Annotated in this window: 55 protein-coding genes (2 of these 55 running past the window's edge); 26 read left to right on the plus strand and 29 right to left on the minus strand. The window is 40.3% G+C overall.

What is annotated here, in order from left to right:
* Window positions 1–400, plus strand: partial view of a tetratricopeptide repeat protein gene (locus tag C7Y70_RS01850; RefSeq protein ID WP_167850781.1) — the 3' portion only. Its footprint begins 389 nt before the window's first position; only the last 400 of its 789 coding nucleotides appear in the window; its start codon lies beyond the left edge, outside the window; its stop codon occupies window positions 398–400.
* Window positions 401–541: 141 nt separating this feature from the next.
* Here C7Y70_RS01850 and C7Y70_RS01855 read toward each other — a convergent pair whose 3' ends face one another.
* Genes C7Y70_RS01855 through C7Y70_RS01865 form a run of 3 tightly spaced genes read right to left on the minus strand, consistent with a single transcriptional unit; the run spans window position 542 to window position 2,353 of the window.
* Window positions 542–1,153 carry a hypothetical protein gene (locus tag C7Y70_RS01855; protein WP_135473170.1) on the minus strand — a complete coding sequence of 204 codons (612 nt, stop codon included), beginning with the start codon at window positions 1,151–1,153 and terminating at the stop codon, window positions 542–544.
* The gene (locus tag C7Y70_RS01860; protein ID WP_135473171.1) at window positions 1,140–1,691 is read right to left on the minus strand and encodes an RNA polymerase sigma factor; all 552 of its coding nucleotides are present in this window, start codon (window positions 1,689–1,691) and stop codon (window positions 1,140–1,142) included. Before C7Y70_RS01860 ends, C7Y70_RS01855 begins: the two co-directional genes overlap by 14 nt.
* A 23-nt stretch (window positions 1,692–1,714) precedes the next feature.
* Window positions 1,715–2,353 carry an energy transducer TonB gene (locus tag C7Y70_RS01865; protein WP_099296542.1) on the minus strand — a complete coding sequence of 213 codons (639 nt, stop codon included), beginning with the start codon at window positions 2,351–2,353 and terminating at the stop codon, window positions 1,715–1,717.
* Window positions 2,354–2,763: 410 nt separating this feature from the next.
* Between C7Y70_RS01865 and C7Y70_RS01870 the strand changes: the two genes are divergently transcribed.
* The gene (locus tag C7Y70_RS01870; RefSeq protein ID WP_135473172.1) at window positions 2,764–3,270 is read left to right on the plus strand and encodes a DUF3087 domain-containing protein; all 507 of its coding nucleotides are present in this window, start codon (window positions 2,764–2,766) and stop codon (window positions 3,268–3,270) included.
* A 75-nt stretch (window positions 3,271–3,345) separates the two neighbouring features.
* Here C7Y70_RS01870 and dps read toward each other — a convergent pair whose 3' ends face one another.
* The 3 genes from dps to C7Y70_RS01885 all read right to left on the minus strand — a co-directional run bounded on the left by dps (window position 3,346) and on the right by C7Y70_RS01885 (window position 5,921).
* Entirely contained in the window at window positions 3,346–3,861 is a 516-nt protein-coding gene (dps, locus tag C7Y70_RS01875; RefSeq protein WP_099296544.1) for a DNA starvation/stationary phase protection protein Dps, read from the minus strand.
* A gap of 298 nt (window positions 3,862–4,159) precedes the next feature.
* On the minus strand, window positions 4,160–5,341 hold the full coding sequence (locus tag C7Y70_RS01880; RefSeq protein ID WP_245321322.1) for a diguanylate cyclase: 1,182 nt from the start codon (window positions 5,339–5,341) through the stop codon (window positions 4,160–4,162).
* A gap of 160 nt (window positions 5,342–5,501) precedes the next feature.
* Complete coding sequence (locus C7Y70_RS01885) at window positions 5,502–5,921, minus strand: CBS domain-containing protein (protein ID WP_135473173.1); 420 nt, start codon at window positions 5,919–5,921, stop codon at window positions 5,502–5,504.
* Between the two features lie 211 nt (window positions 5,922–6,132).
* Here C7Y70_RS01885 and C7Y70_RS01890 point away from each other — a divergent pair, with 211 nt between their 5' ends.
* Both C7Y70_RS01890 and C7Y70_RS01895 read left to right on the plus strand, forming a co-directional pair.
* Window positions 6,133–7,218, plus strand: coding sequence for a catalase family peroxidase (locus C7Y70_RS01890; RefSeq protein WP_245321324.1), 1,086 nt, complete (start codon window positions 6,133–6,135; stop codon window positions 7,216–7,218).
* Entirely contained in the window at window positions 7,205–7,738 is a 534-nt protein-coding gene (locus tag C7Y70_RS01895) for a cytochrome b (protein WP_135473174.1), read from the plus strand. The genes C7Y70_RS01890 and C7Y70_RS01895 overlap by 14 nt, the downstream gene beginning before the upstream one ends.
* 154 nt (window positions 7,739–7,892) lie before the next feature.
* Here the strand turns inward: C7Y70_RS01895 and C7Y70_RS01900 are convergent, their stop codons facing one another.
* Window positions 7,893–8,465, minus strand: coding sequence for a PepSY-associated TM helix domain-containing protein (locus C7Y70_RS01900; protein WP_099296547.1), 573 nt, complete (start codon window positions 8,463–8,465; stop codon window positions 7,893–7,895).
* Window positions 8,458–8,919, minus strand: coding sequence for a DUF4920 domain-containing protein (locus C7Y70_RS01905; RefSeq protein WP_135473175.1), 462 nt, complete (start codon window positions 8,917–8,919; stop codon window positions 8,458–8,460). Before C7Y70_RS01905 ends, C7Y70_RS01900 begins: the two co-directional genes overlap by 8 nt.
* Window positions 8,920–9,087: 168 nt before the next feature.
* On the opposite strand from C7Y70_RS01905, the gene C7Y70_RS01910 reads away from it, so the two are divergent.
* Entirely contained in the window at window positions 9,088–10,062 is a 975-nt protein-coding gene (locus C7Y70_RS01910) for a hypothetical protein (RefSeq protein ID WP_135473176.1), read from the plus strand.
* Between the two features lie 4 nt (window positions 10,063–10,066).
* Here C7Y70_RS01910 and C7Y70_RS01915 read toward each other — a convergent pair whose 3' ends face one another.
* The gene (locus C7Y70_RS01915; protein WP_135473177.1) at window positions 10,067–10,846 is read right to left on the minus strand and encodes a DUF2189 domain-containing protein; all 780 of its coding nucleotides are present in this window, start codon (window positions 10,844–10,846) and stop codon (window positions 10,067–10,069) included.
* A 214-nt stretch (window positions 10,847–11,060) separates the two neighbouring features.
* Here C7Y70_RS01915 and C7Y70_RS01920 point away from each other — a divergent pair, with 214 nt between their 5' ends.
* From C7Y70_RS01920 to C7Y70_RS01935, 4 genes are all read left to right on the plus strand, one after another.
* Complete coding sequence (locus tag C7Y70_RS01920; protein WP_099296551.1) at window positions 11,061–11,441, plus strand: BlaI/MecI/CopY family transcriptional regulator; 381 nt, start codon at window positions 11,061–11,063, stop codon at window positions 11,439–11,441.
* A gap of 26 nt (window positions 11,442–11,467) precedes the next feature.
* Window positions 11,468–13,012, plus strand: a complete 1,545-nt coding sequence (locus tag C7Y70_RS01925) for a M56 family metallopeptidase (RefSeq protein WP_135473178.1) — start codon at window positions 11,468–11,470, stop codon at window positions 13,010–13,012.
* A 214-nt stretch (window positions 13,013–13,226) separates the two neighbouring features.
* A complete protein-coding gene (locus C7Y70_RS01930; protein ID WP_135473179.1) occupies window positions 13,227–14,639 on the plus strand; it encodes an MBOAT family O-acyltransferase in 1,413 nt (470 codons plus the stop codon).
* Entirely contained in the window at window positions 14,614–15,834 is a 1,221-nt protein-coding gene (locus C7Y70_RS01935; RefSeq protein ID WP_135473180.1) for a hypothetical protein, read from the plus strand. Before C7Y70_RS01930 ends, C7Y70_RS01935 begins: the two co-directional genes overlap by 26 nt.
* A 53-nt stretch (window positions 15,835–15,887) precedes the next feature.
* On the opposite strand, the gene C7Y70_RS01940 is transcribed toward C7Y70_RS01935, so the two are convergent.
* On the minus strand, window positions 15,888–18,059 hold the full coding sequence (locus C7Y70_RS01940) for an exonuclease domain-containing protein (protein ID WP_135473181.1): 2,172 nt from the start codon (window positions 18,057–18,059) through the stop codon (window positions 15,888–15,890).
* Between the two features lie 82 nt (window positions 18,060–18,141).
* Window positions 18,142–19,170, minus strand: coding sequence for a substrate-binding domain-containing protein (locus C7Y70_RS01945; RefSeq protein ID WP_135473182.1), 1,029 nt, complete (start codon window positions 19,168–19,170; stop codon window positions 18,142–18,144).
* Between the two features lie 202 nt (window positions 19,171–19,372).
* Between C7Y70_RS01945 and C7Y70_RS01950 the strand changes: the two genes are divergently transcribed.
* The 6 genes from C7Y70_RS01950 (at window position 19,373) to C7Y70_RS01975 (ending at window position 26,222) form a co-directional block, all read left to right on the plus strand.
* Complete coding sequence (locus tag C7Y70_RS01950; RefSeq protein ID WP_135473183.1) at window positions 19,373–19,903, plus strand: hypothetical protein; 531 nt, start codon at window positions 19,373–19,375, stop codon at window positions 19,901–19,903.
* A 487-nt stretch (window positions 19,904–20,390) separates the two neighbouring features.
* Window positions 20,391–20,981, plus strand: a complete 591-nt coding sequence (gene betI / locus C7Y70_RS01955) for a transcriptional regulator BetI (protein ID WP_099296558.1) — start codon at window positions 20,391–20,393, stop codon at window positions 20,979–20,981.
* A gap of 1 nt (window position 20,982) precedes the next feature.
* On the plus strand, window positions 20,983–22,446 hold the full coding sequence (gene betB, locus C7Y70_RS01960; RefSeq protein ID WP_135473184.1) for a betaine-aldehyde dehydrogenase: 1,464 nt from the start codon (window positions 20,983–20,985) through the stop codon (window positions 22,444–22,446).
* A complete protein-coding gene (gene betA / locus C7Y70_RS01965; protein ID WP_135473185.1) occupies window positions 22,446–24,116 on the plus strand; it encodes a choline dehydrogenase in 1,671 nt (556 codons plus the stop codon). Before betB ends, betA begins: the two co-directional genes overlap by 1 nt.
* A 171-nt stretch (window positions 24,117–24,287) precedes the next feature.
* Window positions 24,288–25,505: a BCCT family transporter gene (locus C7Y70_RS01970; protein ID WP_135473186.1), complete on the plus strand. Its 1,218-nt coding sequence runs from the start codon at window positions 24,288–24,290 to the stop codon at window positions 25,503–25,505.
* Window positions 25,506–25,514: 9 nt separating this feature from the next.
* Window positions 25,515–26,222 (plus strand): TorF family putative porin, encoded by a 708-nt coding sequence (locus tag C7Y70_RS01975; RefSeq protein ID WP_099296561.1) that lies wholly within the window; start codon window positions 25,515–25,517, stop codon window positions 26,220–26,222.
* Between the two features lie 348 nt (window positions 26,223–26,570).
* On the opposite strand, the gene C7Y70_RS01980 is transcribed toward C7Y70_RS01975, so the two are convergent.
* From C7Y70_RS01980 to C7Y70_RS01990, 3 genes are read right to left on the minus strand one after another with little or no spacing between them, the layout of a single operon-like run.
* Window positions 26,571–27,818, minus strand: a complete 1,248-nt coding sequence (locus tag C7Y70_RS01980) for a hypothetical protein (RefSeq protein WP_135473187.1) — start codon at window positions 27,816–27,818, stop codon at window positions 26,571–26,573.
* On the minus strand, window positions 27,815–28,651 hold the full coding sequence (locus C7Y70_RS01985; RefSeq protein WP_135473188.1) for an ABC transporter ATP-binding protein: 837 nt from the start codon (window positions 28,649–28,651) through the stop codon (window positions 27,815–27,817). Before C7Y70_RS01985 ends, C7Y70_RS01980 begins: the two co-directional genes overlap by 4 nt.
* Entirely contained in the window at window positions 28,648–29,028 is a 381-nt protein-coding gene (locus C7Y70_RS01990) for a GntR family transcriptional regulator (protein WP_135473189.1), read from the minus strand. Before C7Y70_RS01990 ends, C7Y70_RS01985 begins: the two co-directional genes overlap by 4 nt.
* Window positions 29,029–29,122: 94 nt before the next feature.
* Here C7Y70_RS01990 and C7Y70_RS01995 point away from each other — a divergent pair, with 94 nt between their 5' ends.
* The 3 genes from C7Y70_RS01995 to C7Y70_RS02005 are packed head-to-tail and all read left to right on the plus strand — an operon-like array spanning window position 29,123 to window position 32,517.
* A complete protein-coding gene (locus tag C7Y70_RS01995) occupies window positions 29,123–30,637 on the plus strand; it encodes an alpha/beta fold hydrolase (RefSeq protein WP_135473190.1) in 1,515 nt (504 codons plus the stop codon).
* A gap of 3 nt (window positions 30,638–30,640) precedes the next feature.
* Window positions 30,641–31,375 carry an ATP-binding cassette domain-containing protein gene (locus tag C7Y70_RS02000; RefSeq protein ID WP_135473191.1) on the plus strand — a complete coding sequence of 245 codons (735 nt, stop codon included), beginning with the start codon at window positions 30,641–30,643 and terminating at the stop codon, window positions 31,373–31,375.
* Entirely contained in the window at window positions 31,372–32,517 is a 1,146-nt protein-coding gene (locus C7Y70_RS02005) for an ABC transporter permease (RefSeq protein ID WP_135473192.1), read from the plus strand. Before C7Y70_RS02000 ends, C7Y70_RS02005 begins: the two co-directional genes overlap by 4 nt.
* Window positions 32,518–32,594: 77 nt before the next feature.
* On the opposite strand, the gene C7Y70_RS02010 is transcribed toward C7Y70_RS02005, so the two are convergent.
* The gene (locus C7Y70_RS02010) at window positions 32,595–34,967 is read right to left on the minus strand and encodes a TonB-dependent receptor (RefSeq protein WP_099296568.1); all 2,373 of its coding nucleotides are present in this window, start codon (window positions 34,965–34,967) and stop codon (window positions 32,595–32,597) included.
* Window positions 34,968–35,184: 217 nt separating this feature from the next.
* Here C7Y70_RS02010 and C7Y70_RS02015 point away from each other — a divergent pair, with 217 nt between their 5' ends.
* Both C7Y70_RS02015 and C7Y70_RS02020 read left to right on the plus strand, forming a co-directional pair.
* Complete coding sequence (locus tag C7Y70_RS02015; RefSeq protein WP_135473193.1) at window positions 35,185–35,712, plus strand: GAF domain-containing protein; 528 nt, start codon at window positions 35,185–35,187, stop codon at window positions 35,710–35,712.
* A gap of 142 nt (window positions 35,713–35,854) precedes the next feature.
* Entirely contained in the window at window positions 35,855–36,328 is a 474-nt protein-coding gene (locus C7Y70_RS02020) for a VOC family protein (RefSeq protein ID WP_135473194.1), read from the plus strand.
* Window positions 36,329–36,495: 167 nt separating this feature from the next.
* Here the strand turns inward: C7Y70_RS02020 and gbpA are convergent, their stop codons facing one another.
* The 6 genes from gbpA to C7Y70_RS02050 form a co-directional block, all read right to left on the minus strand.
* The gene (gene gbpA, locus C7Y70_RS02025) at window positions 36,496–37,956 is read right to left on the minus strand and encodes an N-acetylglucosamine-binding protein GbpA (protein WP_135473195.1); all 1,461 of its coding nucleotides are present in this window, start codon (window positions 37,954–37,956) and stop codon (window positions 36,496–36,498) included.
* A 165-nt stretch (window positions 37,957–38,121) separates the two neighbouring features.
* Window positions 38,122–38,505 carry a hypothetical protein gene (locus C7Y70_RS02030; RefSeq protein ID WP_135473196.1) on the minus strand — a complete coding sequence of 128 codons (384 nt, stop codon included), beginning with the start codon at window positions 38,503–38,505 and terminating at the stop codon, window positions 38,122–38,124.
* Window positions 38,502–38,870: a hypothetical protein gene (locus C7Y70_RS02035; protein WP_210114650.1), complete on the minus strand. Its 369-nt coding sequence runs from the start codon at window positions 38,868–38,870 to the stop codon at window positions 38,502–38,504. The genes C7Y70_RS02030 and C7Y70_RS02035 overlap by 4 nt, the downstream gene beginning before the upstream one ends.
* Window positions 38,871–38,902: 32 nt before the next feature.
* Window positions 38,903–39,664, minus strand: coding sequence for a transporter substrate-binding domain-containing protein (locus C7Y70_RS02040; RefSeq protein ID WP_135473197.1), 762 nt, complete (start codon window positions 39,662–39,664; stop codon window positions 38,903–38,905).
* A 15-nt stretch (window positions 39,665–39,679) separates the two neighbouring features.
* A complete protein-coding gene (locus C7Y70_RS02045; protein ID WP_135473198.1) occupies window positions 39,680–40,570 on the minus strand; it encodes a dienelactone hydrolase family protein in 891 nt (296 codons plus the stop codon).
* A 93-nt stretch (window positions 40,571–40,663) separates the two neighbouring features.
* Window positions 40,664–40,882, minus strand: a complete 219-nt coding sequence (locus tag C7Y70_RS02050; RefSeq protein WP_135473199.1) for a hypothetical protein — start codon at window positions 40,880–40,882, stop codon at window positions 40,664–40,666.
* A gap of 122 nt (window positions 40,883–41,004) precedes the next feature.
* Between C7Y70_RS02050 and C7Y70_RS02055 the strand changes: the two genes are divergently transcribed.
* A complete protein-coding gene (locus C7Y70_RS02055; RefSeq protein ID WP_135473200.1) occupies window positions 41,005–41,868 on the plus strand; it encodes a PA4780 family RIO1-like protein kinase in 864 nt (287 codons plus the stop codon).
* A gap of 71 nt (window positions 41,869–41,939) precedes the next feature.
* Here C7Y70_RS02055 and C7Y70_RS02060 read toward each other — a convergent pair whose 3' ends face one another.
* Window positions 41,940–44,132 (minus strand): fasciclin domain-containing protein, encoded by a 2,193-nt coding sequence (locus tag C7Y70_RS02060; RefSeq protein ID WP_135473201.1) that lies wholly within the window; start codon window positions 44,130–44,132, stop codon window positions 41,940–41,942.
* A 430-nt stretch (window positions 44,133–44,562) separates the two neighbouring features.
* Between C7Y70_RS02060 and C7Y70_RS02065 the strand changes: the two genes are divergently transcribed.
* Genes C7Y70_RS02065 through C7Y70_RS02075 form a run of 3 tightly spaced genes read left to right on the plus strand, consistent with a single transcriptional unit; the run spans window position 44,563 to window position 47,556 of the window.
* Window positions 44,563–45,927 (plus strand): L,D-transpeptidase family protein, encoded by a 1,365-nt coding sequence (locus C7Y70_RS02065; protein ID WP_135473202.1) that lies wholly within the window; start codon window positions 44,563–44,565, stop codon window positions 45,925–45,927.
* 17 nt (window positions 45,928–45,944) lie between these two features.
* Complete coding sequence (locus C7Y70_RS02070) at window positions 45,945–46,940, plus strand: D-Ala-D-Ala carboxypeptidase family metallohydrolase (RefSeq protein WP_135473203.1); 996 nt, start codon at window positions 45,945–45,947, stop codon at window positions 46,938–46,940.
* A 34-nt stretch (window positions 46,941–46,974) separates the two neighbouring features.
* A complete protein-coding gene (locus C7Y70_RS02075; RefSeq protein ID WP_135473204.1) occupies window positions 46,975–47,556 on the plus strand; it encodes a VTT domain-containing protein in 582 nt (193 codons plus the stop codon).
* A 2-nt stretch (window positions 47,557–47,558) separates the two neighbouring features.
* Here the strand turns inward: C7Y70_RS02075 and C7Y70_RS02080 are convergent, their stop codons facing one another.
* The 7 genes from C7Y70_RS02080 to C7Y70_RS02110 form a co-directional block, all read right to left on the minus strand.
* Complete coding sequence (locus tag C7Y70_RS02080) at window positions 47,559–48,716, minus strand: hypothetical protein (RefSeq protein ID WP_135473205.1); 1,158 nt, start codon at window positions 48,714–48,716, stop codon at window positions 47,559–47,561.
* 61 nt (window positions 48,717–48,777) lie between these two features.
* Window positions 48,778–49,251: a hypothetical protein gene (locus C7Y70_RS02085; RefSeq protein WP_099296582.1), complete on the minus strand. Its 474-nt coding sequence runs from the start codon at window positions 49,249–49,251 to the stop codon at window positions 48,778–48,780.
* The gene (locus C7Y70_RS02090) at window positions 49,251–50,393 is read right to left on the minus strand and encodes a PepSY-associated TM helix domain-containing protein (protein WP_135473206.1); all 1,143 of its coding nucleotides are present in this window, start codon (window positions 50,391–50,393) and stop codon (window positions 49,251–49,253) included. The genes C7Y70_RS02085 and C7Y70_RS02090 overlap by 1 nt, the downstream gene beginning before the upstream one ends.
* A gap of 734 nt (window positions 50,394–51,127) precedes the next feature.
* Window positions 51,128–51,952 (minus strand): mechanosensitive ion channel family protein, encoded by an 825-nt coding sequence (locus C7Y70_RS02095; RefSeq protein WP_135473207.1) that lies wholly within the window; start codon window positions 51,950–51,952, stop codon window positions 51,128–51,130.
* Between the two features lie 45 nt (window positions 51,953–51,997).
* Window positions 51,998–52,705, minus strand: coding sequence for an LrgB family protein (locus tag C7Y70_RS02100; RefSeq protein WP_135473208.1), 708 nt, complete (start codon window positions 52,703–52,705; stop codon window positions 51,998–52,000).
* Window positions 52,698–53,084 carry a CidA/LrgA family protein gene (locus tag C7Y70_RS02105; RefSeq protein WP_135473209.1) on the minus strand — a complete coding sequence of 129 codons (387 nt, stop codon included), beginning with the start codon at window positions 53,082–53,084 and terminating at the stop codon, window positions 52,698–52,700. Before C7Y70_RS02105 ends, C7Y70_RS02100 begins: the two co-directional genes overlap by 8 nt.
* A gap of 100 nt (window positions 53,085–53,184) precedes the next feature.
* Window positions 53,185–53,976, minus strand: coding sequence for a crotonase/enoyl-CoA hydratase family protein (locus C7Y70_RS02110; RefSeq protein WP_135473210.1), 792 nt, complete (start codon window positions 53,974–53,976; stop codon window positions 53,185–53,187).
* A gap of 262 nt (window positions 53,977–54,238) precedes the next feature.
* Here C7Y70_RS02110 and C7Y70_RS02115 point away from each other — a divergent pair, with 262 nt between their 5' ends.
* Together C7Y70_RS02115 and C7Y70_RS02120 are read left to right on the plus strand one after the other, a co-directional pair.
* Window positions 54,239–55,444 (plus strand): efflux RND transporter periplasmic adaptor subunit, encoded by a 1,206-nt coding sequence (locus C7Y70_RS02115; RefSeq protein WP_245321326.1) that lies wholly within the window; start codon window positions 54,239–54,241, stop codon window positions 55,442–55,444.
* Window positions 55,445–55,455: 11 nt separating this feature from the next.
* Window positions 55,456–57,671: the 5' portion of a multidrug efflux RND transporter permease subunit gene (locus C7Y70_RS02120; protein WP_099296588.1), read on the plus strand. 895 nt of this gene lie beyond the right edge of the window; the window shows 2,216 of its 3,111 coding nt (coding positions 1–2,216); the start codon lies at window positions 55,456–55,458; the stop codon falls past the right edge of the window.

Consider the following 57,671-nt stretch of genomic DNA (forward strand, 5'->3'; position numbering starts at 1 on the left):
AAATGGCCATCTTGGTGCAATGTATAATCTGTATGCAGTTTATGAAAATGGAGGGAAAGTAACAAGAGAGCAAGCAATGCATTGGCTTGCAATAGCAGCTGAGGCTGGTGCTGAAAACTCTTCTTTAATTTATGCTCAGATGTTATTCACTGATGCTAAAGATCAAGGAAATTCTGAATTGTCATTAAAGGCTTTGGAAGTATTAAAGAAAACAAACTTTAATGAGTTTAAGGGTGAAGCGTTTTTTTTAATGGCTCAAATTTATGGAGATGATAATTTAGAAAGTGTATTTGATTTAGCTAAAAGCTATTATTACATCGAAAAATCTGCAAATGAAGGTTTCCCACGAGCGATATTTTTGTTCGAAAATACAGAAAATTTATCAAACATGAAAAAATAAAATATGGCTAGCATTGGCACAGAAGTCATAATTTGCCAAGCTAAATATGAGCGACTGAATGTCGCAAAACTAATTTGTACATTCAAATGATCATATCTATAACTAATTTGTTTTATATAATTTCCAAACACATTAAATCTGTTAACCCCTACAAACTTTAATCCCATCTCCCGCATGTTTGAGTGCGATAATTTGGCCTTGGCTGTTGTGGGCCATGGCGAGCATGTCGCCCATGGTGATGCCGCTTTCAATGGCGTGTTTGGTGTTTAGGTCATTCAATAACGAGTCTTTTATTTGAATGAGTACTTCGTTGTGGCAGCTGGCGATGTACCAGTCGTCATCTACGCTAACTAATTTACCGTATTCAATGTAGCGCTGCTGGTGCAAGCGTAGGTCGGCGGCGAGTTTATCGTCGAGCTGTTGTTTTTGTGTTGTTATTTCACTTAAATAGCTGCCTGCACTGTCGACTTGGTGAACTTCTATAAAATGATAGTTACTTTGCTGCACGGCATAGGTGTTAAGTGCCGTTTGCTTTTCATTGGTGTTAAACATGGTAAAGCCGAGCACGACCAGCGCGCAGGCAAGGCCGGTCATTTGTAGGGGGAGTAAAAAGCGGGTGGGCTTTTTGTTTGCTGCGCTTTGTGAGAGTTGCGTTAATGCGTCGCGTTGCTCTGCACTGAGCGTATGGCGTTTTTTACGCTCGCTAAAATGCTTATCAAGTTGCTCTTCAAATTGCTCGTTATGCTTGGTCATTGTTAGCTCCTAATATGATTTTTAAGTTTTGTTTTGCATAACGTAGCCGTGTTTTTACGGTTTCATGATTGCTTTGGGTGATATGCTGTATGTCGTCAAGTGAAAAGCCTTCTTGTTGTAGGCTGAGCGCTTCGCGTTGGACAAAGCTTAATTGCATTAACGCCTCATTAAACTTGTCGTAATCAAAAGGTTGCTCTGTGCTTTTTGCTGCAATTACGGTGCTGTCTTCAAGCTCTACAAAGCGCTGTTGTTTGCGGTATTCGTCAATTAACGCATTGCGAGCCAAACGAAATAGCCAGGCTTTTGGGTTTGCTTGAGGTTGATAGTGATGGCGTTTTTCCATCACTTTTAACCATGTTTGCTGGCTTATATCAAAGGCGAGTTGCTCGTTACTTTGCGTTACTAAATAATGATATAAGTCGTTACCGAACAGGGTGACGAGCTTGGTTAAGTGGCGTGTGTCGCCACTTTTTGCGTAGTCAGCTAAGTGATCGTCACTTGGCTGACTAATAAACCATGATTTTAAACTTGTAAGCATAGGCACCATCAATTTGTATTGCGCTACTGGGTTTGGTCTAATCTAAAATCAAGCTGCACGCTTTGGCCTGTTTGCACCTGTGCTACGCCATCAATCACTTTAGGGCGATACTTCCACCGTTTGATTGCTTTTAATGCTTCTCGGTTGAAAATACGTTTTGGCTCTGCATCAATCACTTTCGCATCAATCACTTCCCCTGTTGGAGATACATTAAAGCTTAATTGTACCCAACCTTCAATGCCATCACGTGCTGCGGTTGTGGGGTATTTAGGGTTTATACGCACAATGGGCGTGGCATCGCCCGTCGGCCGCGTTAGGTTTGTGTTGAAATCATTGCCTATTTTATCAATGCTAATGTCAGGCGTAATTGCGGTAGTAACGACGTTCGTATCTGTGCTTGGCGGTGTACGCGGGGGCACTTTGGGTGGCGTTTGCATTTTTGGTGGCGGCGGCAATGTTTGCTTTTGTTGCACTTTAGTGTCTTCGGGTACTTTGAATATCTCAACAACCACAGTGTCGCCGTTAAAGTTGGTTGCACGTTGCTCACCGGTTATTAAGTACTGCATAAAGGCAAAGGCGGCAAAGGTCATGGCTGCACCGCCCACAATCGCGGTGGTTGTTTTTAATGTGCTATTAGTTTGGGGAAAGTCTACTGTTTGCATAAGCAAATCCTCGGTCATTAATGATGTATTTATCACTAAAACGTGCGGTAAATTAAAAAGGGGTGAAATAGTTTTAAAAAGTTTCGTTTTTGTTTGCGGGCTTTGGTTACAATGGCATCTATACCCAAGCCACCTCAAGGTGCAGAATTCAGCGTTTCACAGGGGCTTAATATCAAGGCGTTACTTTGCAACAATGGCAATCCCTTTTAATAAGTAACAACGATGAGAGTAAGTTCCTGTGAAGCGCCCCATGGGTTGGTTTAAAAGCGATTTATACTGCGTTATTGATTTTAACAATAGAACCACTATTATTTGCAATCAATGCCTTGCCTAAATCGCTTTTAATTCCAACTGAAACTCGCACCTTGAGGTGGTTTGGGTATAGTATTTTTTAAATTTATTGGGCAGTTATGAAACTAATTCAAATTGATAAAGCGCGTTATCGTAAGCATTTAAACCGCGTAATTATTGGCTGCGGCTTGGGGTTAGCTGCGGGCAGTTTAGCTATTTCACAAACCTTAATTTTATTGTTTCCGGATGAAAGCGGCAGCCATTTTCATTGGAACTTATTGGGTGTGGTGGTAACCAGTTTAGCCATTGCGTATGCGTTAAATAAATACCGTAAGCATGACTTCATGACAGAAGTTGTTTATGTATGGGAGCTTAAACAAGCGCTTAATAAAATAACTCGTAAAATGCCAAAGCTTAAAGCCGCAGGTCGTGAAGGTAATGCGGATGCGCTGCTTGCCATTCATTATAGTTATGCGGGGTCACGTTTGTTGTGGCAGCTCGATGACAACACCATCACCATGGATGAATTAGCTATTAAGCAAGCTGAACTCGATAGCGTTGCTGAAAAATTTAACTTAACGCTAAATGCCGATGATTATGATGATGCGATTTTGAAAGCATTTTAATAATGTGATTAGGTAAACCATAAGCAATAAAAAGCTCGGCAATTGCCGAGCTCTTTTATATTTACCCTTAGGTAATTAACTTTGTAGTTCACCGGTTGATGATTCGATGTGGGCTCTTACAAACCATTGGAATTGCTCAAGCTCAGCAAGCTGTGCGATGATCATATCCTCTGATACAGGGTCTAATTCAGCTAGTTTATCAACTGCTTTACGGTGATCAGCGTTAACCCCGTTATATACTTTATCTAGTGCGACTAGGTGATCTTTCACCAGCCCTTTACCAATTGAATAATCTTCCCAAGAGCGACGGTCAACGATTGATTTAGGAGTACCTACAGGTACGCCACCTAATGTTGCGATTCGTTCAGCAATGGTGTCGGTCATTTCGCGAATAGTTTCAACTTGTGGGTCCAGCATTTCGTGAACACCAATAAAGTTGGGGCCAACCACATTCCAATGAATGTGCTTTAAAGTAAGTTGTAAATCAATTAGCGCTACCATGCGATTGTCGAGTTGAGATATTGCTTGCTCTGCAGATTCGCTCGTCATACCTGGTGCTGTAAATTCTGCTACTTTTGAAGTGTTACTCATCACTACTCCTCGTTTTAGATAATTATCAAACCTGATTTACGGCTTGTATTTTGTGTTGTATGAATAGGAGCAAGCACTATGCCTAGTTGTTACATAACTTTAAGTTGCTGTTATTTAGTTGTTTTTATTTTATTTTTAGAGAGGAAATAAAATCGTCACCAACATCATATGAAAATTATGCACGAGGAGTGTAAATTATTCAGTGTTTAAAATAGGGACTTGGATCTTTATATGAATTGTTTTAGATGTTGGTGAGGTCATGTATTGCCACTGAATACAGAACTCTAAAAAGCATTAACTATACTTCTACTTTGTTTCGCCCGCTCTCTTTGGCAACATACAAGCGGTCGTCAGCTTTTTGGATTAATAGCTCTAGGGAGTCATCGCTAAGTGAACTTGCAGACACACCAAAGCTGGCACTGATCGTGATGTGTTTATTTTTGACTGATAGCGGGGTTTCATTAATTTTTATGCGAATTTTTTCAGCTAAAGTCACAGCGCCATTAGCATTTGTTTCAGGCAGCAAAATTACAAACTCCTCACCGCCAAACCTTGCTAACACATCCGAACTTCTAATATTTTCTTTTGTGATACGCGCAACATGCTGAATGGCAACATCGCCCGCAGCATGACCATAGTTATCGTTAACAACTTTAAACTTATCAATATCAATCATGATGATACTGGATGGTTTTTTATTGCGTTTACTACTATGCAGTAGTTTTTCACCAATCATAAAAAAGGCACGTCTATTATAAATACCCGAAAGGTAATCATGGGTTGCTTCCCACTGCAATCTGCGTGCAAATGAGCTGATTTTTGAAACCATGGGCCTAAACACAAAAACGGCTTCAATTAAAATAGTAAAAATGGTGATTATAAGCACGACTTGTTGAGCTGAACGCAGGTTATCTACTTCATCTAGGCTTTCTTTTTCGTAAAGGCTAACTACATCATTAAGTGCAGTTAATAATGGCTCTTTTGCCATTTGTTTGAATTCTAAATTTTCAGAACTAAAAACCTCTATATTGCGAGGTGGCGACGCAAGAGTGTCTGATATTAGGCTTACAAAGTGTGCTAGTTGTTTATCTACATTGTTATCTTTGTTGAAGTAGAGGTTGAGCATGTCGTTTGAAAGCCCCGAAGGCTGATTATTTGATAATGCTTTATAGTGCTCAGATAGTAACGCTTGATGATTTGAGATCATTTGGTCTATGGCTTGCTGCGCTGTGCGTTTAGCATCACTGGAGCCTGTTTCTAAATAGTCGAGTGTGAACAAGGTTGCACGCTGGGTTAGCATACGCTGTTGACCACTGATATTAATAATTTTGCCAGTTTGTAGTTGTTGCTCAATTACTGAGTTTAATAACATGTGGGCAGCAATAGCGAGTAGAGCAATAATAGACAAAGAGATAACGTAAATTCTAGTCATCATTCTTCGAGGGTTATGAATAGTGTCGCTCGTTTGTTCGTCGTTCAATGTGGCTATGCCTTAAAACGTACTAAGTAAAATAAGCATGATATTTGTGCTCAGCTATGATGTTGTTTTTCCTATCACTTTAAATATAGCGCGAGTATTTTAATTTGCACATTAAAGTAATCAGTTAGCCGCTAAGGCAGCCCCAGCTTACACTAAACAATTATGATAATAGCGCGGCAGCTAAACGCACAAAGTCTGACGATGTCAAAATACCGATTAAATCGTTATCTTCATCTACCACCGGCATACAGCCGTGTCGGTTTTCGACGAAGAAGTTAGCAACCTCGTGTAAAGGTTGTTTAGGTTCAATGCTAGTAAAGTCTGTTGCCATGATATCGTGAATTTTGATTTGTTTTTCTTTTCGTTCAAGGGCTGTAGAGCTGTAGTTCGCCATGATCCCCATGACCTGAGCAATTAAAATCTTTTGCGTTAACATGCCCACTAAACCACCGCTTTCATTAATGACAGGAATGTGGCGGATGTTTTTTTCTTTCATTAAGTTGTGTGCATCATGCAAGGTATTATCTGCGTTAATGGCAAAGGGAGCTGGAGTCATTAAATCAGCTACATGGTGAATCATAGTTCAATCCTTCTTAAATGAGTTTGTAATAAGTGTAGCTTTAATATGGCTGATTACACCGTAGTGAGATCAATGTTTAGTTAAAAAAACAGGTGATTCTATGGCTGTACTAAAACGACGATTACCAGAATAAACATTTATATTGAAATGGATTTTATAAAATGGCGGTCTGTAGGGGAGGGTTAAATCGTAAATAAAAGGCTATTTAGAGATGACAAAAACAACACGCAGTAACAAGCCTACTATTGGTGTTTTTCGTGTATGTGCGTTGGCAGTATCAATGGGGGTATTTGCAACAGCTACATTATATTTTGCCGGGGCTTTTAACGACGATCAAGTAACAGCACAAGCGTTTGTTGACTTGCAGCAAGGTAGTAAGGTGCATGCCGGATTTAGGCGGGCACATGCTAAAGGAATATGTGTTTCGGGTAACTTTGAATCTACCGGGTTGTTGTCAGCGTATTCAACCGCCAATGTATTTAAACTTGGCAATACACCCTTTATCGGGCGTTTTTCTATCGCAGGTAATAACCCAACGGCACCTGATTTAAAGGCACCTGTGCGTAGTTTGGCGTTTGTGGTAAATACTGCCACTGATGATGAATGGCGAGTTGCGATGAATACACCGCCGGTTATGGCTGTGGCCACGCCCGATGCTTTTTACAAACAGCTACAAGCGCTTGCACCTAATCCTGAGACTGGGAAGCGAGATGCAAAAAAAATTAGCGCATTCTTTAAAGCTCATCCAGAGAGTAAGGCATTTAACGAATGGAAAGCCAGCTATACGCCAGCCAATAGTTTTGCTACGGAGCAATATAACAGCATAAATGCATTTTATTTGCACGATGCACAAGGGAAAAGGCAAGCCGTGCGTTGGCAGGCTGTGCCCAGTATGAGTGACCAAGAGGTCGCTGGACTTGATCAGCAATCACCCGATGCCTTACAACAGCAACTTATCTCACAATTAGAAAAGCAACCAGTTAGGTTTGATTTAATGTTTACGTTGGCTGATAGCAATGACGATGAAAATAATCCAACCATTCCATGGCCTTCATCGCGCCAAGTCATTAATGCGGGGTCTTTAGTTATTGCAGATTGGCGTTTTCAAAATGAAGGGGCATGTGGGGCACAAAACTTTGATCCACTCGTTTTACCTAAAGGGATGAGTGCAACTGCAGATCCTATTTTACGTGCTAGAGGTGCAGCGTATGCGCAATCATTTCGTCGCAGAGCAACAGAGACATTACTCAATCAGCATATAACAGATAAAGAAGGAGCGGGTGATGCACGCAACTAAACACTACTCAGCAACAAGCAGGCTATTACACTGGGCAATGGCACTCCTGTTGATTTCAATGCTTTTTCTGGGCTTATCCATGGTACAAAGTTTAGCTGTGTGGCAAGTTGAAGCGGTCGCTTTGCATAAATCGTTTGGTATTGTTGCGCTGATATTGGTGATTATCAGGCTTATCAATACCTGGCGCAGTGTGTCGCCTTCTCTTCCTAATGAACTTAGCCAGCTGCAGCGTATCGCGGCTTCTGCAACGCATACCGGGCTTTATATTTCGATGTTGTTAATGCCGTTATCGGGTTGGCTAATGCAAAATGCGGATGGTCGGGTTGTGAATGTATTTGGGTTGTTTAGTTTGCCAAATTTGATTGCAGTTGATATTCGTTATTTTGCGTTTTTTCGTGAAGTACATGCGTTGGCTGCGTGGGTATTTTTACTGTTGATATTTATGCATATAAGCGCTGCGCTTTATCATGGGTTAATAAAAAGCGACGGTGTTTTTTCATCAATGTTTAAAGGTAAGTAACACGTGACACTAATAGTAGATATATCCAAAAGGTGAACCCCCTTTACTTATCTTTTATTAAGGTCTGTTGACCTTTACGGATTAAAATTTGTTCAAGCTAGGGACGGTTTAAGCGCTAATAGTGAAATAAAGTGAAGGTGCTCATCTTCACTTTTTACATCAATATATACAAAGCGGGTAAGGCGATACCGCTGAGTATCCACAGTGATCTTATACCCCAAGGGCTGTGTTTCCCTTTAATCATGAACAGACCACTTAGCGCTAAAAAAATGAGTAACGCAGCAAAGGCATCTGAAAATATAACCCAAGATGCTTTTGTCTCGTTCAGATGTAAGCGGTTAAATGCTTGAAATACATGGCGAGGAGTTATTTTTTCATACACTATTTGCTGATCTTTAAGGTTTAATAGTAGGTTATTGCCATTTTTAAAAAACAGTTTAAATTGAGTTGGTGATGCCCAATATGAGGCCTTAACTTTTTCATTAACTTCACTTATTGCAAGTAATTGATTAATGAGTTTAGTGTCGTTATCAAGTGACCACTTTTGGGCTGAGACAGATATTACAGCTTGTTCAACACGATAATTAGGATTCCAGTCATCTTTGTGATTAACCGCAATCCCCGATACTGCAAAAATGATCACTAAACCCATACAAAAGTAACCGATATCACGATGTAAACTACGGTTTAATTTATACCAGTTAATTCTTCTTTTTGTTTTACTCAATAATCTCTACACCTGTAGGCACAAGTTGATAAATTGCCATTGGCTCTGTCACTGTGTTTTCGTCAAATTCATTCCCTGCTTGTTGTGCTCGGTGTGCTAACAAAGCTTTAGTTCGGGTCAAGTTGAGTTGGATTTTATTTAGCTTTCCTGTTGCCATTGCTTTGCTGCCTTTGGCAGTCATAGGAAATACCATATCGCCGTCATTAACCTTGATTTTCAAGTTTTGAAAACGCTTATCAGAGGCAATCGTCATCCAGCACCCTCGTTTAGCGCATACACCTACAACAGTCCCTTCAATGGTTATTTGTTGATCTAAAAAGCTATCCGGTGCGGCCATTATTGTCGAAATTTTTAATAAGCTTGCATTATCAACGGGTTTGCCAAATTGTTCTGCGTTGGCAGTGGAAAGCCCAATTGTGACAATAATTAAAACTAAGAGTTTGCAAAAATTCATCCTAGATCCTTTATGTTCAGTGAAATTTAGTCAAACCATTTTAAAGTTACGGACTAATAATCTTTTTTAATATAATCATAAGTAATTAGTTATTGCAATTTCAGAGGGTAAGCCCTAAAGTTTACTTGTACCCAAATAGGGTTTGCTTGAGGTTTGTAAAGGAAAATTATGCGCCACTATCCACTCTATAAAATCGACGAAGTGCGTTTACGCCGCCTAGGAGTGGGGGTGATTAATACTTATAACCTAACTCATATAACCAATCTAGATACTGAAAAAGCTATCAACAAAGAGTGCCTTGATTTACTTGCATTAAATGACGATTGCACGCGTGATGATTTTATTGAATTACGCCAGCGTAGAAATATCAGTGATGATGTACCTGACGACGACTTATTTGCTCAAGTAATTGAAGATAATAATGGTAACTTATTCGTAGCCAGTGTTTGCCGTAATGATGATGACGAAACTATGTTTGAAATCTTTAGCGAACATTCATTAACAGAAGCGGTTTTAAAAGAAGTTGTGGCCTATATTAGTGAGGTTTTTTGTTGGTGCACACCTGTGCACATTTGTGTTTGGCCTGCGCCAGAATCACCACAAGTACAGCACTTACAGTCATTACTTGGTGCTCGTGCTGTTGACTCCTTATTAGGTAGCCAAACGCCATTGCTTGATGTGAGTGACGCTTTAAAAACGGATATCTCTTTACAGCCCTTTGAGCTTGAGAAAGATTGGCCTTGGTATGAGCAGGAATACAACCAGTTTCTAACAGAAAACCCAGCAATGGCAAACATAGTGCCAATCAGCGATAAAGAAGAGCTGATAGAATCCATTGAAGCTGGCTTATGTAGCATGGCATTCTATCAAAACCAGCCCCTAGGAATGGTTATGGGGGAGGTAAGTGAAGAGTTAGGCTTTGATGGTTTATTGGTGAGTGATATTTTTATTACTAAACAATTTAGAGGCCAAGGTTTAGCCTCGCCGATGCAGCGTTTATATTATCAACAGTATATAAAGGATTTTGAATTTTTTTTTGGATATATTGATGCAAGCAATAGGCCTTCATATCAGAATGCACTCAAACAAGGGCGTAAATTATTGCGCCAAGAACTTTACCTCCCAGCGCAATTATTTCTATAAGCCGTTATTCATACCCACGTGATTTTTTGGTTTTAATAATGGCAATGTAGCCATGCCAGCTGGCATAACTAAGCAGTGGCATTATCACAATAAATCCGGTGCCGCCAGTTACAAAGCCCACAGCAACCAACACAAATATACAAACCGACCATACAATCATTGCTGAGAAATTACTTTTAACTGCATTCATTGAAGACATAACGGCGGTCATAATATCAACACGTCGTTCCATCATAATTTGCGGTGTAAACGCTGAAATGGCAAATACAGTAACCAACAGGATGCCACCTATAATACTACCCAGTGTTAAAAATGCAGACAGTTCTTCAAATGTTGGGTTGGCATGACTTGGGTATAATGCATGTACCAAAGCGGCTAGGCGCATCCAAATAATCATTATAACCATTAAAAGTATGGCAAATCCCCATTCACCAACCGGGTTTCTAAACATCGATTTTAACGAATGCATTAACGTTGGTTTATGCCCTTTTTCAAGCTCCCAGGCCACATCATATAAACCCACAGCAAATGCAGGGCCAATTAAGGCAAATGCAACAGTTGCAGGTAAAATAACAAGATGGGTCCCTGTGTACAGGGCGCTGTAAATAATTGCTAAAGGAATAATTGTAAAAATTAATCCATATATAAGGCTAAGCAAGGGCGCGCGGGTCATATCTTTTACTGCTAGCGCAAGCCAATGAAAAGCAGCAAAAGTATCGACTTTGTTGCATTCTAAGCAACGTGCAAACTCGGTGTTTTTATCGATTGTGTTCGTTGACGGCATAAATGAGTCTCCTATTGGGGCTACTCTTTAGGTTTAGAACACTCGGGTATTATTTACAAATTTTTAAGGATTTTTTTGTTACCAACTTGTTTGTTGGTTGATGGTTTAGGTGCGCACAAAAATTAAAAACTAATTAATTAGTTGATAGAGTGAAAATTGCGCGCTATAGTATTTAAAACTAATTAATTAGTAGAAAGTTTAAAGGGAGAACACAATGGCTAGAAATAAATCGACTCAGTTAACTGACGGTGAGCAGAGCATTATGGAAGTGCTTTGGAAGAAAGGAGATGCGTCTGTTCGTGACATAACGGATGAGTTATCAAAACAAAAACAAACAGCGTACACCACGGTACAAACACTGTGTAAGATTTTGGCGGAGAAAGGTTACGCTGATTTTAAAAAGGAGGGTAAAGCCTTTATTTACACCGCTAAAATCACCCAAAAAGAAGCACGACAAAGTGCGCTTACTTCAATGTTAAACAAGTTCTTTGGTGGCTCTCCTAAGGTGTTAGCACAGCATTTAATGCAAGAGACTGATATAGACCTTGATGATTTAGAAGCACTGCAACGTAAAGTTGATGAAAGTAAAGATTAATCAATCCAGATAAGGATGTGAAGACAATGATGATTGAATATACCTTATTAACAACCTTGGCATTTCACCATCTAGTAATTGGCTTTATTTTATTGATAGGGCTGTCGGTATTTAACCGATGCGTAGCAGGGAGTGCAGAATTAAAAAGTTGGCTTTGGATGACGGCGTTTGTTGCTGCAACGGTGATTCCTTTTAGTTTGATCACCCAAGGTAACGAAAATACGCGAGTGAATGTGAATACTCCGGCGCCAACTATTGTATCTAATCAGGCGTCTAATATGCCACACTCCAGTAAAAGCGATACCGTCAATACATCAGATGATAGCTGGCACTTACCCAGCGAAATTGTATTCAACTTCTCGTTTTTGCTTAGTTTAGGAGTGTTTATATGGTTTGCTGGTAGTGTATGGCGAACTTTCACGGTGCTTTCATCATACATTCAAACGCGATTTTTATTACGCTCTACCATTATGCAAGCACCCCACCTTTCAACGCATATCGATACCCAGGTCTATACCTCAGATAAAGTATCTTCTCCTTTAGTTATTGGCTTTAAAGAGCCAAAAATTATTATTCCTCAAAGCCTGACCGAACAACTTAAAGATGAGCAATTACGCGCAATCGTCTTACATGAACATGCGCACATTAAGCGTAAAGACAATTGGTTTGGTTTATTTCAAGAAGTTATCGCCATTTTATTTTGGTGGAGTCCGGTGATTCGTTTACTCAACAAACGTATTCATGTTGAGCGCGAGATAGCCTGTGATTTACGTGCGGTGAATGAACTACAAAGCACTCAGTTATATGCACAATCGTTAATAGATTGCGCTAAGTTAATGATCACACAACAACGCAGTGTGCTGGCTATGGGATTATTTAGTAAGAAAAAAGAGTTGAATTATCGCGTTGGTGCCGTGCTAAATAATAAGCAATTTAAAAAGCCACGGTTCGCTACTATTGTCTTAATTTGTGCGGCTGTAACAGCCACAACAATTCAAGCTACACAAGTGTTTTCACCTAAAATTAGTATTAAGCACACGGTGAAAGATGCGCGACATTATTCATTATTACCTCAGGCTGAAAGTAATCTATTAATAGAAGCTGTCTCTCGAAATGATATTGAAGCGGTAAAAGCACTTCAAAACGAAGGGGTTGATATAAACATTCCGCTAATTGGCGATGGCACTGCACTGATGATTGCCGTAAAGCAAAATAATAGAGTAATGGCGCAAGAGTTAATCGACCTAGGAGCCGATGTAAATCAATCATCCAGCGGCGATGGCAACCCTCTAATAGTTGCCGCAATGAGTAACAACCTAGACTTGGCGAGATTACTACTAAATAACGGCGCTGATGTAAACGCGGTTGTACCAAGGGATGAAACGGCGCTTATCAACGCAAGTTATTTTGGCTTTTATGCCATGACAGAGTTGCTTATTCAACGAGGTGCCGATGTTAACTTGGCTGTCACAACAGGTGCATCAGATGGCTATCAACGACGCTCACCTTTGAATCGTGCGCGCACTGAGCGTATTAAATCACTTCTTATTGCTAATGGGGCGCGCCAATAAAATGCGGTAGTGGTTTTGGGCCCCATAATTTTATGCTAACGCTGATTACATTTCGTTAATCAGCGCCAACAAACACATTTAACTAATTAATGATTGAATGATTTTGAACCTACTTTTTAGTGGGCTGGCCAAACTCGTTCTAAAAAAAGGAAATCAGCATGTTTACACTGTTTCATAACGCTGCTACCAGGCTTGCTATAAAAAAGGTGGCCATATGATATTTAATACCCCCATATTCTTTTGGTTTTTTGCCATCTTTATTTTGTTTTATGGATTTGTGTTTTTAAAACAAAAACCCAAAGTTTATTTAATTCTAGTAGGTAGTTTGGTGTTCTATGGCGCATGGAACTACAGCTTTATTCCTTTGCTGGTAGGCAGTGGGTTGGCGGATTACTTTATTGCCCAAGCGATTTATAAAGCGCCAACGCAGCAACGCAAGAAGCAGTGGGTCACACTTTCAATTGTTTTAAATTTAGGTCTTTTGGCGGTATTTAAATACGCTGATTTTGCACTGAACTCGGTGTCAGAACTACTGACTACGCTGGGCTATCATGCCTCATTAGACACACTGGGTTGGGTGCTTCCCGTTGGTATCTCTTTTTATACCTTTCAGAGTTTAAGTTACACCATTGATGTCTATCGCGGTGATATGAAACCACGTAAAGGGCTGGTGGAGTTTGTGGCAGCGTTATCTTTTTTCCCTCAGTTAGTTGCTGGGCCTATCTTAAGGGCAAGCCATATATTACCGCAAATGCATGCAATCGCTTTACCTAAATTCACAGCTATTAAGCATGGTTTTTTATTAATAACGGTTGGCCTAATTAAGAAAACAGGCGCAGATATCTTAGCTATTCCAGCGCAGCATGCTTTTGAAGCCAAAGGCCCTGTTAGTACTTTAGAGCTTTGGACGGGGGTGCTGGCATTTGCTGGGCAAATATACGGCGATTTTTCTGGTTATACCGATATGGCAATAGGGATTGCATTGATTTTAGGGTTTAGCATTCCGCTCAATTTTAGGGTGCCTTATTTTGCACTTTCTCCGGTAGATTTTTGGCGTCGCTGGCATATTTCACTCTCTACTTGGTTACGTGATTATTTGTATATATCACTGGGGGGAAATAGGCATGGTAACCGTACACGTAATGTGTTTTTAACCATGTTATTAGGTGGTTTATGGCACGGTGCTGCATGGACCTTTGTTGTATGGGGAGCATTCCATGGTGCCATTATTACTGCTACGCATTATCTTGCAGGGCTTAGAATATTCGCCCGATTTAATCAATCTACAACATGGCTTGTTAACTTTATTAAATGGGCGATCACTTTTTACTTAGTTTTGATTGGTTGGGTATTCTTTGCTGCAAACGACCTTACATCAGCCATTGATATTATTACGAATTTACATGTGCTTAATTCAACTATTGCATCAGGTAATAATGCCATGACTATTTTCACTTTGACCTGTGGGTGGGTGTTATTAGTGCACATTATGGATTTTTATGTAATTAAAGGGGCTGACAAGTTGGAAAATAAACCGTGGTTATTCTGGTTGTTAATGATGTTGGGTCAGGGAGTATGTCTATTTATCGGGGAGCCAAGTAATGAGTTTATCTATTTCCAATTCTAATCAGCAAGGTAAGTCACCAATGACATCACAAAAATTATATGGCAAAACAATCTTTGCAATAGGCTTATGTATTGCGTTAGCACTGCTTAGTATATATTTAATTTTGCAAGGAATGGGCGCTAACTCACAAGGGGCGTTAGGCCGAGTTACAGAGTCTCGTGCCGCGCTACCAAAAATAGTGAAAGAGCCAAACGAAGTAGTTATGTTTTTTGGCTCTTCAATGACACGTGCTGGTTTCTCACCCCGCAAATTTGATGCTGATCTAGCCGAGCAGGGTAAGCAGGTTAAGTCGTTTAATTTTGGTTTCGGTGGACTTAACCCGTATTTTCAGAATTTTTTATCACGTCGTATTGCAGATGAGTTTGTTAAAGAAGATCGCAAAATTAAGCTCGCAATGATTGAATTTAACCCTTTTCAAACAACTCAAACACGTTGGAATAATGCATCCCCCGTACTCGATTCGTTTTTAACCTTGCTAGCCAATGATGAAGAGTTAATGGAAATAGCTAAAACGGATTTAACCCGTGGCATCAGGCTTTTTAACATTAAGTATTTACGCGGTAGTATTTCGGCTGAAATGATCACCAGCTTTTTTGCTCGGGAGTTATTTCCACCGCAAGCCCATCAAACGTTTAAAGACGATGATGAAATTATTGCTGAGCGTGGTCGTTTAGGGCGTTTATTGGGGGAAAAATTTGATGAAGAATACCCAAATTATAAAGGCGAAGCATGGAGCTACACATGGCAAGGTGGAGGCACAATACCACAAGAGCGGTCAGAGGAAACACTAGCCATTTTTGATGACTACTATCGTGTAACGCAGACTGACAACATGATGAAAAACGACCGCCTTAGCCGTATTCGTAGTGCTGATATAGAGGAATTAAATTTTGAGCCTCTGCTGGTTGAGCACTTCATCAATATAATAAAAAACTTTCAACGTGTTTCCGAAAACGTTGAAGTGATGATGCTACCAAAAAATAGCAAATGGATAAAAACCACCCCCGCGGCAGAAAAGCGTTTAGCGGCAGTGGTGAAGCAAATTGAAGAAGCGACAGGGATTAAAATGAAAGATCATCAAAACTTACCACAAATTACGTCGGCTATGTACCGTGACACGACGCACTTATCTCGTTATAGAGGTGACATTGCGTACACTAATTACTTAATACAGCAGTACCAAAATATACTGTGAGGATAAGCCCTCGCCAACGTAAATTAAAACGTTGGCGGGTTTTAACAATGAATTTAGCGCGAATGTGTGGCTTCATTTTGCTGCTCTTTTATTAGTAAAAGTAACTCTGCGGTTGCGGTGGCGTCAGCAAGTGCGCGGTGATGATTAGTGAGCGCTAACTCAAAGTGCTTAGATAAGTTACCTAAAGAATACGATTTAAGACCGGCAAATGCTTTACGTGACTCTACAACCGTACACAGCTTTGGCATTTTAAAGTAGTGACCTGCCATTTCGCACTCTTTGCGGATAAAGCCATAATCAAAATTGACATTATGAGCAACAAAAATGCTCCCTTTTAACTTATGTAGCAGGGTGTCAGCTATTTCACTAAAGCGTGGTGCAGTGGCAACCATGGTATCTGTGATACCGGTCAGCGACACAATAAATTTTGGAATCCGCATTTGTGGATTTATCAGTGAGGACCAAGTTTCGATAACCCTGCCATGCTGTATTTTAACCATGCCGATTTCAGTGATTCGATTACCACCTTTTAAGCTGCCAGTCGTTTCAATATCGACCACGCTGTAAATGCGATTAGGATCATTAACCCAATTAACGGCTGCAATGTGTACATCGAACCCAGAGTTTTTAAGGTTGTCGATGGTGGTCAGCTGATTACGCCTAAGTTTATCACCAGGCGCTTTTACCTCTTCGAAATAGACGGTGCCGTCTTTTAAAATCATTAAGTCTGGGTAGCCGTCTTTAAGTTCTAAAAAACGTAGGCTCATATTTTTTAAGTGGCTTTTTAACGCTGTGATAGGGCTATGTAAAATCAATACTTCTAGTGGCTTTAACAGCTCACTATGCCAACGAAATAAGCCATTTGGTTGATCAAAATAGCGCGCTGCGTTTTTGCATACATGCTTTAGTAAATCTTCAGGTGTTTGCCACTGTTCAAATAAAGCATCAATCTGTTGCTGTTGTGTATGATAAAAAGTGTTAGTGCGTAATACGTGTGGGAACAAATCAAATTCATTACACGGTGGGTGAGGCGTTTCTACGTATAGCTCGTGCCAAAATACCAGGCCAAATAGGCTTTGCCAGAGCGTGTTCTCGGTGTTAAATGCTCGCAGACCTTGGTTTTCATAATATTGTGCCACTCCTTGCTCTACATCACCGCGATAAATCTCATCTATTTCGATTACACACTGTGTATCCGCAAGCATGGCACTTAAGCGAGAACGGGTTTGCTTATTAAACTTACGCATTAAAAAATCATCAGCAAAATACAGCAAATCATCCGTCTGTGGATCTTCAATAATGCTTTCAAGCTCGGCTTTAACCCAGTCTTTATTGCCTTGGCGATATTGCTCGCGTATTTGTATTTCAATCGCTTCAGGGCTGTTTTCGCAGGCATTTAAAATACTAAAGCTCAGCGCTGGATCTACTTTTTTGAGCTGCTGATAAAGCCTCAGTAAAAGCTTATTTTTAAGGCTTATTGCCAGTGTGCCTTGTGCGTGTTGCGCCATAACTTCGTGAGCTAAACCTTGGTATTGCTCGTCAGCTGTAATATTTTTAAATGCCAAGCGAAAGCGGTTTAACGCATAGTTCGACTTTGCCTCATCTAAAGTATCAAAGCGTGCCAAGCTCTGAGTATGGCTTTGGCGCGTAGCTCTAACACCTAGATCGCGCAGCACAAAACTGTTTTGATGATTTATATCGCCTTCGCTTAGACGGCCAATATATAAAAACTCAAAATATTCATACACATCACTGCGATTATTTATAATAAATTGACTGTAGATAGGTGCTAAATATTCGCGATTTTCTCTAAATATATTTACGGCTTGAATAACAAGCGCTGCCTTCGAGGTGCTTTTTTTTATCACTAATTCAGGATCAAAAGACGCTAATAGTTCAATTAACGCAGGTTTGGTCAAGTGATGTAAAAGAGCGTCGTAGTCGTTATCTGTTGGGTGTGCAATTAGCCCCGTTTGGATTAATTGTTTAATTGCGAGCGGTGCGTTATCTATTTCGGCGTAGTTAAGGGTACTGATCGCAACAAAGCGAGGCTTGCGAGAATAAATACGCGCAAGCATGCATTGAGCCTGCTCGCCAAGTGTATTTACCTTGTTGATAAAATCAGTATGTGTTTGCTCTAATAATTGCCCACATTGCTCATTTATAAAGTCGATGAGTTCTTTAAAATGAGCTAAATAGTATTTCGCGGGTAGTTCTTTTTTCATTAGTCGGCCACACAATATAACTGTATATAAAAACAGTATCTAGTAATTGTGATGCTTTTTCAATAAATCAAAGCATAATAATTTAATGGTTTATAGTACATGTCAGTGCATTTGCTTGTTGGCAATAATGAAAGTCTAAATAATAAAATTCTTTGGCGGGTTTTTTATCATTAACAATTACCTCAAACATTAGTTGAGCGCTTAGCCGGCCCATCTCAAATGGATTTTGTCCAACATTAGCAGATGATAACCCTTGGTGTAACGCGTCTAACTGTATTTGTTCTGTATCTGCTGAGATGATAGTTATTTCATTTAAGGCAAGCGAATCTTTATAAGGGGTAAGTAATTCAACGTATTGAGGGTTAAATTGTGCAAACCCTGCCACAGCTACAAAAGCGGGGGGCTGTTTCATTTTTACTATGTTGACAACTTGCTCTAAAGAAAGCCCTCTTTTCCCTAGGCTATAAAGTGGGCAGCGGCTAAATTCACTCCAGCCGTTTTGACCCGACAAACGTTGTTCACTTTGCCCCGAAAGAGCAAATCTTACGCCCGCAATTCTTTCGTTTAAGTTAGGCGCAGTCTGATGGCCTGATTGAATGCATATATTTTTAGTGTTTTTATCTGTTATTTGCTTGAGCTGGTTTCCCAGAGCAACACCAAAATCAAAATTATTTGTGCCAACGTAAGCCATTCTGTAACGGCTATCTTTGGGTAGCAAATCGGAGTCAAACGTAATGACAGGGATTTTTTTTTCGTACAGATCTTTAAGTGCGCGATTCACTAGGTAGTCAGAATCTGTTGTTGAAACCAATAAGCCATCGATACCACTTTTAACCATATCATTAATAATTAGAGCTTGTGTGCGAATGTCTTGATAGTCATCAGGCCCATCATATAAGCAAGTGATCTCAGGGTGAGACTTGGCGAAAGCCATACAGCCTTTGTAAGATTGAATATAGAAGCTGTCGTTTTTAGTTTTACCCACTATACCTATGACAAATTTTGCTTGTAAAAAAAATGGTAAGCAGGCGATTAAACATATCAGTGCACTAAATATTTTGGTTGGATAGCGGCGCGTAGGTTTAGTTAAAAACAAAGATACATGCTCCATAAAAAACGCTTTTTCAAGAATAAAGTATGTTTAGACAGTTTTAGATTAGCACGAAGTTATTTTAATGTTAGCATTTTGCTTACATTTTATGTGTGCGATAAGCCATTCCATATACAAGCTTGGCTACGAATTACACTCAGTGAGATCTAAGAATGACTAGCGAACGTAGTGTATTTAACCAGACCTTATTTAAACCACCGTTATGTTAAAAAACCTCGTTTCTATTTTACTTATCATGCTCTTAGCTGGATGTTCAAGCCAGTACCCTAATCAAACACCTGTAGGAAAGCAGTTCCCAACTGTTAGTGGTGAAAGCCTATCTAAACAAGACATTGTGATACCAGACGACTTTAATAATGAACACTCTTTGTTGTTAATTGGCTACAAACAAGATAGCCAGTTTGATATTGACCGTTGGCTTATAGGCTTAGATATGTCAGGTGTTTCTATTCCAACTTATGAGCTGCCGACTATACAAGGTATGGCGCCGCGTATGTTTAGTACATTAATTGATAACGGCATGCGTAAAGGTATACCTAAGGAACTATGGGCTGGTGTGATCACAATCTACAAAGACGGTGATAAAGTACAAGCCTTTACAGGAAATGAAAATCCAAACAACTGCCGCGTTGTGCTAATTAATAAAGCAGGAAAAATTCTGTATTTTTATGATCGAGGCTTTTCAGTGTCAGCACTCAATCAGCTAAAAGTAGTGTTGGCAAAAAATAAATAGCCCGATAGGTGGTTTAAAAGCGATTTACACTGCGTTATTGATTTTAAAAATAGAACCACTACTGCGGCAATCAATGCCTTGGCTAAATCGCTTGTAATTTCATCGATGCTCGCACCCTTGGCGAGTTTGAGTATGGCACTAAAATGAACCACAACATCCGATGTGGTTCTCTCAATCTTGATGTAGTGAGCGCTTTATTTTATGAGCTACTTACTGTAAACCTTTTTTGCAATAAACCCTCGTTTAAAGTCATTTTTATTCTTGTTATTTACTCGAAAATACACGCATTTATAAACATTTCATAGAAAAACGACACTTTTAATAATTTTTTTAATCTATTTTTCATATCCGTTTTAGCTGCATTATTACAGGTGCTTAGCGGCACTTTAGCCTGTTTTATTTAGGTTGTTCACAGTTTGTCAACCTTGAATTATCAGTTCTATTACTCTAACCTTTATTTTTATTGAACGATCAATTAATAAAAATTATGCCTAAAGTTGGAATGGAACCTGTCCGTCGTCAGCAGCTAATTGACGCCACGATTGAGTCAGTAGCTGAGCTTGGTTTACAAAGCACAACTATCAATAGCATTAGTAAAAAGGCGGGCATGTCGTCAGGCATTATTAGCCACTATTTTGGTGGCAAACAGGGATTAATTGAAGCGACGGTGCGTTATTTACTCACCAACTTGAAGCATGAACTTATTGATCGCGTTAGTGCAACAACAACACCCACGCAACGCTTGATGTTTATTGTTGAAGCAAACTTCGCTCGTTTACAACTGCAAAGCGACACCACAAAAACGTGGTTAAGTTTTTGGGCGCAGTCAATGCATGATGTGCAATTACACCGCTTACAAAACGTCAATAGCCGTCGCCTGTTAAGCAATTTAACGAGTTCATTCAAGCAATTAATGAACGATGCTGATGCCAAGCTTGCCGCACAACTATGTGCAGCAATGATTGATGGGCTGTGGTTAAGAGCGGTGTTGAGCAAGTCTGACGAAAATCAATTTGAACATTGCGAGCAATTAGCCAAAGGCTATGTACATTCACTTATCAAACAGTATGGGGCTTAATGTGACAACACCTGTTTATCAAAATTTTATCAACGGTCACTTTTTAAAGAATCAAAGTGGCGATACTTTTGCAGTTAAAAATCCTGCTACAGATGAAGTAATTTACCATGTAGAAGTCGCCGATGCATTTGTACAAAACGCAGCTATTGAAAGCGCCAAACAAGGTTTTGCTGCTTGGTCTGCTATGACGCCAATTGAACGCAGTCGGATTTTATTAAAAGCTGTAGAAATACTGCGCGCACGTAACGATGAGTTGGCAAAAATTGAAGTACTTGATACGGGCAAGCCTTGGCAAGAAGCTGAGTGTGTTGATGTACAAACCGGCGCAGATGTTATCGAATATTTTGCAGGCCTTGCCCCTGCGCAAGTTGGCCAACAACAAATGGTTGGTGAAGACTTTTATTATACCCGTAAAGAGCCATTAGGTATTTGTGCAGGCATTGGTGCGTGGAACTACCCGTTACAAATTGCCTGTTGGAAATCAGGCCCTGCGCTTGCTGCGGGTAATGCGCTTATATTTAAACCATCTGAAGAGACACCGCTTGGCGCAATTAAATTAGCGGAAATATTCATCGAAGCAGGGGTCCCTGCAGGTGTATTTAATGTTGTACAAGGTGCGGCTGAGGTTGGCCAATGGTTAACACAAAGCGATGATATCGAAAAAGTATCGTTCACTGGTGAAGTAGGCACAGGAAAAAAAGTGGTCGCAAGTGCAGCAGGCTCGCTTAAAGATGTGACCATGGAGCTGGGTGGAAAATCGCCACTATTGGTATTTGATGATGCTGATATTTCGCAAGCGGTGAGTGCGGCTATGCTGGGTAACTTTTATACTCAAGGCGAAATTTGCACTAACTGCACCCGTATTTATGTCCATAAAAACGTGTACCAGCAGTTCATTGACGAACTTAAAACACGCACTGAACAAAACATTATTGCTGGCGATCCAATGGATCCTGAGGTGAACTTAGGTGCGCTTATTTCAAAAAATCATCATGATTTAGTGATGGGTTACATAGATAAGGGCATTAATGAAGGGGCAACCTTACTTACGGGTGGTAAAGCTCTAAAACCAGAATCTGCACCGAATGGCTACTTTGTCGCGCCTACGGTCTTTACTGATTGCACCGATAACATGACTATCGTTAAAGAAGAGATTTTTGGTCCTGTAATGAGCGTACTGGTGTTTGATGATGAAGACGATGCAATTCGCCGCGCTAATGACACCCATTTGGGTTTAGCTGCGGGTGTATTTACCAAAGATATTAAGCGTGCACACCGTGTTATTCATCAATTACAAGCGGGTATTTGTTGGATCAACAGCTACGGTAACTCGCCAGCTGAAATGCCTGTGGGTGGTTATAAGCAGTCGGGTATTGGTCGTGAAAACGGTATCGAAACACTTGATCATTACACCCAAACTAAATCAATTTATGTTGGTATGACAGATATAGAGAGCCCATTTTAATGACTGCACAAACTTATGATTACATCATAGTCGGTGCAGGCTCAGCAGGGTGTGTATTGGCTAATCGCTTGTCTGAAGACAGCAATAATCGTGTTTTATTGTTAGAGACTGGTGGCAGCGATAAAAGCATTTTTATCAAAATGCCAACAGCGCTGTCTATCCCGATGAATACGGATAAGTACGCCTGGCAGTTTCACACCCAAGCTGAACCGTTTTTAGATAACCGCGAAATGCATTGCCCACGTGGCAAGGTACTAGGCGGTTCGTCATCAATTAACGGCATGGTATATGTACGTGGTCATGCAAAAGATTTTGATGAATGGCAACAACATGGCGCACAGGGTTGGGATTACCAGTCATGCTTGCCGTATTTCCAAAAAGCCGAAACCTTTTATTTAGGCAAAGATGAATACCGTGGCGGTAACGGTCCGCTGGGCGTTAATAACGGTAATGAAATGGCCAATCCTCTGTATAAAGCTTTTATTAATGCCGGTCAGCAAGCAGGTTACGCAGCGACTGACGACTACAATGCAGGGCAGCAAGAAGGGTTTGGGCCAATGCACATGACTGTTAAAGGCGGTGTGCGCAGCTCGGCTAGTCGTGAATATTTAGACCCTGTTAAGTCGCGCAGTAACTTAACTATTGTAACGGGTGCATTAGCCGAAAAAGTATTGCTTGAAGGTAAAAAAGCCACGGGTGTTCAGTACAGTATCAATGGTCAAACTAAGCAAGTATTTGCTGCCAAAGAAGTGGTATTAAGTGCGGGGCCTATTGGTTCACCGCATTTATTACAGCTTTCAGGCATTGGTGACAGCGAAACACTTGCAGCAGCAGGCGTTGAAGTGATGCATCATCTACCTGGTGTTGGTCAAAACCTGCAAGATCACTTGGAATTTTATTTTCAATACAAGTGTAAGCAACCTATTACCTTAAACGGCAAGTTAGGGTTAATTTCTAAAGGCCTTATCGGTGCCCGTTGGTTATTAAATCGCAGTGGCTTAGGTGCAACCAATCACTTTGAGTCGTGTGCGTTTATTCGCTCAAAACCGGGAGTTGAATGGCCTGATCTGCAATATCACTTTTTACCTGCGGCAATTCGCTATGATGGTAAAAGTGCCTTTGATGGACATGGTTTCCAAGTGCATGTGGGTCATAACAAACCTAAAAGCCGCGGGGCAGTATCAATACAGTCAGCCGATGCCAAAGTTGCACCAAAAATTCAGTTTAACTACTTACAGCATCAAGATGATATTGAAGGGTTTAGAGCGTGTGTACGTTTAACCCGTGAAATCATTGAGCAAAACGCATTTGATGACTATCGCGATGATGAAATTCAACCCGGTAAAGACATCCAAACCGATGAGCAAATTGATGCATTTGTTCGCCAAGCTGTTGAGAGTGCGTACCATCCGTCATGTTCATGCAAAATGGGTGAAGATGAGCTAGCCGTCGTGAACTCAAATACACAAGTACATGGCCTAGAAAGCTTGAGAGTGGTTGACTCGTCAATCTTCCCAACCATACCAAACGGTAATTTGAATGCGCCTACCATTATGGTGGCAGAAAAAGCGGCAGACTTAATATTAGGTAAGCCACCACTTACTAAATCGCATGCAGCGGTTGCCATGGAATCACAATGGCAAACAAAGCAGCGTAGCTCGGAGATTTAATAAATACCCAAACTCGCTTCATGAGGTGGTTGGGTATAAACGCCACCTGCAGCATATTTTTGCTGTGGGGCTTGCAGTGGCGCGCACTACAAGTTGTTTGTGGTGCGTTAATGCGAGATAAAACACACGGAGAAAAAATGACATATTATCATTTATTTTGGGGGGCAAATTATGACCTTATGGCTTAGTGCTGGCATTATTTTTACCCTACTGGCAATAATCGCAATTTTAGTAAAATGGGGAAATGTAAAGTGTGTAGGCGTTACACCGGTTAGAACATTTACCTTCATCGCAATCTTATTTACATCAGGCTTAGACGTTGGCTTGATCATGTTTCCACTAACAGAGTTTGCAGGTTATGCAGACATAAAAGCAAGCCCAGAATATGCGTTTGCCAATCCGATGGCCATTGAGTTTGGTTATTGGGGCTTTCTTATCTGGGGATTTTATTTCCTTACGTGCTTTTATTTCTGTGTAATAGAACCTAAAGTAAAATTTTTCGAAATTCCTTTGGTTAAATTAATCAATAATGTAGTAATTATTGGTACTTGTGCATTTACTGCCTTTTTACTGCTCTCAAACCTACCTTGGTACTTACCTGCGTTAGGTGATGGCGAATCAATTATTCCTTCGTTTTACTTAATCGTCTTTGCAGCGATATGTTTTGCTGTCTATTCAAGCACAGATATTAAATATGTGCGCTTTCTAAGTATCTCTACAACTTGGCTGTTTATTGCTTTAATTGGCTTTATGTGGGTTGGTGCGTTTACAGGCGATAACGGTCAGGTGTCAGATTTTACCAATAACCTTGCGTTAATTGGCAGCTATTTTGGCAACCTAAATGAGTTTATTTTACCGCTGAATGATTACCACGAGTTTTATCTTTTCTGGTGGTTTGCTTGGAGCATAATGATTGGTCAATTTACTTCTCGTTTTGTTGGTGGACTGAAAACCTACCAAGTGCTTGGTGCAATGTTGATTTTCCCTTCAATCCCCATCGCAATTTGGTTCGGTGTGCTTTATCACTATCATGAAGCAGGTATACCGACGCAAGGCATTAAAAATATTGCCATGGTTTTTGTTGGTGTTGTTTTTGTTATCAATTCACTGGATTCACTTATCCGCTTGTACACAGATAACTTAAATATGACGGTAAAACGTTTAGGCAAATTTAACTACATTATCTTAAATGTAGTGGCTCTGACATTGCTAACTTTATTATTTAAACTAAACTTTTTGCAAATACAGTGGGTTGGTGCACTTGTAATTGCGTTGTTCTTTAGTTGCGCAGGGTTTATTGCCTATAGCAAGTTTAAGACTGTGAGTAATATCGATAGCTCGCCAAAAGATAACAAAATTGACTATACAAAAGTTGAATCAGTAAGCTAAGGAATTAACATGACAACACAAAAAACACTACTTGCAATAGCACTACCATTTGCTCTTTTTTCAACATCAGCTTTGGCTGATTGGTCAACAACGATTACTGGCGTATCAGACTATACTTTTAATGGTGTGAGCCAAACGCAAAACGACCCAGCAATTCAAGGAAGCCTTGATTATTCATTTGGTGAGTCGGGCATGTATGCTGGAACGTGGGCATCAAACGTGGATTTTGGTGACGATACCAACATTGAGTGGGATGCGTATTTTGGTCGTTATGCACAGTTAAATGATGCGCTAAGCGTTGATTATGGTTTAGCGTACTATAGCTACCATGGGCAAAGCAATTCAAGCGATGGTAACTACTTTGAAGCGTACACTAAGTTTGGTTATGCCAGCGATTTAGGCCAAACAGAACTTAACTTTTGGTACAGCTGGGACTACTTTGGTACTGGTGCTGGGCATGTGATCTCTATGGTTGCACATACCATTGAACTTGCGCCTAATCATGCACTGCGCGCTAGTTTTGATATTTCAAACTCGCTTGATGGCGATAAGTTTGCTTGGGATACCGATGGCAAATCTTACAATCACTATCGCTTAGCCTATCAGACTAGCTTTGAAGGATTTGATATTGAGGTGGCTGCGGAAAACACTAGCCTAGATATTGATACGGCTGATGAGCGCATTGTGCTGTCAATAGGTCGCACGTTCTCACTTTAAACGTTTAAAATTATTTTGTTTAAGCACCAAAACGGCCATATTATATGGCCGTTTTTTTATCTATCAGAATGCTAGGGTCTGTTGACCTTTCAAGGTTAAATTTGCAGCAGTCTGTTTGGTATTTAGGCAAGGCAGCGCCTATGTGGTGTGGTTATTCCCCATAAATAGGCGATAACGCAGCATCAATGCCAAACAGGCGCTGCCCTTCGGGTTCAGCCTAGGGGCAATTTACTCTTTGTTGCTCGGTTTTGACTTAGCCCACTAGGTTACAAACCTCGCGCCGCGATTAAACCGCCCCTAGTTTGAACAAATTTTAATCCGCAAAGGTCAACAGACCCTAATAACAGACTACATATACCTCACAGTAAAGCGGTTCAATCCAGCCATTGACACGGTATATAGGCTTATTAAAACAAGTACAAATAAGCTATCGCCATGATCGAATATATAGTTCGCTAACCCCATATTAAAACCAAACGCCAAGCAAAGAAATACACTCAATACGTTTATATTTTTGCATACATTACTGATTGCAAAGCTAACCAATACGCCACTAGCGCAGGCTAAAGCATAGCTTAAGGTGTTGAAAATAAATAACTCTTTATAAGGTGTAACTAGCGCCAATACAGTGACAAAAAACAAGCTTGCGATCATGATGGCTAATTTTAACGAGCTGTGACTAAGCGCTACTTTTGCGTTGTGGCTGGAGTTATAAATAGGCAGGGTAAATAATAGCTCCCACGAATTTTGCTTTTGAATTTTACTCCATAAACTTAATGTTACTATGGTGAATAAAAGCAAGGTTAATATGAATACGGCATGCTCTACAATATTGATAAATAAGTTTGCAGCGACAGCCATGGCGCAAAAAAGAGCGATGAGTATCAAATACTGCGATAAGCTTGCGCCAACAAAGTAGCTGAGCGGGAAGAGTTGTTTGTTTATTGCGTTACCGTAATTAGATAAAAAGCCACTGGGTATGGGTGACCAACCAGATTGAAGGCCTTGACGATAGTTAGCCAAAGAGCTTGAGTGCCATCGGTATGCATTGGTAAACGTTTTATGTGCCAAAACAATACCGATAAAACCAAGAGTGCTAACGGGTGCCAGCCAAAGTGGTAGCTGGTCGATTAATACAGAGGTAAGTATGCTAATTAGAAAGAAGATATAACAACTAGCTGTAAATAAATGGCTATTAGAGCGATTTAAAAACCAAATAATAATACCAAGTAGATTCGCTACACAAAGTGTTGTTAGCAAGGCTGCATTACCTGCAATGGTGATACTCAATAAAGCGATTATATTATTGAAGACAAGAAAAGCTTTTCCTTGAAACATGACATGTTTGCAATAATCAGGTACCAATACTTGCCATTCAGTGGCTTGCATTTTTACGCTTTGCCAAGCAACAGCGCTGTACATACAGATAGTGGAGAACAAGATCATTAATTCGAGTAGCTCTTCATCCATCCCGGTTGCTACTAAGCACAGTAAAGTAGATACAAGGGCTGCTATAAAATAACTGGCGCAGCCAGGTTCTTTAAACCATAGGCTGGTTATACCTTGATACCAAGGTCGATTAACTACTTGCATCATCCATGCAGCTCCACAAATAATTGCTCTAATGACAGTGTATTAGTTGCAATAGCGCCTGGAATTGTATCGCCTGTGTATCCATAGATGATGGCACTGTTTTTTTGTAAATTAAGTACGTTATAAGCGCTTAAATCGATACCTGAGTCAGAAAAACTAATTTTTCTAACCGTATCACGAATTAAATCGAGTTCATCCATGATCAATAGTTCGCCATCTTTTATCAATGCAATATGACTGGCAACGCGCTCGATATCAGACGTTATATGTGATGAAAATAAAATGCCTGAATTAGAGTCGAGTGCCAAATCAAATAAATCGCCCATAAACTCACGACGTGCGATGGGATCTAAGCTCGCGACAGGTTCATCTAGTATTAGTAACTGTGGGCGATAGGCCATGGCCATGATAAGCGCCAATGTTTGACGTTGGCCTATCGATAAGTTGTTTATGGCAGCGCTTGGGTCAAGATCAAACCGTTTAAGCCATTTATTTTCAAGTTCGCAATCCCAATCAGGATAAAAACTGCGGTGTAAGGCGAGGGCATCTGCGATTTTAAAGCCTTCATAGCCGAAGGTTTGTTGCGCAACATAGCCAATCTTTGCTTTACTTTGGGCGCTAAGTTGATCACTTTTTTCGCCAAAAACGTAAACGTTGCCTTGTTCAGGTGTTAAAAGTCCTAGCGCTGAACGTAATAAAGTTGTTTTACCAGCTCCATTTTTACCCAATAAACCGACCACCATGCCTGGTTCTATTTCAAGGTTTACATCATTTAATATTTGGCGTTGCTGGTAGCTTTTACAGACATTTTGATAACAAAGAAGTGGCTGTGTCATTGTTCTAATTCCCACCGTTTTTTTATAAGTTCGACTAGGGTTGTTTGCGGTACATCGAGCTGCTTGGTTTGTTGGATAAGCTGATCAATGGCTTTGAAAAGTAAGGCTTCTTGTTGATCTGATTGCTGGGCTATATTTTGCGCAACACGAGTGGCTTGGCCACGGCGACGTTCAAGCCAACCTTGATCAACTAACTGGCCAATTGCTCTTGATACTGTCATAGGGTTAACAGCGAAGTGATCGGCTATTTTTCGCACCGAAGGTAACTCGTCCCCAGTTGCTAATTGGCCGCCCACAATCAAGCGCACAATTTGCTCATGCAATTGTTTGTATATTGGATCGCCACTATTAGGGTTGACATTAATAAATTCTAGCATTATTCTTTCTCTACTGTATTAATACATTAATACACCGATACACTACATACTAAGTTATCACATTAGGTGTAAAATGCAAATAAGGGAAAGCGCAATGAAAAGTACATTCAAATATCGTAATAGGCTGATAAAATTAGCAATTTTACCTTTTTTAATCGCAAATTCAGCAATGATACAGGGACAAGAAAACAACAATAATCCTGTAAAATTAACGCCATGTTACATGGAGGGCCTATCGGATAGATTAATGTGCGGCAGTATTGCTCAGCCATTATCAGATAACCCAGCCGATGGTGAAATTGATATTCACTTTGCAGTTATACCAGCAATTAAACCAAGTAACCCTGATGAGGCTGTTCTGGGGTTTGCTGGTGGGCCTGGTCAAGGAGCGGTTGATTTAGCGCGAATTTTTAATCGTAACTTACGCTTTGCCCGTGAAACACGAGACATTGTACTTGTTGATCAGCGCGGTACTGGTTATTCAAATCAGCTGCAATGTGACAGCGATGATTTAAAAACACAGTTTGCATTTAATGATGCGATAACTGATTTGCAAACCATGAGCAAGCAAGACACCGAGCAATGTAAAGCGAAGCTCAACGTTGATTTAAGCCACTTTACGACCTCTGCTGCGGCAAAAGACTTTGAAGCAGTGCGTGTTGCACTGGGTTATGAAGGCTTTCATTTATATGGGGTGTCATATGGCACACGTATAGCGCAAGAGTACACCCGTCAATTTCCTGCTTCTGTTATTACAAGCACCTTAGACGGTGTGGTCCCGATGCAGCAAAGCTTTGCTGCTATCGGCGAGGCCATAGACGATTCATTGCTTGCCTTGTTCGAACGTTGTAAAAATGATGTTGCCTGCAATGAGCAGTTCCCCTCTTTAGAAACGCGTTTTAATGAGTTTCTAGCTAAACTTGAGCAACAACCCATTGAAGCGCAAGTCAGGCACCCTCGCACTTATGAACTCATCCCTTTTACTGTCACTAAAATGAAGTTTTACAGTGCCATTCGTTTAGCGCTTTATAGCCACACAACGCGTTCGATTTTACCGCTAGTGATTACTAAAGCGGCTCAAGGTGATTTTTCGCCATTGGCAGGTTTAATGGCAAACGCAGATTTAACTCAATCGCTCGCAATGGGCATGCATAACGCGATTGTATGTTCAGAAGATTGGCCCCAATTGACACCTCAACTTCGCAGTAAATACAGTAATACATACATGGGTAAAACCATGATTGAAGGGCTTGATATTGTCTGTCCAATTTTAGAAGTTAAACCTACGGATAAAACATTTTATAAGCCATTACAAAGCGATAAACCAACTTTATTGTTATCCGGCGCACGCGACCCAGCAACACCCCCAAGCTGGGCGGAACTTGCAATGGTGAATATGACCGATGCGACACATCTAGTAGCCCCAACCGCTACACATGGCATTGGTTCACAAACCTGTGCGCCAAAGATTATCGCCCAGTTTATTGATCAAAAAGCCATGCAAGATATTAATACCGATTGCATCAGTGAAGAAAATGATAAGCAATTTTTTATGAACATTAATGGGGTTGCAAACACGTATTCAACACCAACAGCGAACAAGGAGTAAGTCATGATTAATGTATCTAATTTGACCAAAAAGATTGGTGATGTTAACGCATTAAACGGGTTAAGTTTTAGTGCAGAGAATGGCAAAATCACCGGCTTGTTAGGCCCTAATGGAGCCGGTAAAACCACTTGTTTACGCACTGTTTTTGGCTTATTAAAAGCAGACAGCGGATTTGCTGAAATTGACGGTATTGATGTTGCAAAACAGCCCATGCAAGCAAAACAAAACTTAGGACTATTTCCAGACCCATGTGGTTTATATGAGCGACTTACGCCGCGGGAATATATCAGCTTTTTTGCTCAGCTGAGCGGCCTTAATGCTTCGCAAGCAAAGGAAGCGACTACGCAAGTAATTGATAAATTGAGTATGAATGATATTGCCGATCGTCGTTGCCAAGGTTTTTCGCAAGGCCAACGAATGAAAACGGCATTAGCACAAGCGGTTGTTCATAACCCAACAAACGTAATTTTGGATGAGCCAACGCGCGGCCTCGATGTAATGAGTACACGTATTTTACGAGAGCTGTTATTGCTACTTAAAGCACAAGGACATTGTGTTTTGTTTTCATCGCACGTGATGCAAGAAGTCGCGGCTTTATGTGACCACGTTGTCATTATGGCAAAAGGGCAGGTGATTGCTCAGGGGTCTATTGAGCAGCTCTGTGATCAAGCAGGCAAAGACACATTAGAAGAAGCATTTATTGCGTTAATCGGTAGCGATGAGGGGATTGCAGCATGATCAATATATTAAAAGTACTGTTTAAAAAAGAAGTAACAGATGCAAGTCGTGATAAACGCTCTGTGATGGCGGGACTTTATTATGCGATTGGTGCGCCGATTGGTATGTGCTTACTGATGAGCATTTTACTACAGCAATTAGCTTCTCCTGATGCGCTTAAAATTACTATTGAAAACGCAAAAAATGCTCCGGGTTTAGTGGCTCATTTAGCCAGTCGTGATATTAAAATAGCCGATGATAAAAATGATCCCCTGCTTAAAGCGATTACGCTGACTATCAGTGATGATTATAAGCAAAATATGAGTGAGGGCCGCCCAGCGACAGTGACGCTAATTGCTGATAAGTCAGATGATAAACTGGGTAAGCATATCAATCGTGTTGAAAAAGCAATGGCCGTTTATAGTTCAGAAATTGCCAGTTTACGTCTGGTGTCTCGCGGTATTGACCCTAACTTAATGCGCGCGCTCGCCATTGAAGTTAATGATCAAGCAACTCCTGATTCTAAAGGTGGGATGATCTTAGGGCTGGTCACATTTTCTATTATTTTAACCTTATTTTATGCGGCAATGAGCCTAGCTATCGATACCAGTGCAGGCGAACGTGAGCGTAATTCGTTAAGTTTATTGCTGAGCCATCCGTTAAGTAGTTTGCATATTGTGCTTGCCAAAGTGGGCGCTATTACGGCGTTTTCAATGTTGGGCTTGGTGATTATTTTGATTGTTTCTAAAGTAGTTTACCCTATGGTGGCATGGGAGCAATTAGGGTTTAGCATAACGATTACGCCAGAGTTTATGCTGTTTTGTATTGCGATATGTTTCCCAATTGCATTGATGTCTTCAAGCTTACAAGTGTTTGTCTCTTTTATGGCTAAGTCATTTAAAGAAGCGCAATCTTACGTCACCATGGTGTTATTTATCCCAATGGCTTTAACTATGGTTACTACTTATGATATTGCGACGGATATTGTGCAGTGGCTTCCTATTGCTGCGCAGCAGTTTGCCCTGATGGAATTTATTAAAGGTAATCCAATCCCTGTTCCACAGTTGATATTGTCAACAGGGGTAACGGTTGTACTATTTGCTCTGTTTAGCTTTTTAAGTGCCCGCATGCTTAAAAGTGAAAAGGTGGTATTTGGCTTATAAAAGTGGTGATTAAAAAAGCGGCCAGTTGGCCGCTTTTTGTTGTTTAGTCGGTGTTTTAATACACCTAACTTAACTGTTTAGAAGTAAGCTGTTACGCCAACCCAAAAGTTACGGCCTTTGTCTTTTACATTGTAGTCATCGGTAAAGCTCACTTCGCTAATAACTCCACGGCCTGTTAAATATTCGTATTCACCATCACCGTTAAGATCAGTATAGGTTGTACTGTACGAGGTAAAATCTTCATCAAGCAAGTTGTTAACGCGAGCATTGATTTGTATGTACTCATTTACGTAAAACTGAGCACCTAAATTAAATAGGTTATAGTTTTTGTAATAAAGCGCTTGATCATGAACATTGTCCCAACCACGGTAACGATCAGAGCGGTATACACCTTGAAGATAAATTTCCATGAAGTCTGTGGCTTCCCAATTTAGGGTGATATTAGCCATGTGTTCAGCACTGTTTGTCAGCGGTTGGCCTTTTTGTGAACCACTTTGTTGCTCACTGTCAGTCCACGTATAGTTACCATTTAATGAAATGGTCTCTGTGAGTGTATATTGGCCTGCAATTTCAATACCTTGTAAATCAACTTCGTCAATATTGATTTTTTGGCTATAGCTTTGATAACCAAGTTGGTCGTATTGACCCAAGTTAACACACGGGCGAACATCGTTGGTTTGCTCGCAGCTGAAAACGGTATCACCACGGGCAATTTTATCTTCAAACTTGGTGTTGTAGTAGGTGATGTTAAAGTTATGCTCACCGCCTAACGAGTTCCAGTACAAGGCAACTTCAGAGTTTACGCTGGTTTCAGGTTCAAGCTCAGGGTTACCTGCAAATGGACTCGTCCCTTGACCGCCAAAACCTGTAATCCCATCGTATAGATCCGTTGTTTTTGGCGTCTTATAACCTGTACTGATACCACCTTTCACTGTCCACGTGTTATTTACGTTATACACACCGTATAAACGAGGAGAAACTTGGCTACCAAACACGTCATGGTTATCAAAACGAGCGCCCGCTGTAAGCGTAAAGTTGTCTGTCATCATCCAGTTGTCTTCAGCAAAAATAGAGTACATGTTTTGTTCTTGTACTTTACCTGCTTCATTGCTTTCTAAACCAAATACGCCGTCTTTTAGTTCGCCATCGATTAATTGACCACCCACTACAAAGTTGTGATCGCCTAATGCGCCACTCATTGGAATATCAAAACGTAAATCGTAGGTATATTGGCTGCTTTCTAGTGGACGTACAGGGCGTGGTAAGAATGTTTCTTCAGCAAGGTCTTTACGTGCTTGCTCATCCATATCTGCATACTCGCCAGTACCGTCATACATTTGTTGTAACTGTAGGCGCTCTGCAACACTTAAAGGAAGTGTACGGCCATTATTCTGAGTATCAACATAAGAAACAGACGCTTTAACTGTGGCCCATTCAAGTTCACCATCGTAGCTTAAAGACCACCATTGACGGTCAAACTTTTGGTCTGCTGCATAACCTGCACGTGGGTTTACTTTTCCTCTTCTGCTTGCCCAAATAGATTCAATATTATCCTTGGTGCCAAGTGGATAGGTGATGCTACCTGATTCAAGATCATAGCTTGGGCTATTATCGTAAACTTGGCTCGAATTATCATAATCGAAACTCAAATGATGATCTTCAAATGGTGAATAGTTAATAGTAAAACCAAACTGCTCATTGGTGTTATCAACCGTACGTCCGCCTCTGCCAAAACCTAAAGAGCGAGCATGAACAACTCCGTTTGGATCTGTAGCAGCTTCAAAAGTCGGTGATGACGCTTGCTGCTCGTAAACACTACCGCGAAAACCAAGACTTAATACATTTTCAATAAGTGGACCAGAAACGTTAATGTCTGTTGTTATGTCATCGCCAAAGCTATCATCTTGTTGCAATGAGCGACTAAATGAGACTGCGCCACCCCAATCTGCAGTGTGCTTTTTCGTGATGATGTTAATGACGCCACCGAGTGCATCTGCACCGTATAGCGTTGATGCTGGCCCACGTATCACTTCAACTCGTTCAATGGCATCAGCAGGTGGAACATGGTTAAAGGCATTTCCGCCAAAGTTATTAGGATAGATGTCGCCATGGTTATTTTGGCGTTTGCCGTTAATCAGTAATAGTGTGTATTCACCCGTTAGACCGCGCATGCTTACACTACCTTGACCTGTTTTGTCTCGTGTAGTTCCAACATCAATGCCTTCTAAATATTGCACTGCATCTAAAACTGAAGTGAAAGCATGAGACTTAATATCTTCATTAGTGATGATAGAGATACTTGCTGGTGCTTCAGTGACTTTTTGTTCAAAGCCAGTTGCTGTAACAACCATACGTTCCATGTTTTTTTCAGGAATTTTTTCATCGGCGTGAACAGAAAAGTTAGCTGCCACAGCAAGTGCGATTAAGCTAGGTTTTACTAGGTATGACATTGATTTCATCTCTTTATTATTTTACAACAATTAGGTACGACGGCGGGTATAATACAGAAAGTGCAAATCTAATCAATAACTATTTTCATTTGTGTTTGGTGTGAGGTGTTGATATTGAGCCGTTTTTATTTTCAATTGCTAAAAACTGAATTTTCTTACGTTTTTTATTGTGCTTAAATAATATACTTTCTGTACGCTAACTGACGAATCTATATGTATGTCTTCGAACGAGTACCATCTGAGTTATGAATGCTTTTTAGAACACCCACTTTATCAGCAGATATGCTTGCCTAACCGTTTCATTAAAGACCTTAATCAAGCTCATAAACGCTTAGCTATATTGCGTGTTTTGACGCATTGGTTGCCCTTTTTATTTAACTGGGATAGAGCAAGTGTGGTGTTAGCACACTATGAAGGCTACCTTAATTTAGTCTCTGCGTTTGGAAGCGAAGCAATAACAAATGAAATCCCATTGCCGATAGATTTCACCTTGGTCGGACGTGTCTACAAAACAAAAAAATTGATTATTTGTAAGCATCTAAGTTTAAGTAAAGAGCAAGACTGTCGTATGCTCGCACAGGCGGGGTTAGTTACCTGTATGGATGCTCCTATTATTTATCAAAAACAATGCTTTGGAACACTAAATGTGGCGCGTTTTAGTGGCGATTTTTCAAAAGAGGAAGCGATTCAATTATTTTTTATTGCTGACTTATTGGGGAGGGCATTGCAATTGTGTAAAGACTAGGGCGTTTCGCAGGCACTCACTCTCTTCGTTGTTCCTTCATAAAAGGAATGGTCATAGGTGAGCACGTCCTAGCATTACTTGTTTTATGCAGACTTTTTAACTATTTTTTGTTAACAGTCGATATTCTAAAACGGTGCACAACATGTCTGTTTCATTTATTCCTAAAGGGTTTCATGCGGTGACGCCCTACCTAATTGTTGACGGTGCAACAAAGGCGATTGAATTTTATAAAAAAGCGTTTTCAGCTAAGCTCGTTATGCAAATGCCCTTGCCTGATGGTGGGGTGGCACATGCTGAGATAAAAATTGCAGACTCTCATCTGATGCTCTCGGATATGTGTCCAGAGGCACATTTTAAAAGTCCCAGTCAGCTAGGGGGGACACCTGTGAGTTTAATGCTTTATGTTGATGACGTTGATACAGTTTTTGATAATGCGATTAAGTTAGGTGCAACAGAAGTACGCCCGGTGCATGATCAATTTTATGGTGACAGAGCGGGTACATTAGAAGATCCATTTGGTCATGTTTGGACTATTGGTACTCACCAAGAAGACCTGACCAATGAAGAGGTTAATCAGCGAATGTCTGATTTTATGAGTAAAGATCAGGATGCCTAGGGGCGATTTACTCTTTGTAGCTCGGTTTTGACTTAGCCCATTAGGTTACAAATCTCGCGCCGCGATTAAACCGCCCCTAATATCAAACCCTATTCTTTTATTCTGGCAATGTGCAAATAAAAAGCCACTTAGTAAAAGTGGCTTTTGTCTGAGGTGATTCCTCTAACTTATTTTATTTCGATCCATGCCATGTTCCAATATAAACCAACACCTGGTTCATATTGATTAGCGGTTTGTGACCATTGCACGCAGTAGCCGTTGTAAGGCCAAGGTTTACATTGATACACCTTGTTATTTTTAGGTTGTAAAACCACAGTACCCGCTTTATAACGAGCTAAACTTTCTGGGAAAATAAATTCTACATCTGCAATTGGTTCAACAACAGGTGGAGTTGGTTCTTCAGGGAGCTCAGAGTTTACAATGTTTAAATGAAACATTTTTTCATCTGTAACACCCTCATTAGTAATATAGCTAATAGTTAAATTATAATGGCCTGTTTCTGCATTTGGGTAGTTAAGCGAAAGTTGAGATTGGCCTTTAACCACTTCGTAAGCTTTAGTAACAATACTGTTATACGATTTATTTAATGTCGCTTGGATTTGTGCATTCGCATCTAAATTAACAGTAAAGTCAAAATTGACAGCGTCGCCCTCTATCAAATAGTTATGCGAAACACCTGTAACAGAAAAATCAGGCTTAGGTAACGGCGCCATTTCAAATTCAAGCTCCACAGAGCTTATTCCTGCATTGCTCTGAGCAAAAATTTCATTTCGCCCAACAGTGATTTTTACTTCATTGTTCTCGTTAAGTTGGCCTGCTTGGATCCAAGATTGAGATGCATTAATTTTCTCAGCGAGCGCGATGGTCCAGTTTTTATTTAACCCTTCGTTCTCATTGTTAATTGTTAATACAGTTTGAAGAGATGGAATTTCTTTAGAATCACCAAATACACGAGTTTTTACTTTATCGCCCACTTTTAAATCGCGACCAGTGACGATATCACCCACATCTTGCCAAGTTGCTTTTTGTGTATCGTCGTTATCAATCATAACATCGACCACATTATAAAAACTCATAGGGGTATCGGCAACGTCCCATACACCGAGTACAACATGGTAACCAGTTCGTTCAGGTACATTACACAGGTGAGTTAACGTTTTTGGCGGTTGTCGGTTATACCCTTGATACTCACAAAAAGGGACTGTTTCAAACTGGTCTCTTGTCAATGGGCTATTTGGATCCCATGATGTTTTTGTGATGAAATAGCGCCAGTCTCGTGATGAGTGCGCAGCTGTAAAGCGCCAGCTAAACTCATTTGGGCCTGTTTTTATGTGGCGTTTAGTCCAGCGGTTAATAGATTGATCGTCCAAAGCGCCAAATGCTCTTAAGCCCGCGCTGGCGATATGACCATCAATCGGCCCTGATTGCGGGAAGCGATCCTGTCCTTCTAAACTTTGTGGCTCATACACTACATTGCCACAGTGTGTATTTTCTCTTAGGCGGCATAAATAACCGCGAGCTTCTGGTTTTGAAATATAGCCATGGGCTGATGCTTGGTGTGACATTGGTAGTAAGAGTGCTAGAGCAACGGGGCTGAGGGTAAGCAGTGATTTAGTCATTATTTTCATTGTTTTCCAAGGTAATGTTATCGCGTATCATTGTTTGTACCAATAAATGGTAATTTAGATGTGGCAATGAAACAATCACCCTTTATTATCAAAAAGTATTACTTTCAATTTTTTAGCTAGTTCTTTAGTGTTTTTAATTGGCGGTCAAACAATTGGCCTATATGCTTATTTGTTTTTAGGTTGGCTTCTTGGTGCGCCGAGAAGAATAGCTAAGTGGCATACACAGACTGAGAGGAAAGCACTTAACCCCAGTGCCCCGCCATAGCTATAAAGTAGTGGTACAAGGTAATGAAATAAAATAGAAAAAAGTATACTTGCAGAGCATAAGGTGTAAAAGCCGAAGCGCTTGGGGGCGCTCATGCCAATGAACGTACCGCCAAAGAATAGCATTGAATAGAGTTCAGCATTGAGACCTAAAAATAAAAATAGGGTGTAAGCGATAATAGATAAAGTAGCAGATGCTCTAATGGCCCCAATACGCTCATACTTGGCTAAAAAAAATGTTAAAAAAGCCCCTAATAGCGATACTAAAATTGACAGTAAGCTCATATAACAATACCTCGAGCAATGACAAAAAGTGCAATACTGACAAAGGCTATACTGCCAAGCTTTCCACCAAAACCGGTAAATAATTTTGTGCTTGTTGCGTATAACACAGCGCCAATCAAAGAAATAACGGCTAACTCCCAATACCCAGTGATCAGGCCTTCAGAGCACATTCCGGCAAAACTACCGGCATAAATTGCAGAGTGGGGATGTTGCCCATATGACTTTGGTACAGGGATAAAGCTGCCGACCAAGCCAACTAAACATGAGGAAATTAGCGGTGGAATTGCAAATTGGGTGTGAAAAATGAAGCAAAGGCTACACCCTAAATAAAAAGCAACGTATTTTAAAATAAAGAATTTAGTCATTAGAATAGAGTAAATGACGCGCCGTAATTAATCTATAAAGAGTTCATAGGTAACTGCCATTTTGCTAAAATTTCTTGATACTCACCGGTCTCTTTCACCTTTAGTAGAGCTTGTTTAAGTTGTAGGCTGGTTTGTTTATCGAGTTTTTTATTGGCTGCAAAATAAAGTGTTGCTGGGTAGTCGTTTAAATGTACTTGTTTTTTAACTTGGCTTACATCGAACCCAGCGAGTTTTAATTCGTTTTTTAAAGTAAGCGTATTTGTTAATACAAAATCTAAACGTTGTTTAAATAGCATCTGCCATAGCTGGGTATAGTGGCTAACAAGTACTAAGTTTTCGTTATCTGAAAAGCCTGCATCACGAAGGTATTGCTCGCTAGAATAACCATTAATTGTGCCTACTCTGTACTCTTTAGCTTGCTCTAAATTGTCTACTTTACCTTTAAAGGTATCTAAGCTTATTAAATAAGCGTCTGCAAAATATACCGCGCCAATCCAATCAAATAGTTCTAAACGCTTTGGGTTTTTTAATAATGACATCATGATAATGTCAGAATGTGTTTCGAATCGGTGGTATGCCCGTGCCATCGGCATAATTTCGAATGTTCCATCGAGCTGTGCTTTATTCAATACCGCTTTTGATAAATCAACCAATGCGCCAACAACTTCGCCTTGCTCATTTTTATAATGGTATGGGGGAAGATCTTCGGCCACAAATGTCAGTGCTAATGCAGGATTTTTAATACAATTTACGATAACGAAAACTGTGGCTATGAAGTACAAAACTTTATTCATGTAGAGGTGTTTACCTTAAACGAGTGAATGTGTAAAAAAGGCTAATGTTCGTTGCCAAGCAAGCTCAGCACTGTCTTTATCGTATCGGCTAGTAGAATCGTTATGAAAACCATGATGGGCGCCTTGGTACATGTGCATTTGATAGGGAACATTATGTACTTTTAAGTCCGTTTCGTATTCAGGCCAACTGGCATTTACACGCTTATCCAGTTCGCCAAGCTGAATCATTAAAGGGGCTTTGATATTTTTTCGCAATTCTTTCGTTGCGGGTGTGCCGTAAAATGGTACACCTGCGTTAAGAAGTGTTGAGTCAATACCAGCTAGGTAATTGACAATATAGCCACCAAAGCAAAAGCCAACAGCGCCAAGCTTGTTATTGCTGCGAGGGTGAGATTTTAAAAACTTTGCAGCAGCTAAAAAATCATTTTGAATTTTTTCTCTGTCCATCGAGCGTTGCATTGCACGACCTTCGTCGTCATTACCGGGATATCCACCAAGTGGGTAGAGTGCATCAGGTGCAAATGCGATAAAACCAGCTTTTGCTAAGCGCCGTGCGACATCTTTAATATAAGGGTTTAAACCACGATTTTCGTGAATAACCAGTATAACGGGGCGCCTGCCAGCTATATTCGCCGGTTCAACGAAATAACCTTGCCCTTTACCATGGCCACTCGGTGAACTAAAAGTTTGATAGGTTGCTTTTATATCATCATCGTTAAACGAAACTTGCTCAGCTAGCACATAATTAGGCAGTAAGGCTGTGGTGAGTGTCGCCATTGAATAGCCTAAGACTGCTAGCGAGCCTAGTTTTTTCATAAAGGTGCGCCTATCCATCATGCCGTGAGCATATTCATCATACCAATCGAATGCTTCTTGAGGGATATGATCAGAGGCAGGCTTATTCATAGATATCTCTACAATTAACAATATTTACACTAATTTAACGTAGCTATACGCAAATGTATATCAATCTATAGTCAATAACCGAACAGGTTTAATTTAATTCACTTCGACACCTTGATGTTGGGAGGCTAAATCATCTAACTCTGAACAGGTATAATCAAACCCAGTACCATCAAATTGATAGCTAACTTTGACATCAAAGCCACCGTTAAGTAGCCTAGTTTTTACTTTCGCAATAGGCCAGTCTTTGAGCTCATTTAAAAAGCGATTGGCAATTTGTGGTGATTGAAAACGATAGCGTATTTCTGAGTTCATATTGGGCCTCTTGTTAGAAAAATTTTATTTGCAGTTTGTGTATTTAACTAAATTAGTCAAGTTTTTTGTAATTTTATCAATAGGGGATTACATATACGCACTAAGTGCGGTATAAGAGCGGTATGAAAACACCTAAACAAATCTTACCGCTTATCGAAGACGGTATTGTTGATGAAGTCATCAGCCAATTAATGAGTGGTAAAGAAGCCTCAGTCTATGTTGTACGCTGTGGGGAGGCTATTCGCTGCGCCAAAGTGTATAAAGATGTTCAACACAGAAGTTTTAAACAGGCTGCTAAATACCAAGAAGGTCGAAAGGTACGTAACAGCCGACGTGGCCGTGCCATGGAAAAAGGGTCTAAATTTGGTCGCAAAGAGCAAGAGAGTGTGTGGCAAAATGCTGAAGTCGATGCGTTATTCACATTATCTAAAGCGGGTGTCAAAGTGCCACAGCCATACGGGTGTTACGATGGCGTATTGATCATGGATTTAGTTACGGACGATGATGGTGATGTAGCACCACGTTTAAACGATGTTAGCATGACCGCAGAGCAAGCTATTGAAGATCATGCCACTATGGTTCATTACATTAGGTTGATGTTATGTGCAGGTATTGTGCATGGTGATTTGTCTGAATTTAATGTGCTGGTGGACAGCTATGGCCCGGTGATCATCGACTTACCGCAAGCGGTTAATGCATCTGCGAATAATAACGCACAAGCAATGTTTTTGCGCGATGTGCGTAATATGCGCCAATATTATGGCCAGTATGCGCCTGAGATTCTTGCAACACGGTTTGGCGAAGAAATGTGGGCGTTATACCAAGCGGGTGAACTTACCCCAGAGACAACGCTCTATGGTGATTTAGAAGAAGATAATAGCTCCGCTGATGTCGATTCTGTGCTTGATGAAATTAAAGCGGCATTTGAACAAATGCAAGAAAACCAAGAGCGAATCAAAGCGGCAGAGCGAGCTGACGACGAATAAGCTCATAATCTTCTGTAGATACAAGAAAAGGGGCTAACCAGCCCCTTTTTTAATTTTACCCATAAATTAGTTTATTTAGCTTGCGTAATTACGGTGTCTATTAAGTGTACTACGCCATTGCTGGTGTAGATATCAGTAGCCACAACATTGCTACCAGCCACTTGTAATGACGTCGCAGGTAAACTTACTTGCCACCAGTTATCACCCACACCTTGGCCATTCGCTTGGCCCGGTGCTTCATCACCTGAATAGGTATAAAGTGGGCGACCTAAATAAGCCACTTGCATGGTGCTATCTTGACGTTCAATAAGTGAAAGACCTGGAATATTCGCAATGCTTTGCTCTGTGCCAATAACCGGTGGCCATGTTTGAGCACAGGTGTCGTTACATACGCTCATTGACTGCTCTAAGTCGGCATTAAATACATACACAGTTGCTCCTGAATTACTTGAGCCCATGCCAGTAACAAGACGGCTGTTTGTGCTGTCATATGCAATGATGTCTGCTTGAGTGTTAGCTGTACTGGTAAAATCAACTATATTAACCGATAAGTTATTGCCCGCTAGAGTCTCAACCATCATACCATTTGCAGCGAATGCATCCGTTGAGCTTACTTGTGCGCCTAAAACATGCTGAGTTAGCACTTGAGTTAAGGCATCATTATCAGCTAACAGCGAATTTAATGTTTCTGATGGAATTTTCTTGAATGCGTCATTAGTCGGTGCAAATACAGTGAACATTTTCGATGTATCGTTAAAAGTATCTACTAAGTTGGCTGCTTGCAACGCAGTTACTAATGTTGAAAGTGATTCAGTTTCGGTTGCAACTGTTGCGATAGTTTTAGTCGGTGTGCCCATGTCTTTTGGTGGCATAATAACTTTGTTTAAAACATGAATTACACCATTGTCAGCAGTAACATTTGCTGTAGTGACTGCGGCATCATTAATAAACAACGCACTATCAACATACGATAAAGCAGCCATGTCGCCGTTCGCCATTGTTGTTTTATTGCTTTCACTGGTAGCGACGCTTACTGCCGCATCTTGAAGTACTTTAGCATCTGCAATTAAGTGGTACTGTAAAATGTTTTTAAGTTTATCAGTATCCGCAAGGAGCGCATCAATTGTGTTTTGGCCCAGAGCTGCAAATGCAGCATCGGTAGGTGCAAAAACAGTAAAAGTATTTGTTGGATCAGCGACAAGCGTATCTAAGCCTGTTGCATTGAGTGCTGCAAGTAATGTTGTGAAATTGCCGTTACTCGTAGCAACATCTGCCAATGTGCCATAGCTTTGTGGTAGTTCGATGTCACCTACAACCACAGCATCAATTACGTGGATAAAACCATTTGTTGTGTTGATGTTAGTTGTTGTTATGTTTGCGCCACCAAATGTCAGGGTGTCTGTCTCACTGTTTATTGCAATTGCTTGTTGGTTACCTTGAACGGTTTCAGCGCTCTTGCCGTTGAGTGACATGGCTGTTACAGAATCAACTTTTGCCGCTAGAACATGCTGCTTTAGGATGCTGGCAAGAACATCTGGGTTTGCCAATAAAGTGTTTAGCATTTTTTCGCCAATGGCTTCAAAAGCAGCATCTGTAGGAGCAAATACTGTGAACTCAGAAGATGTATCAGACAATACTGAGGTTAGGTTTGTCGCCTCGAGGGCGGCTAGTAAGGTTGTAAAGTTACCAGCTTGCTGAGCAGTTTCAACGATATTGCTAGTCGGTGCAGGTTGGTTTTCTTCGCTTGGCATTAAAACGGCGTCAACGATGTGAATAATGCCATTGTCAGCCGCAATATCTGTATTGGTAACAGAACTTGTATTAACAAGTAAGGTTTCGCCACTCAACGACAACGCAATTTCTTGACCGTTTACCGTTGTAACCGTTGTACCAGCTAAGCCAATGGCAGCTTCAGCGTCAACCGAACCTTCCACAACGTGGTAAGTCAGTATTTTGCTCAATTTGTCAGTATCATCGAGCAATGCATTGATGGTGTCTTCGCCAAGCAGGGCAAAAGCATCATCAGTGGGTGCAAATACTGTATATGATTTACTGGTGTCTGCAAGAGTGTCGTCCAAGCCAGTAGCTTGTAACGCTGCAACAAGGGTAGTGAAGTTTCCTGCGTTCACTGCAACATCAACAATTGTTGATTGAGATTCTATTGGGGGGGTTACACCATTTTCTTTGTCATCATCGTCATCATTACACCCTTGTATAAACGTAAGGGTTAAAATAATAAGTAAGAGCTTAACGAACTTATCCATCTTGTAATCCTTTTAACAATTTAATTAACAATCGAATAACCTTTACGCAGTAATTATGTAAAGTGATCATATTTAATTTTTGTTATTAAAATTGGGTACGGTGGTAAATTCCATTTTAAAAAAAAGTCGGCTTTTTAATATCTATATAACTTAATACTTAACGATTACTCCCGCGTGATTTGTCAGCCTACATGCTTAGATTTCAATGCGAATACACTCAGCCATTTTTACACATTAGAGTAGCGACTTTACATTTTTAGCATGTTGTGACGCTATTGTAATTTAAGTGGTGATACTGAAAAGTCAATAATAATCAATAGGTTGTTTTTTATCTGAGTGCTGGCACCTGTATTGCAATTAGTTAAAACAATAACCGCTCTTACAGAAAATTTTTGAGCTTGACATATCAATTAACTGAGAGGTGAAAGTAATGAGGTCGATTAAACAAATAGGACGTAAGCATTCAACGCATGGTCTAAAGCAGGTAGCTAAACATGGATCTGTACTGTTAAGTTGTCTAGCTGGGTTTTATACATCTACTTTATTAGCAAACATCTCAAATGAAATACCTAACAAAATGGCAAATCAACAAGCCAGTGACGTGTCAAAAAGTATCTATATAGATCCTAAATCAACACAGCAAATTGAGAGGATGCAAAACGTAATCGCCTGGCATCAGGAGATTGTTAATCGAGGAGGCTGGCAACAGCTAAACCTCGATGATGTATTAGCGCTAGGAAGTGAAGGTCCTTTTGTAGCCGAGCTGGTTAATAGGCTGGTACTTGGCGGAGATTTAACTGAAGATACCTGCAAAGTTCATATATTTACCAATCCTATAAAAGATATATCGCCGTGTGTGTTTGATATACGCGTTGAAGATGCAGTAAAGCGATTTCAACAACGCCATGGATTATTGGTAGATGGGGTAGTTGGGAAAAAAACTCTCAAGCATTTAAATGTACCCGCTAAAATACGCTATGCGCAGTTGAAGTTAAATTTTCAACGTATGACCGAGTTTCCCGGGCGTACTGATGAAGAATATGTATTAGTAAACATTCCTGAATTTAAATTACGCTACATCAACAAAGGCGACGTGGTTTTAAAAAATCGCGTGGTCGTTGGCAAGCCAAGCTGGAAAACCCCAGCGTTCAGCGATGAAATTGAAAAGTTTGTTGTTAATCCCACATGGCGTATTCCACTGTCAATCGCCACTAGAGAGATTGCTCCTAAAGTAGCGAACGACCCAGACTATTTAGAAAAGAAAAATATTGAAATTAGGGAGCACAGTTACCTAGATAAAAACCTGATAGATCCAGACAAAATTGTATGGGATGAGATTGAACCTTATGATTTTGAACACTTCTTAGTTAAACGTGCAGGAAAAGATAATCCCTTAGGTGAAATCAAATATTTATTTCCTAACGTGAATGCTATTTATATCCATGATACTAAAGCTAAAAACTGGTTTAAAAAACCAAAGCGTGCTGCCTCGCATGGTTGTATTCGTATGGAGCGCCCGTTTTCTTTAGCAAAAGCAATCATTAAACAACATCAACTTGATGGAATTACCCCTAATATTGAGAATGTTAGAACGACAGACAAAACCCGTACATTTCACTTACAAAAACCAGTGCCTATCCATTTGGTTTACTGGACAGCATGGGTAGATGAAAATAATACCGTTAATTTTAGAACTGATATTTATAATCAGGATAAGAATCTTCATTTATTACATTCGACTGAACCAATGATTGCTGCTAATCATTCATTAAATAATATGAACACAGCGCCTTAATAGAAGGAGTATTCGTAATGCAATTTGCATATATTTTTACACTGTTAATTACCACAATTTTATTATCTGCGCAGACGTTTGCAGAATCAAAGGTGACTCATCAGGCCGTGGTAATAAAAAATACAGCAGCACTTCCTGATGCGGAATTTAGCTTGAAAATAGATGACATAGTGGTTCCGTATTCCATCTTTTCTGTGTTTGTATTACCTAATGAGAAAATTGAATTTGAGGTTCTTTATTCGCAATCAGATAGCGGCTATGTTTTAAAAGATATTGATAAAGAGTTTAAGGCAAAGTCTAAAAATCGCTGGCTGTGGCGTGCTCCTCAAGAACCCGGTGCCTATAAACTAATGATTGAATCGGCGAATGGTGATGAGAAAATGCAAATTAACGCATTTGTAAAAGTCCCTTCCGAGCGAGTTGAAGGCGGCAAGCTTAAGTACTTTCACATAGGTCATTATCCCAATGAAGCAGAATTAGAGGGTAAAGAGCACTATATTGTGCCTGATGGGTATATAGAAGTAACCGAAAAAAATAAGAATATGCAAGTGTCTCCTCATTTTAAATTGAAAGAATTTATCAGCAAACAACGCAGTAAGTTTCCTAAATATGTTTACTTAAAGGGTCAGCTATTACTTAAATTAGAAAAAATTCGTAAAGAAATGACCTTAGAAGGTTACCCGGTCTCTAATATGGTGGTGATGAGTGGGTATCGCACACCTTATTACAACAAATCAATTGGCAATGTTAAATTTAGCCGTCATGTATTTGGTGATGCAGCTGACGTTTTTATTGATAATAATGGTAACTACCGCATGGATGATTTGAATAACGATGGTAAATTCACCATTGCGGATGCTGATGTAATGGCGGATGTTGTTGAGTCACTTAGTAAGCGAGATTCATTTAAAGGGTTAATGGGTGGTCTTGGTGTATATGGCCCGAAGTCTCATCGTGGTGCATTTATTCACATTGACACGCGGGGTTTTAAGGCTCGTTGGAGAAAACCTTAAGTTATTACTTAAATACGATTTAACAAGGAAATGTATGTCTATTGGGAAGAGTTTAAAAAAGCAAACACGTAAGTTTATTGACTCTAAACATATGCTCAGCGGGATCACGGTTGCGTCATTCCTAGAATCGACCATTGTGCCGATTCCACTTGAGGCGGTCATGGTGCCACTGATGCAAGCTCGTCGAGATAAGTTGTGGGTAATTGCTTTGATGGCAACAATTGGCTGTATCGCTGGCGCTTTGGTGGGTTACGCGCTGGGCTATTACTTATTTGATTTCATTGGTGATTGGGTTATTAATACATTTTCAAGTCCAGAACAGTTCGAAAATGTTAAACAAAAAATGCAGGAACAAGGCTTTTGGTTTGTGCTGACCTTAGGGATTGTGCCAATTCCATTTCAAATAGCCATGTTAGCAGCTGGAGCGACTAAGTACTCGCTGATGCTGTTTTTGCTGGCGACAACTATCGCTCGCTCAATTCGGTACTTTGCTCTCGCGCTGGTGGTTTATTATGCCGGCGACCAAGCAGAAAAGGTGATTAAAAAACACAAGACGAAAGCTCTCATTTTTGTCACTGGGTTGGTTTTGATCGCATGGTGGTTAAGTACTCTATAAGTCTAGTGTTTATTTGGTAGTTGCTCGCTCATTAGTGTAAAACTAGATTGAATTGAGCGCTGCCAAATAGCTTTAATAGCTTTGTTAAACATGTATAAAAAAAGCAGTGGCATTAAAATGAGTTTCACAACTAACAAAGATAAAAGATTAATGAAGTCTACAAAGAGCGCCTCCACAGACGCAACCATTTCAGTAATCCCCGATGTCACCGCATCAGCTACTTTACTCACCATATTTCCTGTATTGCCTGTTAATTGGTCATTGTAGCGCTGAACCTGTTGTTTTAATTGCTCTGTTTTAGTGTGTAATGCCGCAAGCTGATTATTCAGTTTGGCTTGTTGTTGTTTTAAATCTTGTTGTTGCTTAATAAGTGGCTTAGCCTGCTCTAGTTGTGTCATTGTCAACTTTTGTGTCAGGCTACGATTAGCTTGAATTGCATCAATATCAGCCGTAAGTTGTTTTAATTGTTGTTGGTTATCTTTAACAGTTTTGTTTAATTGGCGTTGTTCAGTGCTGAGCAGTGTTAACTCATCTAATGTTGTTTGTTTTTGGCTAGTAATTTGCGAACGCATATTTGCAGATAATGCTGAGGTGGCATTTGCCTGATCTGTTAGTTTGTCGACCGTTTGACTTACTGCTTTACTTTGCGCATCAATGTCATCATCTAAAAATACTTGGCTTGCAAACCCTGTTGTAATTACCACCAGTGGAATTAAAAAACGCATTAATATGAAGCTTGTTAACACGTTCGTACTTAGTTTTTTTAAGTAACCAAAGTAATCACACATAACATAGCACGCAACGCTTAAGGTAAATAGAGCACTAAAAAGTTCTCCCGAGGCAATGCTAAATAAAATACGCTGTATAAATAAAGAGCCTAGTGCTAAGCGCATCGCATCTGACATGTATTCAGCTAAATCATTAACAGGGTCGAGCAATTGTGCTGGTTGAATACTAGCAATGCCTATGCCTACTTCAGCGGATTGTAATAGCGAGATAATGGCATTTACAGAGCGCGATGAGGCATACAGAATACCTGACTGTAATAATGCTTGATCAATGAAGTCCAGAATAAAGCTCTGGAAATGAGGTAACCAAGCTAGTAAAACTAAACTACTTAGTAGTATGTACTTAATGACTTGGTGTGAAGTAAAAGGCAAGCGAACCTCTAATAATCAAATAGGTGTTATTCACTATAAAGTGAACAACACCTATTGCCAATTATTTATCACCAATGAGTTGTTGCGGAATGTCCCAACTTTGCTGGAGTAATTCATTTTGCCACGTTTGAATAGTGACCCAAAGCTTGTCATTTTGACCAATAGTGACAGGTGCAATTGCATGAGCGTGCTGGCCGTGATCCGTGCCATGCATTATACCTTCGTCACTTTTAGCAAACTCACTCAATGGGAGTGGTGCAGGGCCTATATTCAAGTATGCCTGACGGATATTATTAATTTCACCTTGGTTAAACGCTAGATAAAAATCTTTAACATACTCGTTGTGGTGAGAATATGGCTGTTCCATGTTAAGTGGCATGGGGGCTATTTTAAACCCACCAATGGTTTGTTCTTGCCATAGGTCAGGAAAGGTTGGGTTTAAAGCTTGGTAAATAAATATACAGGGTAAAATCAAAACCAAAGCATTGAGTAAGTATTTTTTTTGTTGCCACCAAGTACTTTGTAAACGCGCCATTAGTTTGCCTCCGCAGTATTGCTGATAATTGCTGAGCTTGTTTTTTTAGCTTTAACTAGTTTTTTTGAGTACATCATAAAGCCTGTAATTGACATGCCACTTAGAATAACACCAAAAATAAACCAAATTACCTTGGTCCAGATACCGCCAAATGTGCCGTAATGCAGAGGGTCTGCAATGTGAGATAATGTTTGTAAGGTGGTCATTGTTTCAGGGCTTTTGCTCGTGGCTATTTCACCTGACCATGGATTCACAGAGGTCGAATATGAGTAACCATCGTAAAAAATTGTATCACCCGCACCCATGATGTTGTACATACCGCGATTGTGTTCAGGCAGCATGATATAAGTAGGAGTAAAATCGCCAAATTTATTTTTAGTCAAGGCAACAGCACTATCTAAACTAATAGGTTGAGTGTTTTTAGAGTTGGGTAATTGAACTTCGCTTACTAAAGGCGCATGCTCTTCAATATCAATTTCGTTATGCCACATAATTGATTGAGCCAAGTACCAAAGCCCAGTTAAACTCATGATGGCCATAAACCAAATTGACCACACACCACTGACCGTGTGCAAATCTTTTAGTAGAGTTTTACGACCTTGGTTGAAGCGAATTTTAGGTTGGACAAAGGCGCGCCAAAAGCTTTTGTAAATAATTAAGCCGGTGATTAATGCCCCTAGAATAACGATTGCCATAGCACTGACTAGGTAATAACCAACACTATAGCCTTCTTGCCAAGGGAAAAATAACCAGCCATGTAACGTCCGCATAAACTCAACGAAGGAAATTGTTTGATTGATAGCCTGCACTTCACCAGTATATTGGTTTACATAAGCAACAGCGTAAGGTTTGTCTGTGTCGGTAAAAATTATCGCGTTAACCAGGTAAGGTTCATAGCTAAGAATGCTCATGACATCGGCGCTAGGATGCTGACTTTTTAAGCTTGCAATCAGTGTGTCTTTTGATTTTTCTGGTAAATTATCTGGGTTTGTGGCTCTTGCAGCAGAGTTTGTCAACCATGTTAACTCGTGGCTAATTACCGATACGGTTCCAGTGACACAAATAAAACAAAATAAAACCCAGATTGGTAGCGAGCACCAACCATGCAACTGAAACCAAAACCGTTGGCTTACCTTTGCCATGTTAACCTCTGTATTGTAAATAGTAAGTATTATCAATTCTTTTTGCGATTGTACTACTAAAGCTTAGAGGAACTCAATTAGCTTTGCTAAATGTTCTTCTTACAGGGGGGAAGTTAGGGTCTGTTGACCTTTGCGGATTGAAATTTGTTCAAAGGAGGGGCGAATTAATCGCGGCGCAAGGTTTGTAACCAAGTGGGTTAAGTCAAAACCGAGCAAAGCTTCCGTGTCCTGCTCACGCCCCTTAGCACCATTTAGGCAACAAAGCGTATATCGCCCTAGATAGAACCCGAAGGGCAGCGCCTGTTTGGTATTGATGCTGCGTTATCGCCTATTTATAGGGAATAACCACACCACATAGACGCTGCCTTGCCTAAATACCAAACAGACTGCTGCAAATTTAACCTTGAGAGAACAACTGACCTAGGGTCTGTTGACCTTTGCGGATTAAAATTTGTTCAAAGAGGGGCGAATTAATCGCGGCGCAAGGTTTGTAACCAAGTGGGTTAAGTCAAAACCGAGCAAAGCTTCCGCGTCCTGCTCACGCCCCTTAGCACCATTTAGGCAACAAAGCGTATATCGCCTTAGATAGAACCCGAAGGGCAGCGCCTGTTTGGTATTGATGCTGCGTTATCGCCTATTTATGGGGAATAACCACACCACATAGGCGCTGCCTTGCCTAAATACCAAACAGACTTCTAAGATTTAACCTAAAAAATCAACAGACTAGTGTTTTGCTATTCTTTATTAAGCGTAACCACTCGTTGCGGAAAGGGTATTTCAATATCAGCGCCTTGAATAGCACTATAAACACCGCCGTTAACAGCAAGTTTTGTTTCAATAATTTTGGTCGTTGGAACCCAATAACGGTAACTGATAGTAACGCCACTTTCGGCAAAGGCTTCTATGCCAACCTGTGAATGTGGGTTATCAGCCACTAAATCATGTTGGTCTAGCACGTTTTCTATTAGGCTAATTGCTTGGTCTGCACTGGCATCATAGGCAATGTCAATTTCGCCTTTTACAAGTGAATAGTTAAATGAGTTATGAAGAATTTCACCGACAATATGTTTATTAGGAATAGTGATCTCTACTTTTTCTTCATTAATAAGCACAGTATGGCCCAGCTCAATGGTTTTAACTTGCCCACTAACATTTTTGACTTCGATTGTGTCGCCAACGATAAAAGGTCTTGTAGCAATAATTGCAAGACCAGCCCCATAATTTGACAGCATGCCTTGCAGTGCTAAACCTGCACCGAGCGATGCAGCACCAATTGCCGCAACAAAAGGGGTAACACTAATACCTATTTTGCCAAGCGCTATAATGATAAACATAATTATCAATAATACTTTAACCACATTACTGACAAAGTTAGTTAAGGTAATATCAATATTGTTACGAGTCATAATGCCCGCAACTACTTTAGACAGTTTTTGCGCTATCCATAATCCAAAAATGAGTATGAGTACCGCACCCACTAACTGCATGCTGTATTTGACCAAATACTCACTGATCATTGTGTAGTATTTTTCAACTTGCTCTATTTCTGTACTGATCATGAAAAGCCTATAAGTAAATAAAATTCAATTAAGTGAGGGAAGTTATCATAGCAGAAGTTGGCTGAGATAAGGATAAAGCCAAGGTACTATAATTGCCGTCAGTAGTGCACTTAATGCCATAGCAACAGACGAAAAAGCACCAATTTGCGGGTGTTTATTCAGTGCAGCAGCTGTTCCAATTGCATGGCACGCAGTTCCGATTGCAACGCCTTGGGCTTGATGATTTAACACGCCACTCCATTGCAAAATAATAAATCCAAAAAGCGCGCCTAGCAAACCAATAAAAATAACCATTGCAGCAGCTAAAGAAGCAATTCCTCCAAGGGAGTCCGTAACCACTAAAGTGATAGGTGTTGTTACTGACAAAGCGGCAACAGAGTGTGCCAGTTCCTTAGGGACAGCAAATACGATACTTAATAGAAAACCGACAACGGTTGCGTTAACAATGCCAACAACACTACTGATGAGAATAAGCAAAGCACTTTTTCGAACATGTAAAAATTGCTTATATAACGGGAGTGCGAGGGCGACAATGGCGGGTTCTAACAACCAGCTCAAAAACTGGGTGTGATAACTAAAAGTTTCATAAGGTATATTAAATAAGATCAGTATTAAGGCTGAAAAAACAATTGCTAAAAATACAGGGTTGGTTAGCGCAATAAAGGTTGTAGACTGGCTCAGTTTATTTAAATGTTTAAGTAACATAAACCCTGTAACCACAGCGGGTATACACAACCACCACAAACTAATCATGCTGCGCTCGCCCTTTGAAGACGGCTATTAGATGGCTAATTAATAGCAGGCTAGTTAAAGGAACTAAAATTAGGCAGGCAACGATAAACTGCCAGTGTAATGAAATTAAGTTTAAATGTTCAATAAAGCCAACACCTGCGGGAATAAAAAATAAAGGCATATAATTCAACAAGGAAGATGCGCTAGGAGTAACATGGTGTTCTTTAATTAAACCAGTGAGCAAAAGCCCTAATAATAAAAGCATACCGAGCAAAGGTGCTGGAAAGCTGCCTTGAGTGAATTGCATGATTACTTTTGCAACTGCGAGGCAGCCTAGAATGATTGCTATACTGAGCAAAAGCTGGGCACTTGCTTTTAGTGAAAGAGTAAAGGCAGACATATCAATGCTCTAAAATATTGGTTTTACTTAAGGAAATAAAACTTAATCATGTTTTGAATTTTTTCACTATGCGACTTTATAGCTAAGCATAGTGAAAGTGTTACCAACGTTTGCTGTTTTGATACTCAATGTTATCGTCACCTTTTGCTTTGGCGATTGCACGTTTGGTATTTTTATTGACCAACAGTCTAATCTGGCTAAATGTTTCTTTGGCGAGTATATGTCGTCGGGGAGTTGCATAGCTTTGCTGAGTAACTCGTTTTATCGCTGCCAGCGTATCGGGAGAACGGCTTGATAAAGTAGTGATCATATTTAGGCACTCTTGCAAAGGGTCATCACAAACTTTAGTGACTAAACCAAGTTGATGTGCTTTTTCTGCATCAATTGGGTTGGCGTGGCTGGCTAACCAAAGCGCCTGGTCACGCTGTAACAAACTTGGCAAAATAACATTTGCACCCATATCAGGACAAAGCCCCCAGCGTGCTTCCATAACGGCTAATTTAGCATTGCTATGAACAAGTCGATAATCAGCGCCTAAGGCTATTTGTAAGCCGCCACCAAAGCAGTTACCTTGAATAATAGCAAAAACGGGTACGCTCAACGATTGCCAACCTAACACAACCTTTTGCGCTAAATTACAATTTCCAGGTAACCATTTAAATAGCAATTGGAGGATATTCATTGGATTTTTCATCACAGAGCTGATATCAAGACCTGCGCAAAAATGCTCCCCTTCACCTTGAATAATGACAGCGCGAACTGATTTATTTTTTTTTATTTTTTTAATAATCTCGTTGAGCTGTTTAAACATAATGAAACTAAGTGCATTTTGTTTTTGCTCTCTAGCAAGTGTTACAAAAGCGGCGTGCTGTTGAATTTCTAATTTAACCATGTCAACTCCTCTGACCTGTTTGGTTAGCTTACGAGTTAATTAGGATGATGTAAAGTCTAGGATATTTGCTGATAAATAAAGCGTATTAAGTGCTTAAATTGTTAACCTAACCTACAAAAAGTAACAAAGTGGTGTATATTTTTAATTGAACAAATTGCTATCTTATCCATCAATATTAGCCGACAAACGTGTAAAGCGTTTACCTGTATTAAAAATAATCATAAACCGTAGTTTAGCTTTAAACTACAAGGAGAATAAAAACATGTTTAAACGCTTAATGCCAAGTATGTTGAGCACATATATGCTGTTGGCTATTAAAGGCACCTTAGCCATTACATTAATTGCGTCGCTAGCTGGTTGCTCTGATGATAATTCAGCTAAACAGGCTGCACCAGCACCGGCTGTGTCAGTGTTTCACGTGATTACTCAAGAAGTGGGTAATTATCGTGAATTTGTTGCTCGTACAGAGGCACATCAAGAAGTTAAAATTCGAGCTCGCGTTGAAGGTGAGTTAATTGAACGCCATTTTGATGAGGGGTCTTATGTTGAAAAAGGCCAATTGTTATTAAAGATAGACCCTTCAGAGTATCAATCGAGTGTGGCACAAATTGAGGCCGATTTAAAAAGTAAAACAGCGGGTGCAAATGGCGCTGAACGTGACTTAAAACGAGGTAAAGAGGTTGCAGCCCAAGGTTTTATTTCTCAGTCAGACTTAGACAAACTCACCACCAACTTCGATCAAGCAACAGCAGCCGTGAAGTCAGCTGAAGCAAGCTTGGAAAAAGCAAAACTTAATCTGAGCTATACCGAAATTAGAGCGCCGTTTGCTGGGCGCATTGGTAAGGTAAATTATGATGTGGGCAACGTTGTTGGGCCTGGCTCAAACGAGCTTGCTGAACTGACCGATGTGGATCCAATCTATGTTAACTTTCAGGTAGAAGAGGCTGACTATATTAGCTATCGTCAAAAGCATCAAAACACAAACGACAACCCTAAAAATGTAGCAATAGACTTAGCGCTTCGTCTACCAAACAACACTAATTTTGAATCTAAAGGTCAACTTGATTTTGCTGACACAAAGATTGATCGCAGTACAGGGACGGTTGAGCTTCGTGCCACATTTGCGAATGAAAAAGCAATTGTTATGCCGGGTTTATTCGTAACACTAATTGTTGAAAGTAAAGATAAACAGGCACATTCACTTATACCGCAAGCTGCAGTGCAAGAAAACCAACAAGGTAAGTTTGTGTTAGTGGTAGGTGATGACAACAAAGTAGCAACACGTATAGTAACACTTGGCAGACGAATTAATGCTATGTGGGTTGTTGAGTCTGGCCTTGAAGAAGGTGAAAGGGTTATTGTTGAGGGTCTTCAAAAAGTGCGCCAAGGCGTTGAAGTTAAAGCTGTTGAGAAAGAAGTCGATCACACAACAGGTACTATTTCAAATAAATCAAACTCAGCGAGTTAAAGGGAGCGCTCATGATAAGTAAAACGTTTATCGCGCGGCCCAAATTTGCCTTAGTGATATCGATTGTGATTACACTGGCAGGTTTGATTTCTGTTGGCTTGTTGCCAGTTAATATGTACCCAGAAATTACGCCACCGCAAATACAGATCACCGCCGTTTATCCAGGCGCTAGCGCGCAAGTTGTTGAAGAGTCGGTTATTAGACCCATTGAAGAGCAAGTCAATGGTGTTGAGGACATGATGTATGTTGAGTCCAGCGCTAGTAATAATGGCACAGCAGTTATTACTGTATACTTTAAAGTGGGTACCGACACCGATATTGCTCAAGTTAATGTTCAAAATAGGGTGGCATTAGCCGAACCAGGATTACCTACTGAAGTGTCACGTCAAGGTGTTTCTGTAAAGAAAAAGTCGAGCGCAATGTTGCTTGGTATTAACCTTTATTCTGATAAAGAAAATATAGACGCAATATTCTTAAGTAATTACGCTACGAATTATTTAACCGAGCCTCTAGGGCGCATTAATGGTGTTGCATCAGCAGAAGTAATGGGTGAGCAAACTTACTCTATGCGCTTATGGTTGCGACCCGATAAAATGGCTTCTCTTGGATTAACAGTAACAGAGATTAAAGCAGCACTACAGGAACAAAACACCATCGTCGCAGCCGGTAAACTGGGCGCTGCGCCATCACTGCCCAGTCAGCAATTCGAATATTCAATTCAAGCAAAAGGCCGCTTAAAAACACCTGAAGAGTTTGGTCAAACGATTATACGAGCAAATCAAAACGGGAACTTTGTTCGGTTAAATGATGTTGCCCGTATTGAACTTGGCTCGGCCAGTTACGGTACAACGGCAAAATTGAACCAACAAGACACCGCTTTTTTGGTTATTTATCAACTATCAGATGCCAATGCGACACAGGTAGCTAAAGATGTTAAGACGACGATGGCTGAACTTGCTAAGCAGTTACCAGACGGCGTCAAATATTCTATTCCTTATGATACAACTGAATTTATCAATCGCTCTATTGAAGAAGTTGTTGTTACTTTATTTCAAGCCGTTGGTTTGGTTGTGCTTGTGGTGTTTTTGTTTTTACAAAATTGGCGCGCGACATTAATTCCAACAATTGCTATCCCAGTGTCATTAGTGGGTACTTTTGCATTTATGATGGCGATGGACTACTCAATCAATTTAATTACTTTATTTGGCTTAGTTTTAGCGATTGGTATTGTGGTAGACGATGCAATTATTGTTATTGAAAACGTAGAGCGAATTTTAAAGGAAGAAAAGCTGCCAATTAAAGAAGCTGTTACAAAGGCAATGGCGCAAGTGACAGGGCCTATTATTGCCACTACCTTAGTACTACTCGCTGTGTTTGTTCCTGTAGGATTTATGCCAGGGATAACGGGTGAGCTATATAAACAGTTTTCTGTAACAATCTCATTTGCGGTCATAATTTCTTCTGTGAATGCACTGACCTTGAGTCCAGCATTGTGCACTTTATTGCTTAATGAAAAAGCGATGCAACCAATAAAGTGGTTAGCACCTGTTGAGCATAGCATCACAAAATCAACTTCCGCTTACAGTAAGGTTATTCACTTTATTCTCAAGCGCGTAGGGCGTATGAGTTTGTTTGCTATTGTTATATTTGTTGCCGCTGCATGGCTCGCTAAAAGTGTGCCGACAGGCTTTGTACCAGCAGAAGATCAGGGCTTTGTATTTGTTGATGTTCAATTACCAGATGCCGCTGCTTCAGGGCGTACAGAAGAGGTGATGAAGAAGATTGGCGAAGTAATTAAAAATGAACCCACTGCAACCGATTTTATTGCGGTATCAGGCTTTTCATTAATTGGTGGAGCTGGCTCGAACAATGCACTTGGTATTGTAATTTTAAAAGACTGGGAGGAGAGAACGACACCAGAACTTGGTTTAAAAGCAACGATTGGCCGTTTGATGGGGCAATTATGGGCGATGCCAGATGCCCAAATAATGGTATTTAACCCGCCACCAATTCCAGGGCTTGGCAATAGTTCAGGTTTTGAATTCCGTCTACAAGATAGTGAAGGACGTGACCCTAACGAATTAGCACAAGTGCTTAATGGTCTAATTTATGAGGCTAATCAACACCCTAGCTTATCAAATGTATACAGTACGTTCCGTGCAAATGTGCCACAATACTTCTTAGAGGTTGATAGAAATAAAGCGAAGGCACAGGGCGTTGCACTGAG

This window comes from Pseudoalteromonas sp. KS88, assembly GCF_004766475.1.
Taxonomy (GTDB): Bacteria; Pseudomonadota; Gammaproteobacteria; order Enterobacterales; family Alteromonadaceae; genus Pseudoalteromonas.

What these genes read in the sequence shown, in the direction of transcription:
- C7Y70_RS01910 (WP_135473176.1), top strand. Translation starts at nt 9,088, where the DNA reads ATGCGCCACTATCCACTCTATAAAATCGACGAAGTGCGTTTACGCCGC.
- C7Y70_RS02000 (WP_135473191.1), top strand. Translation starts at nt 30,641, where the DNA reads ATGATTAATGTATCTAATTTGACCAAAAAGATTGGTGATGTTAACGCA.
- C7Y70_RS02045 (WP_135473198.1), bottom strand. Translation starts at nt 40,570, where the DNA reads ATGAATAAGCCTGCCTCTGATCATATCCCTCAAGAAGCATTCGATTGG.
- C7Y70_RS01915 (WP_135473177.1), bottom strand. Translation starts at nt 10,846, where the DNA reads ATGCCGTCAACGAACACAATCGATAAAAACACCGAGTTTGCACGTTGC.
- C7Y70_RS01885 (WP_135473173.1), bottom strand. Translation starts at nt 5,921, where the DNA reads ATGATTCACCATGTAGCTGATTTAATGACTCCAGCTCCCTTTGCCATT.
- C7Y70_RS02050 (WP_135473199.1), bottom strand. Translation starts at nt 40,882, where the DNA reads ATGAACTCAGAAATACGCTATCGTTTTCAATCACCACAAATTGCCAAT.
- C7Y70_RS02015 (WP_135473193.1), top strand. Translation starts at nt 35,185, where the DNA reads ATGTCTTCGAACGAGTACCATCTGAGTTATGAATGCTTTTTAGAACAC.
- C7Y70_RS02090 (WP_135473206.1), bottom strand. Translation starts at nt 50,393, where the DNA reads ATGGCAAAGGTAAGCCAACGGTTTTGGTTTCAGTTGCATGGTTGGTGC.
- C7Y70_RS01865 (WP_099296542.1), bottom strand. Translation starts at nt 2,353, where the DNA reads ATGCAAACAGTAGACTTTCCCCAAACTAATAGCACATTAAAAACAACC.
- C7Y70_RS01925 (WP_135473178.1), top strand. Translation starts at nt 11,468, where the DNA reads ATGATGATTGAATATACCTTATTAACAACCTTGGCATTTCACCATCTA.
- C7Y70_RS01970 (WP_135473186.1), top strand. Translation starts at nt 24,288, where the DNA reads ATGACCTTATGGCTTAGTGCTGGCATTATTTTTACCCTACTGGCAATA.
- C7Y70_RS02110 (WP_135473210.1), bottom strand. Translation starts at nt 53,976, where the DNA reads ATGGTTAAATTAGAAATTCAACAGCACGCCGCTTTTGTAACACTTGCT.
- C7Y70_RS01855 (WP_135473170.1), bottom strand. Translation starts at nt 1,153, where the DNA reads ATGACCAAGCATAACGAGCAATTTGAAGAGCAACTTGATAAGCATTTT.
- C7Y70_RS01890 (WP_245321324.1), top strand. Translation starts at nt 6,133, where the DNA reads ATGACAAAAACAACACGCAGTAACAAGCCTACTATTGGTGTTTTTCGT.
- C7Y70_RS01950 (WP_135473183.1), top strand. Translation starts at nt 19,373, where the DNA reads ATGTTAAAAAACCTCGTTTCTATTTTACTTATCATGCTCTTAGCTGGA.
- betA (WP_135473185.1), top strand. Translation starts at nt 22,446, where the DNA reads ATGACTGCACAAACTTATGATTACATCATAGTCGGTGCAGGCTCAGCA.
- C7Y70_RS01940 (WP_135473181.1), bottom strand. Translation starts at nt 18,059, where the DNA reads ATGAAAAAAGAACTACCCGCGAAATACTATTTAGCTCATTTTAAAGAA.
- C7Y70_RS01975 (WP_099296561.1), top strand. Translation starts at nt 25,515, where the DNA reads ATGACAACACAAAAAACACTACTTGCAATAGCACTACCATTTGCTCTT.
- C7Y70_RS02085 (WP_099296582.1), bottom strand. Translation starts at nt 49,251, where the DNA reads ATGGCGCGTTTACAAAGTACTTGGTGGCAACAAAAAAAATACTTACTC.
- C7Y70_RS02040 (WP_135473197.1), bottom strand. Translation starts at nt 39,664, where the DNA reads ATGAATAAAGTTTTGTACTTCATAGCCACAGTTTTCGTTATCGTAAAT.
- C7Y70_RS02070 (WP_135473203.1), top strand. Translation starts at nt 45,945, where the DNA reads ATGCAATTTGCATATATTTTTACACTGTTAATTACCACAATTTTATTA.
- C7Y70_RS01920 (WP_099296551.1), top strand. Translation starts at nt 11,061, where the DNA reads ATGGCTAGAAATAAATCGACTCAGTTAACTGACGGTGAGCAGAGCATT.
- C7Y70_RS02060 (WP_135473201.1), bottom strand. Translation starts at nt 44,132, where the DNA reads ATGGATAAGTTCGTTAAGCTCTTACTTATTATTTTAACCCTTACGTTT.
- C7Y70_RS02100 (WP_135473208.1), bottom strand. Translation starts at nt 52,705, where the DNA reads ATGATTAGTTTGTGGTGGTTGTGTATACCCGCTGTGGTTACAGGGTTT.
- C7Y70_RS01930 (WP_135473179.1), top strand. Translation starts at nt 13,227, where the DNA reads ATGATATTTAATACCCCCATATTCTTTTGGTTTTTTGCCATCTTTATT.
- C7Y70_RS01990 (WP_135473189.1), bottom strand. Translation starts at nt 29,028, where the DNA reads ATGCTAGAATTTATTAATGTCAACCCTAATAGTGGCGATCCAATATAC.
- C7Y70_RS02030 (WP_135473196.1), bottom strand. Translation starts at nt 38,505, where the DNA reads ATGAGCTTACTGTCAATTTTAGTATCGCTATTAGGGGCTTTTTTAACA.
- C7Y70_RS01895 (WP_135473174.1), top strand. Translation starts at nt 7,205, where the DNA reads ATGCACGCAACTAAACACTACTCAGCAACAAGCAGGCTATTACACTGG.
- C7Y70_RS02035 (WP_210114650.1), bottom strand. Translation starts at nt 38,870, where the DNA reads ATGACTAAATTCTTTATTTTAAAATACGTTGCTTTTTATTTAGGGTGT.
- C7Y70_RS02010 (WP_099296568.1), bottom strand. Translation starts at nt 34,967, where the DNA reads ATGTCATACCTAGTAAAACCTAGCTTAATCGCACTTGCTGTGGCAGCT.
- C7Y70_RS01945 (WP_135473182.1), bottom strand. Translation starts at nt 19,170, where the DNA reads ATGGAGCATGTATCTTTGTTTTTAACTAAACCTACGCGCCGCTATCCA.
- C7Y70_RS02055 (WP_135473200.1), top strand. Translation starts at nt 41,005, where the DNA reads ATGAAAACACCTAAACAAATCTTACCGCTTATCGAAGACGGTATTGTT.
- C7Y70_RS02065 (WP_135473202.1), top strand. Translation starts at nt 44,563, where the DNA reads ATGAGGTCGATTAAACAAATAGGACGTAAGCATTCAACGCATGGTCTA.
- C7Y70_RS02095 (WP_135473207.1), bottom strand. Translation starts at nt 51,952, where the DNA reads ATGATCAGTACAGAAATAGAGCAAGTTGAAAAATACTACACAATGATC.
- C7Y70_RS01985 (WP_135473188.1), bottom strand. Translation starts at nt 28,651, where the DNA reads ATGACACAGCCACTTCTTTGTTATCAAAATGTCTGTAAAAGCTACCAG.
- dps (WP_099296544.1), bottom strand. Translation starts at nt 3,861, where the DNA reads ATGAGTAACACTTCAAAAGTAGCAGAATTTACAGCACCAGGTATGACG.
- C7Y70_RS02075 (WP_135473204.1), top strand. Translation starts at nt 46,975, where the DNA reads ATGTCTATTGGGAAGAGTTTAAAAAAGCAAACACGTAAGTTTATTGAC.
- C7Y70_RS01995 (WP_135473190.1), top strand. Translation starts at nt 29,123, where the DNA reads ATGAAAAGTACATTCAAATATCGTAATAGGCTGATAAAATTAGCAATT.
- C7Y70_RS01860 (WP_135473171.1), bottom strand. Translation starts at nt 1,691, where the DNA reads ATGCTTACAAGTTTAAAATCATGGTTTATTAGTCAGCCAAGTGACGAT.
- gbpA (WP_135473195.1), bottom strand. Translation starts at nt 37,956, where the DNA reads ATGAAAATAATGACTAAATCACTGCTTACCCTCAGCCCCGTTGCTCTA.
- C7Y70_RS02115 (WP_245321326.1), top strand. Translation starts at nt 54,239, where the DNA reads ATGTTTAAACGCTTAATGCCAAGTATGTTGAGCACATATATGCTGTTG.
- C7Y70_RS01870 (WP_135473172.1), top strand. Translation starts at nt 2,764, where the DNA reads ATGAAACTAATTCAAATTGATAAAGCGCGTTATCGTAAGCATTTAAAC.
- C7Y70_RS02005 (WP_135473192.1), top strand. Translation starts at nt 31,372, where the DNA reads ATGATCAATATATTAAAAGTACTGTTTAAAAAAGAAGTAACAGATGCA.
- C7Y70_RS01935 (WP_135473180.1), top strand. Translation starts at nt 14,614, where the DNA reads ATGAGTTTATCTATTTCCAATTCTAATCAGCAAGGTAAGTCACCAATG.
- C7Y70_RS02105 (WP_135473209.1), bottom strand. Translation starts at nt 53,084, where the DNA reads ATGTCTGCCTTTACTCTTTCACTAAAAGCAAGTGCCCAGCTTTTGCTC.
- betI (WP_099296558.1), top strand. Translation starts at nt 20,391, where the DNA reads ATGCCTAAAGTTGGAATGGAACCTGTCCGTCGTCAGCAGCTAATTGAC.
- C7Y70_RS01905 (WP_135473175.1), bottom strand. Translation starts at nt 8,919, where the DNA reads ATGAATTTTTGCAAACTCTTAGTTTTAATTATTGTCACAATTGGGCTT.
- C7Y70_RS02020 (WP_135473194.1), top strand. Translation starts at nt 35,855, where the DNA reads ATGTCTGTTTCATTTATTCCTAAAGGGTTTCATGCGGTGACGCCCTAC.
- C7Y70_RS01980 (WP_135473187.1), bottom strand. Translation starts at nt 27,818, where the DNA reads ATGATGCAAGTAGTTAATCGACCTTGGTATCAAGGTATAACCAGCCTA.